Raw genomic sequence first — 57,671 nt, forward strand, 5'->3', positions numbered from 1 at the left:
TCCGCACCAATATCTTCGCGATGTTCCAGCTCACCAAGGCGGCGCTGCCCTACCTGAAGAAAGGCGCCAGCATCATCAACACCACGTCGATTACCGCCTACAAGGGCAATCCCATGTTGCTGGATTACTCATCCACCAAGGGCGCCGTCACGTCCTTCACACGCTCTCTGGCAATGAACCTGGCACACCGCGAGATACGGGTGAACGCGGTGGCGCCTGGTCCTATCTGGACGCCGCTGATTCCCTCGACCTTCAGTCCCGAGAAGGTGGCGAAATTCGGTGCCGATACGCCAATGGGACGCCCGGGGCAGCCATCGGAAGTTGCGCCGGCGTACGTCTATCTGGGCAGCAGCGACTCCTCGTACATGAGCGGGCAGGTGTTGCACGTGAACGGCGGCACCGTGGTCAATGGTTGAAGCCTTCGCTCAGACCGTTTTCGCATGGCGGGCGAATGCGCTCGGCGCCTCCAGCCATATGCTGGCGAACTGGTCAGAAATGAAAACGCTCGTTTGGATGTTCGTAGCACCGCAGCAAGATCGGGGGTTTGCATTGAGCGAGCGGATCGCCATAAGAGAAAAAATCCGCATTCGAAGCAGAAATTCTGATGGCGAACTGATGGTGGAACGGTCCCGCGGGCGCTTGTTTGGAGAGGCCCAGGAATCGAAAAGAGTCGGAACGATTCTCGGCTGTGTCGGTTCGGACAAGGGGAATGCCTCAGCATTCGCTTACTTCACCATCTGGAGATTCGACTCATGAACGAGCAAAAAGGCGGTAAAGGCAACTTCAACGAGGATCGTAATCGCGCATCCGAATCGGGAAGGAAAGGCGGCCAGCAAAGCGGCAGCGATATCAAGAAAGAGCAGGATCGTCCTTCTGATACCAGCCGCAAGGGTGGCGGCCAGCAAGGCGGTGGCGGACGCGACAGATAATCCCCATCCCCCGCGCGAAGCGGCGGCTTCGGCTGCCGCTTCGACGCCCCAAATGAAAACGGCCGCCCCGCCGATGAGGGGGCGGTGGGGCAGCCGTATAGAGCTACGAGCCGGCCTCCTGCCGCTTCTCGCATTCCGGTGGTATGAGGGGAGGCCACCAGAGGCTCCAAATATTGAGAATTGGCGCCTTCGGAAACGTTCAAGGTTTTTTTCGGTCAGCGGTGCGGCTGGTTCAGCAACTGCGCAAGGCGCTCGGCGAGTTCCACGCGGCGATAGGGTTTGGTCAGCACTTCGAATCCGCGCAGCTGCTTGGGCGTGAGATTGGCGAAGCCGGTGATGATCAATACCGGAAGCCTTTCATTGCGCTGGCGCAGTTCATGGGCGAGCTGGACGCCCGTCTTGTCCGCCATGATGTGATCGGTCACCAGTACATCCGGCTTCAGGCCTGCCTCGATCAGGTCGAGGGCGGCGGCTGCCGAATCTGCCGAGGTGACCTGGTAACCGAGTTCGCCTAGTTGCAGCGCTGTCGTCTGGCGTACCAGTTCCTCGTCGTCCACCAGCAGCACCTGGGTGGGACGGCACGCAAGAGGCGCATCGACCGCAGCCTCGCTTCGATAAACTTCCGGCCCCTCGCCAATCGGCAACCACAAGGAAACCTCGGTGCCGCGCCCGGATTCCGACACGATGCTCAGGCCACCACCCGACTGAGCCGCCAGCCCCTGCACCATTGAAAGGCCGAGCCCGGTGCCCTTGCCCACGCCCTTGGTGGAGAAGAATGGCTCCATGCACCGTTCCAGGGTTTCGGCACTCATGCCGCAACCGTCGTCCGTCACCGTGAGGCACATGAATCGTCCTGGGGCGATGCCCTTGATCGCGCCCTCCGCGACTTCCTTCACTTGTGCGCCGATGGTGAGCCCGCCGCCCTCCGGCATGGCATCACGCCCATTGACCGCCAGGTTGAGGATCGCCAGTTCGAGTTGGTGCGGGTCGACGATGACGGGGGGCAACTGCTCGGGAATATCGATGGTGACCGGGATGGTCGGGCCGAGCGAGCGGCCGAGCAGGTCACTCATATCGTTCATCAGGGTGTGCAGTGCAATTGCCTGGGGTTTGAGCGTCTGCCGACGCGCGAACGTCAGCAGGCGGCCAACGAGGATTCGCGCGCGATCCGCCGACAGCAATGCCCCATCGATAAGCCCCCGGTCACGCTCTTCGGTCAACCGCCGGCGAATCAGCTCCAGCGACGCCATGATCGGCGTGAGCAGGTTGTTGAAGTCATGGGCGATGCCGCCAGTGAGCTGGCCGACCATTTCCATTTTGCGTGCTTCGTGCAGCTGCGCCACCGCCGACTCACGCTGGCTGACCATGGAAGCGACCCGGCCTTCCAGGTCCTCGTTCAGCTTGCGCAACTCCACCTCGGCGCGGACCCGTGCGCTGATGTCCACGCAGACCAGGAGGATGCCGTTGAACTGCTCCTGGTCGTTCAGCAGCGGCGTGATCTGGTTCTGGACCCACACCGTCTGGCCATTCGGCAACATGTAGCGTCCAGTGCCTTCCAGTAACGGCCCCATGCAGAGACTGTCATCCACCAGCGGTTCCGGGAGCGGGTGGTCGACCTGGGATATATCGCGCAGCGACAGCCCGAGCAGCATTTCGCGCGAGCGTCCGACGATCTCGCAATAGCGATCATTCACCCGGGCGAAATTGCCGTCCTGGTCACAGACGGCGATGCCGGCGCTGCACTGGTCGAATATGGCTGACAGCTGTGCCGAGCTGGCCCGCAGGGCCATTTCCGACCGGGCGTGATGAACAGAATTCCAGATCAGCTTTGCGATTTCTTCCGCCAGGGTGACTTCGGCAGGCAGGAAGTCGTGGGGATGATCATGGTGGATGGCGAGCGTCGCCTCCAGGTTGCCATGGCGAACGACCGGGATGTGCAAAGTGGCCGCCACATCCAGCTCGCCGCACAGCGACATTTCCCCGACCGTCAGTCCCTTTTCGCTGGTGATGTCATCGCGGATTACCGGAAGACCTGAGCGCAGCGCGCGCAGCAGGTCGCCGCCGAAATCCCGATAGCGATGCTGCCCGCAGGCCGAGCGGTTGCCGTGGTAGTAGTCCCGATGAACCCGGAAGCTCTCGCCGTCGCCATTGTCTTCGCCGAAGAAAACCCGCGAGGCGCCGAGTGCCTCGCCGATCTTGCGCAAGGCGAGGATTTCGATTTCTTCGGGATCGGAGCTGGAGCGCAGGGTCTGGCTGAGTTCGAGCAGGAACGCCTGACGTCGTTCGAATCGAACGCGCTCGGTGGTTTCGGTGACGATGCACAGCACGCCGCCGACCGAACCCGTTTCTTCCCGGACGGCCGAGTAGGACACATCGAAGTAGGCGGTTTCTCCCCGTCCGTCACGCTCGATGTAGAAGGGTCGATCCTGGGCGGTGAAGGTTTCGCCGGTTTCCCACACACCTTCGAGGAGGGGGCCGAGGTCGCTCCAGAGTTCACTCCAGTTCTCGATGGCTGGGCGGCCCAGGGCGCGCGGATGCTTGGCGCCGATGGTGGGTACGTAGGCATCGTTGTACAGGGCGACGAATTTCGGCCCCCAGAACAGCACGATCTGGGCCTTGGCAGGCAACAGGGTGGACATCAGGGTCTTGAGCGTGGGCGACCAGTTGGCCGGGTGGCCCAAGGGCGAACTCGTCCAGTCGCGGCTCTGCAACAGCGCACCGACGGCACCGCCGTTGAGCAGAAAATTCAGGTCAAAGGTTGCCTCGTCAGGGGCGGAGCCAGATAGCTGTTCCATAAAGACGGCGGCCGATAGGCGAATAGGGATCCCTGGTTAAGCCCAATCTCCCAGCGAGTAAGAGAACGAGAGTCGCATTGCGTTCCCCCTCCCGGACCAGCGGTCGATCAATTTCAATATAGGTCAAGCCCTGTTCCCGTAGGAGCCAGCTTGCTGGCGAACCGTCCGAGCGCCGATTTTCGCGAGCAAGCTCGCTCCTACAAGTCCCGAAGCGGCGGTGGGATTTCCCCAGGCTACCGAACCGACCCTGTAGGAGCCAGCTTGCTGGCGAAGGTCCGAGCGCGGGTTCTTCGCGAGCAAGCTCGCTCCTACAAGTCCCGAAGCGGCGGTGGGATTTCCCGGGGCTACCGACCCTGTAGGAGCCAGCTTGCTGGCGAAGGTCCGAGCGCGGGATTTTCGCGAGCAAGCTCGCTCCTACAAGTCCCGAAGTCGGCGGCGGGATTTCCCGGGGCTACCGACCCTGTAGGAGCCAGCTTGCTGGCGAAGGTCCGAGCGCGGGTTCTTCGCGAGCAAGCTCGCTCCTACAAGTCCCGAAGTCGGCGGTGGGATTTCCCCAGGCTACCGACCCTGTAGGAGCCAGCTTGCTGGCGAACAGTCCGAGCGCGGGATTTTCGCGAGCAAGCTCGCTCCTACAACCAGCAGTCCGAGCGGTGATTCGCGAGCAAGCTCGCTCCTACGGATAAAACCTTGAACACCCGCGAAGACCCTCCAGTCCATACCTCTATTCGCTGTCCTGCGTGGTGATTGCTCGCGTCGCCATTGAACATATCCGTCCGGCGCGCCGGGCAAGGAGCTGATCATGCAAGCGTTGACCTACCACGGCGCCCACGACGTGCGCGTGGAAAGCGTGCCCGACCCGGTGCTGGTCGATGCCGACGACATCATCCTCCGCGTCACGGCGACCGCCATCTGTGGATCGGACCTGCACCTCTACCGGGGCAAGATTCCCCAGGTGAAGGACGGCGACATCTTCGGCCACGAGTTCATGGGCGTGGTGGAGGAGGTGGGCGCAGATGTTCAACGGGTGAAAAAGGGCGACCGCGTGATCGTCCCCTTCGTCATCGCCTGCGGCGAATGTTTCTTCTGCCGCATGAACCTGCATGCCGCCTGCGAAACCACCAACCCTGGACGCGGCTCGCTCCTCAACAAGAAACCGATACCGCCGGGTGCGGCTCTGTTCGGCTATAGCCATTTGTATGGAGGCGTACCCGGCGGCCAGGCAGAGTTCGTGCGGGTGCCGAGGGCTAATGTGGGGCCGTTTGCCATTCCCGATGGACTGGATGACGAGCAGGTGCTGTTCCTCACGGACATCCTGCCGACGGGGTATCAGGCGGTGGTCAACGCTGGCGTCACGCCAGGCAGTTCGCTGGCGATTTTCGGTGCCGGGCCCGTAGGACTGATGGCTGCGGCCTGCGCACGCCTGATGGGCGCGGACACCATCTTCATGGTCGATCACCACCCGTATCGCCTGGCCTATGCGCGCGATACCTATGGCGTGATTCCGATCAACTTCGACGAGATCGACGATCCTGCGGAGTGGATGATCCAGATGACGCCGGGGTATCGCGGCGTGGACGCGGTGATCGATGCCGTCGGCTTCGAAGCCAAGGGCAGCACCACCGAGACCTTGCTGGCGACCCTCAAGCTGGAAATGGGCAGCGGCAAGGCGATTCGCCAATGCATTGCGGCGGTACGGCGGGGCGGGATCGTCAGCGTGCCGGGCGTCTATGCCGGCTTCCTTCACGGTTTCCTGTTCGGCGACGCCTTCGACAAGGGGCTGACGTTCAAGATGGGCCAGACCCATGTGCAAGCGTTGCTGCCGAAGCTGCTCGAGCACATCCAGAAGGGCGAGCTGAATCCGCAAATCATCATCAGTCACCGCCTGCCACTGGCCGAGGCGGCGCAGGGTTATCGCATGTTCGATCGCAAGGAAGACGACTGCCGCAAGGTCATCCTGCGGCCCTGAACCAGGCAGCCGACGCCATTCGCAGGATTCCCCGAACCGGTCCCGGGCCAGTCGGTCAGCCACTAAGCAGATTCACCATCACCGTTACCACAGCCCAGGAGAAAGACGATGAATGCAGTCGATCTACTCAAGAAGGATCACCAGCTCGTGAAACAGATGCTGATGAAGCTCGCCGCCACCACGGAGCGTGGCACCAAGACGCGCATGGACCTGCTGAACAAGCTCCACACCGAACTCTCGATCCATACCGAACTCGAGGAACGGATTTTCTATCCGGCCTATGTGCAGGCCGGCGGTAAGGAAGAGGAAAAGATGTTCTACGAAGCGAAGGAAGAGCATCGCACGGTCGAGAGTCTGGTCTTGCCGGACCTCTTGAATACGCCGGCTGATTCGGCCCCCTTTGCGGGGCGGGCGAAGGTGCTCAAGGAACTGCTGGAGCATCACATCAAGGAAGAGGAAGAGGAGATGTTTCCCAAGGCAGAAAAGCTGCTGGGCAAGAAGCGGCTCGAGGAGTTGGGCCAGCAGATGGAAAGCCACAAGCTGAAAATGAAGCAATCCATGGGGCACGCGGCCTGATTCGGCCGCCTCAATGGGCCAGGGACCGGCCCACCAGGAATCACCTCCTGTAGGAGCCAGCTTGCTGGCGAACAAGCCCGAGCGTGGCATTTTCGCGAGCAAGCTCGCTCCTACAAGTCCCGGGAGCGGCGGAGGTACTGACCCTGTAGGAGCCAGCTTGCTGGCGAACGGTCCGAGCGCGGATTCTTCGCGAGCAAGCTTGCTCCTACAGGTTTTAGTAGTGCAATTTGCACGACCGCTTATCGCGCGATCGTGCAGATTGCACGTTTCTGTTTCGGGAATTTTGGAATAATTCCCCACTTATCAATGCCTTGGAGAGGCATTGAAGCAGGCATGAAGGCTGCTTGGATTCCGTTACAACATCGCCAAGAACGGAGTCCGCATGAATCTGCCCACATCCGCCTTCCACCTTGCGTTTCCGCAATACCAGGTCGAACTCCAGTCCAGGCCGGATGGCTCCGTCCTGCTCACCCTTCGGGGCGAAAAGGGCGCGACCCTCCGCAAGGCCATCGACCGGAATGTGCTGTGCAGCGAAGCCTGCGCGGAACGCGTTATCCATGAACTGTTACGCGAAATGAAGCTGGCTGCCGGGGAGGTGGTCTGGCATGGAGCGGGTACGACCTGGATTCCGCGCGATTTGCCTACCTATCACGGTGGAGCGATCACCATGACCAAGACCAAGACGCTGGTTCAGCGCCGGAAGCTGGAGCATGAGCGTCATATGGAAAAACACTGACGGGCCTTGCCTGAACCGAGAGTAGCGCCGTGGGCATCGGCAGGATGTCGCTCCGCGGCTTATCGAACCGCCGTTCTCCTCGTGGAGCGGCGGTGTTTTGGTATGTTCATCCCGAGGATGCACAGCTGTGATCACGTACAGAACAACAACAATTAACGATCCTGAGACTGCCATGACGAAACGAGATTTTCCCGCACACACCGCATGGAGCGAAGCCTACGTAAATGGCGACCACGCTATTGCCTTCATCGCCATTCAGTCCTTGTCTGCCAACAGTAAGCCCAAGCTGCACCAGGTCTATCACCGCCTGCATTTTCGCCGGAAATGCGAAGCCCTGAGGGCAGCGGAGGAGGCCCTTGCCATGCTGCTGCATGTGGACGAGCACGGCCGTCCGGTCTTCAGTTCTGCAGATTGCTGATGACCGCTTCGTACGAAGGCGCGGGGCGAACCCCGCGCTGCCTGCAACGCTGTTGGCAAGATATTCACTCAGGCTTGGGGGCGGGGGGCGCTACACCGGATTCGATGCCGCCACTGAAGGAGTCCGACGGTCGCTCTCCTGATTCCTGTTCTGTTTGCAGTTGTTCTTCTGCAAGCCGCCAGAAGTGCTCCTCTTCTCCCTCTGGACGGCCCTGCAGTTCCCAAAGCTCATACGCCCGTTCGCGGATGGCGTTTTCGTCGATCATCGGCTTCTCCTCCCAGTGGGGGTGGCAGACAAGCAAAGGAATCAGGCGTTTTGCCCGACCTGCTTTGCGGGGGTCTAGTTGTGAGCGCACCAGCAGCATTGCGTTCAGGGTTTTTGCTTCAGGTGGCGTCCCGGCCCATTCATGGGCCAGAAGCGGCAGCGGGGCGTTGCGTTGACGTCGCGATGTACGAGGCGAAGTCCGCCGGGCGCAATACCTGGCGTCTCCATTCCGAGAGCATGGACCAGCTACTGGTGGCCAAGAAGCACCGGGAACTTGAGCTGCGTACGGCACTGCGCCATGGAAAGCTGGAGCTGTATTACCAACCGCGCCATCACACCCGCGACCGCACGATTTCTGCGGTGGAAGCGCTGATCCGCTGGAATCTGTTCAGCGAGCCCATGGGGCGCGATGCCCTGGAGCAGCTGTTGAACCTGGCAGTAATGCCCAGCGCGACGCATCAGGTCTAGATCGTCCCGACGTTCGCGTCCCGACTAATTGCAATCGACGGGAAGTCGTGGACAGTTGACCGGATCTTGCATGTGCCGCCCCATGAAAACTATCCATGGCGGCACGTTCTTAGCGGTATTATTGGCATTTGAAGGACGGCCCGCGATGCCTAGCATCTGGCCATGACGGGTATGGGTCATCCCGCCTCGATTGTGGATCGCCATAACAACCAAAACGGATCACTGCCGATACAGCTATCGACGCGGAAAGTCGGAAAGCCGTGTCGGAATGAGGGCAGATGTGATGAGCAAGCGACAACCCCGTGGTAATAACGCCAAGCTGAAGGTCCAGCCAAGTCACCTCGATTTCCCCGTAGTAGGGCTGGGCGCTTCCGCAGGCGGGCTTGCCGCGCTTCTTCGCGTGTTCGAGAACATCCCCGATGACAATGGCATGGCGTTCGTGGTGGTCATGCACCTGTCGCCGGACCATGAGAGCAGCGCCGACCAGATACTGCAAAAAGCCACCAAGATGAAGGTCCAGCAGGTCACCCACGCGACCCCCATCGAGCAGAACTGCGTCTACCTGATTTCCCCAGCCATGCAGCTGACGATGAATGACGGCTATCTGCGTGTCAGCGATCTGAACGCCACGCAACCCCGGCATATCGCCATCGACCTGTTCATGCGCACCCTGGCTGATGCCCACACGGAACGCGCCGTTGGCGTTGTCCTCAGTGGCAATGGCAGCGACGGTTCCGCCGGCCTTTCCCGGGTCAAGGAGCAGGGTGGGGTGACCATCGCCCAGGAGCCGAACGACGCGGAATACGAAAGCATGCCGCGCAGCGCGATCACCACCGGGCAGGTCGATTTCGTCCTGCCGGCAGCGGATATCCCGCAGAAGCTCATGGAGCTGTGGGAAACCATGCGCACCATCAAGCTGCCGATGGAAGCGGATGTATCGGAGCCGGTCAGGAAGATCGAAGACCCTGACCAGGCCCGCGTCGCCGAGTCTGCGTTGCGCGACATCCTGACCATCCTGCGTACCCGCACGGGGCACGATTTCAAGCATTACAAGCGGGCGACCGTACTGCGGCGCATCGAGCGGCGCATGCAGGTCAATCGCCTGAGCGATCTGCCGGCCTACCGCGGCTTCCTCCAGGCGACGCCCGAGGAAACTGGCTATCTGCTGACCGACATGCTCATTGGCGTGACCAATTTCTTCCGTGACCGCGAAGCCTTCGAAGCCCTCGAACGGGAGATCATTCCGCGCCTGTTCGAAATGCGCATGGACGACGAAGCGCTGATTCGCGTATGGAGCGCCGGCTGCTCCTCCGGCGAAGAGGCCTATTCGATGGCCATGCTGCTCTCCGAGTACGTCGAGTACAGCGAGAGCGAGCGTAAATTCCAGGTGTTCGCCACCGACATCGACGAGCACTCCATTTCCATCGGCCGCAGCGGCACGTATCCGGAGGCGATCCTGCCGGATATCGCGCCCCAGCGTCTGCGGCAGTTCTTCACCAAGGAGCAGAATCGCTTCCGCGTGAAGAAGGAGATTCGTGAGCGCGTGCTGTTCGCCATGCACAACCTGCTGCGCGATCCGCCGTTCTCCAAGCTTCACCTGATTTCATGCCGCAACCTGCTGATCTACCTCGACCGGGAAGTGCAGACGGACATCCTGCAGATGTTCCATTTCGCGCTGGCGCCCGGTGGCTACCTGTTCCTCGGAAGTTCCGAATCGGCAGATGTGTGCATGGATCTGTTCACCCCGGTGGACAAGAAGAACCGCATCTACCGCGCGAAGGCCGCTTCGGTCATCGGCCGTACCGCCGCGCCTTTGCCCGTCAACAGCTATACGGACATGCCGCAGCCGAGCAGTGAAAGACCCATGGAGCGTCGACGTATTTCCTTTGCCGAAGTCCACCAGCGCGTGCTGGAGCAGTACGCGCCGCCGAGCGTGGTGGTGAACCATGAATCGAACATCGTGCACATGTCCGACCAGTCGGGGCGCTACCTCCGCTATGTCGGTGGCGAGCCGTCGCACAATCTGCTGTCGCTGATCCATCCGTCGCTGCGCCTGGAGTTGCGCACTGCACTGTTCCAGGCGTTCCAGACCAACAAGAGCGTCGAGGCGCGTCGCGTCAAGCATGAGCGGGACGGCACCAGCTCCTACATCAACATGGTCGTGCGACCGTTCCGCGACATGGACGCCGACTTCGCCCTGGTGATCTTCGACGAGGTCGAAGAAACCATGAGCAACGATGTCGATTCTTCCCAGGTGGACATCAAGGACAACGTGCTGTCGCAGCTGGAAAGCGAGCTGCAACGCAACAAGGAACAGCTGCAGGCGACCATCGAGCAGTCGGAAACCTCCACCGAAGAGCTGAAGGCCTCCAACGAAGAACTGCAGGCGATAAACGAAGAACTGCGTTCTACCACCGAGGAGCTGGAGACCAGCAAGGAAGAGCTGCAATCGATCAACGAAGAGCTGATCACCGTCAACCAGGAGCTGAAGACCAAGGTCGAGGAAACCGGGAAGATCAACGACGACCTGCAGAACCTCATCGCCTCCACGGATATCGCTACGGTGTTCGTCGGCCACGACATGCGGATCAAGTCCTATACGCCACGCGCCACGGCCATTTTCAGCATCATTTCCTCCGACATCGGGCGTTCGCTGCTGGACATCACCCACCGCCTGGATTATCCGACCCTGTCCGCCGACGCCGCGGATGCGTTCGAGTCGCTGCGAACCATTGAGCGGGAAGTCGCCAGCAATGACGGGCGCTGGTACATCGTGCGCATGCTGCCGTATCGCACCACCGAAAATGTGATCGATGGCGCAGTGCTTACTTTCATTGATATCACCCAGCGGCGTATCGCCGAGGAGAAGGCCCGCGAAAGCGAAGAACGCCTGCGCCTGGCGGCGGAGAGCACCCAGGACTTCATCATCATCACCCTGGACCGGGATGGTCGCATCACCGGCTGGAACAATGGCGCCGAGCGTATCTACGGCTACGCAGAAACGGACGTCATCGGAAAAAATGCCAATTTCATTTTCCCGGAGGAGGACAGGCACGCAGGCGTGCTGATGAACGAGCTGCGCATCGCCCGCGAGGCCGGCCGTGCCGAAGATGACCGCTGGCATGTGCGCAAGGACGGCTCGCGCTTCTTCTGCAGCAGCGTCACCACCGCGCTGCCCAATGGCGGTCCCCATGGTTATGCCAGAATCGGCCGCGACATCACCGGCAAGAAACGCGCGGAGGCAGACCAGGAGAGTCGCCTGCAACAAAACCAGGCAAGCATGCGCCTGCGCGACGAGTTCTTCGCCATGATGTCCCACGAACTCAAGCACCCGTTGAACCTGATCCAGCTGAACACCGAGCTGATCGCGCGGCTGTCGATGGTCAAGAGCCACGCCGTCGCGGCCCGCGCGGTGGACAGCATCCTCGGCTCGGTGCGCAGCCAGGCACGGATCATCGACGACCTGCTCGACCTGTCCCGTCTGAACACCGGCAAGCTCAAGCTGAACCTGGGTCCGGTCATCGTCCAGAACATTGTCGAGGAAGTCATTGCTGCGCTGACCACCGACGCCACGGCCAAGGACGTGGCCATCGAGATCGACGCACCCCGGAACGGCGATGAGCTGCTGGTCGCGGAAGCTGACCCGGTACGCATGGAGCAGATCATCTGGAACCTGTTGAGCAATGCGGTGAAGTTCACCCATGCCAACGGCACGATCCGGGTTGGCCTCGCCCATGACACCGGAATGCTGAAGATCACCGTGCGCGACAACGGCCAGGGCATCGCCCCTGAATCGCTGCCGCTGATCTTCGAACTCTTCGGCCAGGGCGACGAAGGCCGTCATGCTTCGCGCAAGGAAGGGCTCGGCATCGGCCTGGCGCTGGTGAAGGAGCTGGTGGAAGCGCAGCACGGCAGGGTAGAAGCGCACTCACCGGGCATCGGCCAAGGCGCGACCTTCTGCGTATGGCTTCCGCTCTACCAACAGAGCGAGGAAAAGCTTGCCATCGAAGAAACGAATGGCGGCCAGTTCAATGGCCTGCGCGTGCTGATCGTCGATGACTCGGCCGATATCCGCACCATCATGCAGGCGGTGCTGGAAATGGAAGGGGCATCGGTGACCACGGCGGACGACGGCATCTCGGCCCTCAAGCTACTGGAGGACGACGGCTGGGATCTGATCCTGTCGGATATCGGCATGCCCGGCATGGACGGCCACGAGCTGATGCGCCGCATCCGGCAGATGCCGCACCACGAGAACACCCCGGCCATCGCGCTCACCGGTTACGGCACGACCAGCGATGCCGATCTGGCCTATGAGGCCGGGTTCAATGCCCATGTGAGCAAGCCAGTTTCCCTGGAGACGCTGCAACGGGCGGCCCTGGAAATCGGCGTTGGCAACGGCAAGGGCTGACCGGCCCTTGCTCTTGATGGAGAGCAGCTTTATCAGGGGACAGTGACTGGCGGCGAAATCAGCTGGAAGGCGGCTTCCGGCTGTTACGCGATGACTGAATGCGCTCCTCCAGTTCACGCTCTTCCGCTTCCGTGTCCTCACCCAGCCCGAACTTCCCATAAGCCTTGCGCAAGTCGTGAAGGGTGCGGGAATCCATCTTGTCGAGACTGATCAAGGCGTTGTGGGCTCTCTCCGTTGCCCGCAGCAGTTCGTCCAGTTTGATGTGTAGCGCATCGTTGTCGCGGTTCTGCGTGTGCTGGATGAGGAACACCATGAGGAAGGTGATGATGGTGGTCGAAGTGTTGATCACCAATTGCCAGCTGTCGTTGAAGCCGAAAACCGGGCCGCTGAGCCCCCACAAGACCACGAGCGATGCGGCGGCCACGAATGTGTGGGGTTTGCCGGTTGCGCTGGATAGCTTCGACGAGAGTCTGGAGAAGTTCATGATCGATCACCATGCAGAATGCTGTGCCCTGGACCTGTGTGAAGCGCAGATATTTCTGCTGTGACCGCGAGGGGATTTCCCTGTGCAGGTTTTTTGCGAGGGCCCGCCTCAGCCCTTGGTTCGGCGCAGATCGGCGCTCCTCGGGTAAGTACGCTCTTCCTCGATTTCGCCCGTTCTGGTGTGAATCTTCACTGTTCCTTCTCGCCATATTCGATCTCCAGACGGCAATCCGGATTCAATCTTTCTCCCGCTGACCAGCCCTGTCAGAGCGAAAACAGCTCGACTTATGCCTTTTATCTTTCTCCTTGAACTCTCCACCCCACCGATCATCCCCCTACTAGGCAACCTGATCTTTGATGGCGAGGTCCGCGAAGCGAGGTGCCCATCTCCCTGACTTCCAAAGAAAGGTGAATCAGCATGGAAACCTACCCCAGAAACAATCCGCCCGCGGGCAAGAACGCTGACCCGCCCAGCACTGAAATGGGCGAGCACCTGCGGGATCTGAAAGACGGCGCAGCAGGACTCGCACAAGACGCCCAGGAGCAGGCCATGTCGCAGTACGAGCAGTACCGGGACACCGCCGCCGACCAGCTGGAATCGCTGGCGGAAGGGGCACGAATGGCGGTTTCGGACCTGGAGCGGAACGACGCCTTGGGCATCTCCCATTACGTCGCCGACATGGCCGAACGCATGACGTCGCTCGCCGACAATCTGCGCGGCAAGAGTGTCGATCAACTGATCAGGCAAACCGGCCAGTTGGCTCGCGATAATCCGGCGCTGTTCGTTGCCGGTAGCGTTGCGATCGGATTTGGGCTGTCGCGTTTCTTCAACGCAACCAGCACCCGCGTGCGCGATTCAGCCGGTACCAGCCCGCCTGACGATGCAGGTTACGTCCGTGATCCGGCACAGGATTTCAGCCCGGTTGATTCCACGCCGGAAACGACCGCACGGACCACGGCAATGCCGCCAGACCCCGACCCACTTGATCGTTACAGCGACCCGCTCGTGCCTACTCTCACCGACCGGTTTGATGACGACCTGCGCATCGGCGATGACGACCTGCGCATCGGCGATGACGATCTGCGCAAAGGAGTATCGGAATGACTGATCAACACAACATTCGCTCGGACTCCACCCCGCTAGAGCGTCCAGAGAACGGCTCGACGGTGATGGGGTTGATACGTCAGTTGAGCCACGAAGTTCAGCAACTGTTCACCAAGGAACTCGCACTGGCCAAGGCTGAAATGCAGGAATCCCTGCGCTCCACCAAGGCTGGCATCGCCGGTGTTGCCGGTGGGGTGGTGGTGTTGCTCGGCGGCTTCATCATGCTGCTGATGTCGGCGGTTTATGGGCTGAGTCTGGTCCTGGCACCCTGGATGGCCGCATTGATCGTCGGAGGTGTGGCCACGCTGGCCGGTTTCATCATGGTTCAGGCCGGCAAGAAACAGTTCGAGCCGTCGCATCTCACGCCTGAGCGGACCGTCAGTTCGCTGCAGAAAGACAAGGACGCGGTGATGAGGAGAATGACATGAGCACTCAAAGCCAGATCGAAGTCGAGTCACACAAGGACCCGGAAACACTTGAGCGGGAGATCGAACAGCAGCGCTCCAATATCGGCAATATCGTCAACGCGCTGGAGAACAAGCTGTCGCCCGGCCAACTGGTTGACCAGGCGCTGGCTTTCACCAAGGACAACGGCGCCGAGTTCTTCAACAACCTGGGCACCACCTTGAAGAACAATCCGGTGCCGACGGTGCTGACCTCCATCGGCCTGGCGTGGCTGATGCTCGGGCAGAACCGTACACCTCCGGTCCCAAGGCCCACGTATTCAATGGGTGAGTTCGGCGCGGACGGCGGCGTCCGGAACATGGCCGACGGTGTCAGGGATAGCTTCGGCCGTGCGGCGGATGCGGTGTCGGGCGCGGTGGATCATGCCAAGGAATCGCTTCGCCATGGACGGGAGGCGGCCAGTGCGCGTGTCGACTATCTGAGCGACGGCTTCGACACGGTCAAATACACCGTAAACGAGCGCAGCCATCACATGGCGGACTCACTGCGGCACCAGTCCGATTCGGTCAGGAACGGCTTCGACTATCTGCTGCGTGAACAGCCCTTGGCCCTGGCAGCGATGGGCATTGCCATTGGCGCGCTGATAGGCACCGCACTGCCCAGCACTCCACAGGAAAACCGGCTTATGGGACAGGCGAGCGATCGCCTGACCGATGAGGCGAAACGCTTGATGCGGGAGGGCTACGACAAGGTCGCGGAGACTGGCAAGGCAGCCATGGAAAACGTTCAACGACGCGCCGCGTCTTCAACCCGCTCGCCAGCCGATGAGGTCCACCGCCCAGACGAGTACGGCGCAACGGACCATCGACCGAGTTCGAATTGAGTCAAGGCTCCTACATTTCAGGCTCTGGCGTTCGCCCGAAACTCCATTGCGAGCGGGCGGCGCTAGCAAGACTCGCAAGGGTGAGACGGTTTTCTTGTAGGAGCGAGCTTGCTCGCGAAAGGTGTGCGCCGAATGTTCGCGAGCAAGCTCGCTCCTAAAGATTTTGGGGCTCGGATTAGCCCGAAGCTCCGCCTCAGAACTTATCAGCGTCGATGACGGCTTGCGCAAACGCGTGGGGCGCCTCCTGGGGCAGGTTGTGGCCAATGCCACCTTCGATGGCGCGGTGCTGGTATTTGCCCGAGAACTTCTTCGCATAGACGGCGGGGTCAGGCCGCGGCGCGCCATCGGCATCGCCCTGCAGCGTGATGGTCGGCACGCTGATCACGGGGAACTCCGCCAGCCGGCTTTCCAGGGCGTCGAACTTCGCCTCACCTTCGACCATGCCGAGGCGCCAGCGGTAGTTGTGGATGACGATGGCGACGTGATCCGGGTTGTCGAAGGCGGCTGCGCTGCGTTCGAAGGTGGCATCGTCGAACGTCCACTGCGGCGATGCGTTCTGCCAGATCAGCTTCGCGAAGTCGTGGCGGTACTTGTCATAGCCGGCCTGGCCACGCTCGGTGGCGAAGTAGAACTGGTACCACCACTGCAATTCGTTCTTCGGCGGCAAGGGCTGCCTGCCGACCTCCTGGCTGCCGATCAGGTAGCCGCTGACGGACACCATCGCCTTGCAGCGCTCCGGCCAGAGTGCCGCGACGATGTTGGCGGTGCGTGAGCCCCAATCAAAGCCGGCAAGAATCGCCTTGTCGATCTTCAGCGCATCCATGAAGGCGACGATGTCGGAAGCGATGGCCACTGGCTGCCCGCTTCGGACAGTCTCGTTCGACAGGAAGCGCGTCGGGCCATAGCCGCGCAGGTAGGGGACGAGCACCCGGTAGCCGGCCGATGCGAGCAGTGGCGCGACATCGACGAAGCTGTGAATGTCATACGGCCAGCCGTGGAGAAGGATCACCACACGGCCATCGGCCGGACCGGCTTCGGCATAGGCGACGTTCAGGACGCCCGCATCTACATGGTGAAGTGGTCCGAGCGATGTGTTCGCGCCTGTCGCGGGTGCCGGTGCGGCTGGAGCCTTCGGTGCATCGGATTGCGCATGCGCACTGCCGACGACGAGTTCGGCGGACGCCAGGGTCACCAGTGAAGCGGCCAGGAAACGACGGCGGTTGAAGCTGAACTCATTTGACATGGTTGTCTCCTTTTTTCCGCGTCAGGCTTTCTTTCGGAAGAGTAGGGCGTCGAGGCTGAGACGTCCTGCGCCATTGAGCAGCAAGGGGAGGGCGGCCACCAGGTAGATCAGCGGTAGCTTGTAGTTGCCGAATCCCTTGTCGCTGATGGCATAGCCCTGGGCGAGCTCCCCGAGGGTCGACCATTGTTCCGGCCAGTGCACGGCGGCGATGGCGACCACCGTCAACACCATCAGGGAGAAGACGGCAAAGCGAGTACCCAACCCCAGGATCAACAACAGCGGTGCGATCAGTTCGACCCACATCGACATCTGCCAGCTCAGCTCGGGCGGGAGCAGGTCGAACGGAAAGGGAAAGGCAGACTGGATATCCGTGAACCAGTTCTGGCCGTTCCATTTTTCCAGGCCGGACTCGTAGAACTCCCACGCCAGGAACAGGCGCAGGGGAATGTCGGCACTCCAGGCGCCTAGCCGGTCCAGGTGGTTGAAGACGAACTGCAAGGGGGAGAGGAATGCGACGCGGCTCATGACGGGTTCCTATGACAGTGGAAGGCGGTCGGCGGGATGCCGTTCAGCAGATGCTGACAAGGCTGCTTGTCCCGTATGTGTCCGCTACGAGCCCTCATGTATCCCTGTGTAGTGGCGACTCGTTACATCACGTCATCAATGATGTGCAAAGCCCCGTCTTTATCCCGCTTCGCCTGAACCCTAAATTCGCCTCCGACAACTGCCCATCATGTCGATGGGAGGTCACTGGAGAGCTGTCATGTCGTTCGTCAACGTGCGCATTACCCCTGAATTCACGGAGGCTCAGCCATGACGCCGTCCGTAACCATCGATTTCGTCTCCGATGTGGTGTGCCCGTGGTGCGCCCTGGGCGCGACGGCGCTGGACCAGGCCATCGCCAACCTCGCCGGTGAAGTCCTCGTCGAGCTGACCTACAAGCCGTTCGAGTTGAACCCGGACATGCCGCCCGAAGGCGAGGCCGCGACGCGACACATGATGCGCAAGTACGGGCGGAGCGCCGAAGAAGTCGCCTCCAGGAACGAGATGGTGATCGCCCGTGGCCAGGCCATCGGCTTCCATTTCGACCTGGAAAAGCGCAGCCACTTCTACAACACCTTCGATGCTCATCGCCTGTTGTTCTGGGCGCTGCAGGAAGGGCGGCAGAGGGCGCTCAAGAAAGTCCTGCTCCGCGCTTATTTCGCCGACGGCGAGAACCCGAGCGATCACGAGACACTCGTGCGACTGGCGAGCGAAGCCGGGTTGGATGCGGTGCGAGCACGTGAGGTGCTGGACACAGGCGCATTCGCCGAGGAGGTTCAAGAGCTTGAAGCGTTCTACCGTGAGCGCGGTATCCAGTCGGTACCGGCGCTGATCCTCAATGGCAGCCACCTGGTGTCTGGATCGCAGTCCGTCGAGTACTACGAGCAGATGCTCAGGCAAATGGTACAGGCCCCAACCGAGGCCTGATCAATGGGAGTGGGCGAGGGCGGGTGGGCCTCGAGGCGCTCACTCGAATAGCGTGAGCGCCTCGGCAGCGGATCAGCCGTGAAGGGCGTCTGACATGCCGCGTTCGTAGGCGCGTTGGTGCAATACGGTGACCTCCAGGCTAAGCAGAGCCAGGTCGTGGCGGTGACCGTCGAGGTCCTTCACGTGATTGCGCAGCACGGATTCCGGTTGGAAACCCAGCCGTTCAAACACGGCGATAGCTGAACTCTGGTCCACGGTCATCTGCACCGTCAGCTTTTCCAGGCCCATGCCGAGTGCCAGTTTGAAGCTCTCCTGAATCAGCGCGCGTCCCAGGCCGCGACCTTGCCAGGAGGGACGCACCAGGACCCGTAGGTCGCCGACATGGGCCGACCAGGACAGCGCATCGCTGACCACCGCGGAGCAGCCGATCATCTCGCCGTCCACGAAGGCGGCGAGACTGGTGACACCGCTATCCAGAGCGGATAGCCACGCCCTGATCACCTTGGGGTGGCCGAGATCGCGGGGAACGAAAAGGCGGTCGTGAATCGGCACCGCCTGGATGAAGGCATTGAGTGCAGGTGCGTCATCGGGGTGCAGCGGACGAATTTCGATGTTTCTGTCGTTGATCGATAGCGTGCGTGGGTATTTGCGTTGGGCATTCTGTTTCATACGGAGCGTTTCCCTAACCATTGATCAAGTGCCGGCCACATCCGTTTCACCGCTGCCGGTCCCGCTACCAGGCTGACATGGCCCCCCGGCAGTACCAGTTCTTCCTTGTCCAGGGAGGCGGTCATTTCCAGAAGCGGACGGGCGGCCGCAGGGGGTACCAGAGTGTCGTGCCGGGCAACGACGCTAAGCAGGGGAACCTTGATCCGTCCAAGGTCGACCGGCTGCCCGCTGATGCGCAGGGTGCCGTTGCTGAGGCTGTTCTTCCACAGGAACTCCTTGACGGTCTGGCGGTAGTAATCGCCAGCCAGGGGGAGGGTGTCGTCGCCCCATCCGGTCATCATGCGGTAGCCCCTGACGTAGTTCTCATCCCACATGTTGTCCCAGAGCCTGAGCTTGCCGGCAATGCGCCCGGCGGGCCTGAGCATGTCGAAGCCATTCATGATCATCCGTGCCGGAATGACGCCGAGTCGTTCGACCAGTTCGTCGACATCGAAGTGGTCGGGATGAGCAAGGCTGCGGTGCCAGGGAATCTGCGACCAATCGACGGGAGGCGTGAAGCACACCAGGTTCTTCAACGGACCGTCCGGGTTCAGCGCGGCGTAGATACTCGAGAGAATACCGGCCATGCAGTAGCCGACCAGGGTCACTTCCTCGGTACCGGAGTCCGCCTGGACGCGGCGAATGCAATCCGGGATGAAGTCGAGCACGTAGTTCTCGATCATCAGGTGCCGTTCCTCTTGCGTCGGCGGGTTCCAGTCCACCACGTAGACGTCGTGCCCACGGCGCAACAGGAACTCGATCAGACTTTGGCCTTTGGCCAGGTCGAACAGGTAGGCCCTGTTGGTCGTCGCCATCACCAGCAGCAGAGGGACCCGATACACCTCATCCGCGGTGGCGTGATAGTGATACAGGCTGAGCGTGCCGCGACGATGCAGCAGCGTCTTCGGGCTGGTCCCGGATTCGGGACGGGGAGAGGAAATGTACTCGAGCCCTTTAAGGCGCCGCTGTACCATTCGCCGGACTTCTGTACGCACCTGGTTTGCAAGAGCACAGTCAAAAGTCATGCTCACTTCTCCTTCCGGGCCCGACGGCCAGGGGCACTGGCCTTGGGCTTCCCGGCTCGCGTCCGGGCCTCGTTCAGGGCCTGTTCCGGGGCGATTTCGATGGGAATGCGGGTGCGCGGCGGACGAGGCACCAATGCCTCATCGGGTATGTCCGGCAAAAGCCTTTCGAGTTTTTCTTCCACCCGCTGCACGGCAGCCGCCAGCGAGGCGACCTCCGTTCGGCTGGGCAGATCCAGTCGTTCGAAGAAGCACGCCAGGGATTTGTCCAGGGTGTACTGGACGCCCAGCGAGACCTTGTTGAAACGGCTGAGCGTCTCGGCGAATTCCACCGTTTCCATTTTACGGGTGGCGAACTGGTTGATGCCGTTCTCGAGCTTGGTGAGGGTGTCGCGACAGAATTGCAGAGGGTCTGGGAACTTCGTATTGGCCATGACGGACTCCGGATTCAGGGGTTCGTGGGGTAGGTCTGTTCCACGACTTGTTGTTCGAAACGATTGGCAAGCCGAAGTCGAATAGCGGCCGATGGTGCCAGCCAGGGCCTCAGGAGCCACTGCGATGCGCAGGCCAGCCTAGGGGACAGTTGGCGCAGGAGCGCGTCTCTCCAGCCGTGGCTTGCAGTCAGGGCGGCCAGCAGGGAGGCACCGATCTCGCCAAAGGACGTCTTGGGCGACTGGTCGCTGATTTCCAGCGTGCGATCTGCAGCGGACTCACCCGCGAACACATGCGCCAGGGCCATGCCGGTTCTGTACAGGGCATCACGCCCCGCGCCGACCACAGCGTCGAAGTTGAGGAAACCGTGGAATTCGCCTGGGTAGTGCAGCAGCTCCACCGGCACTTTGGCAGCGCGCAAACGGTTGGCATAGTCGAGGCCGTCGTCGCGAATGGGGTCGAAACCGGCGCTGATGACCAACGCCGGCGGCAGGTCGTCGAGATTCGGATTGCGTCGCGGAGAAAGCCATGGCGCCGTGGGGTCCAGAGCTTCGGTGGCACTGGCGGTGACTTCGCGAATCATGCCCAGCAGCTGATTGCTGACGAAGTAGCCTTCGGCGTTTTCGGCCAGCGACGGGAATTCCTGCTGCAGATCGGTTGCCGGGTAGGCGAGTACCTGGAGGGCAAGCCGGGGACCCTTGCAGCGCGCCCATTCCTGGGCCACCGCCGCACAGATGTTGCCGCCCGCGGAATCACCTCCAATGGCCAGGCGGCTGCTGTCGATGCCCAGTTCGGTACCGTTCTGGGCAACCCATTTCAAGGCGGCAAGAAAGTCCTCGCGGCCGGCGTTCAGGTCGTGCTCCGGTGCCAGGCGATAGCGAACGGCAACGCTGACGCAGCCGGCAGTAGCCGTGATGTTGCGGCAAATGGACTCTCCGCTGTCGAGGTCGCCCACGATAAAGCCACCGCCATGGCACCAGACGAAGGCCGGCAGCAGCTCGCCGGTTTGGGCTGGCCTGAAGACCCGCAACGCAATGGAGCCGCCTGGCCCTTCGATCTGCACTTCACTGACCGCAGCCACCGGCACCTGCCTGCCCAGTGCCAGCGCGGACAGCCGCCAGAGTTGACGGGTCTGCGCCAGCGAATATTTTTCGACCGGGCGCAGGCGCGTCGCCAGGTTGACCAGCCGCAGCAGGTTCCTGGCATCGCCATCCAGATCGGCGCCACGACGGATTCGCGGCATGCCCTCGCTGGAGAGGGTCACATCTGACGGCTTAGCCGAGGGTTTGGTTTTACTGCCGTGTGCGTTCAAGTGGACGACCTCCGATGGTCTGGGTGAGCGAATGGCTTGCCTGCGCTCACGATATCCAGCCATACGAGGGTCGGAACCACTCCTATTAGGCGGGGTGGCCCACTCTCACCGGGAACATTCGAAATGCTCCCATTGACAGGTGAAATCGGATTTTCTGTAGGAGCGAGCTTGCTCGCGAAAAGATCCCGCCCAGGCTGTTCGCGAGCAAGCTCGCTCCTACAGGTTCAGTGCTAGTCCAGCCGGAATGAGGGGAGGGCAGATGCGTTATCGCGTCCGCTGGTAATCCAGGACCAGCGTGATGGCTCCATCCGCGCTGGATGAGACATAAGCATCAAGTGCTGGAAAACGAACCGCCGCCATCTCCAGCAGAAATTCCCCGGCCTCCTGGACCAGTTCGCGAGTCGGGGTCTCGAGCTGGGCGCTTGATCTTGCGAACCCGCTTGCTTCCACATCTGCAGCTGCTTGCTCGAACAGTTCTTCCAGCAGGACCAAGGTCTTTCTATCCATGTCATTGCCCTTCGACGCGAATGTTCGTATCGAGCCTGGGTTTCCGGCATCGACGCTCTACGCCCGGGTTATTGAGGACCCCTGGCGGCCTGATGCTGGCTATGCAAAGGGCGCACCTGAATGGATCGTCGAGAGTCGCGGGCGCGTCGAATGGCGGCAGCGGCGTAAGCAGACCGATTTCGAATGGATGAGCATGTGGCAGTTCCAGATCGGCCCCTGGGGATGGAGACCCGATACCGGCGAAGGAAATACCCATCTTCGGGCCAGGATGCATTCGAATCTGGGCAGCCTAGAGCCCCTGCATACTGAACGCTTTGGCCGCTGGCTCAACAGAACCGCTTACTAAGGAAAAGTGCGCAGGCTGTTCGGCATTACTCGCGTTATGTTTTAAAATAGCCGGTTGCCGAAAGAACCGTCATGACCATAGCCATGAAGGGCTTTCATCCTTTACAAGTAAGTGTGGTGAAGATGAACAAGCCTTTCATTTCGCTGTGCCCTGAAATTACTCGGGCACACGCGCTGACGCTGATGGATTGGTTGGAGGATGAGCGCGTCACCTGCTATCTCAGCGATTCGCGTCATGTCTCCCGCTCCATCGAGCAAGCCATCGATCGGACTCAATCGCCGATCCTGACCCATCTATTCAACCGGGGCGGCCGATTCTTCATGGCCTATGACCGGCATGACGCCCCGGTGGGCTTTGTCCGTCTCATCAAGACCGGCTCGAATTGCGAGATAGTCCTGGTCATCGGAGACAGCGACAAATGGGGCCGAAACCTTGGCGCCCGCACGATCCGCGAAGGCATGAAACTGGCCTTCCTCGACATGCGGGCCGAGAAGCTCATCGCCAAGATTCACCCGGACAACGCGCGCTCGCTGAAAGCCTTTCTGCGCAGCGGCTTTCTGCTTGAGAGCGAAACGCCGGCATTGAAGTCATTTTCCATGACGGCGGGGCGCTATCTCCAGTTATTGCGCGAAGGTGGCGTTGGCGACTCCACTGGGATCTACATCACTGAAATCGACAAGGCCAGGCTCGAGAGTCTGATCGTGCTCGAGCAAAGCCCGGCCGTTGTTGAACTCGAACATGAGCTAGAGCGAGCCATTGTCGTCAAGCCGCAGCAGGTGGCGCGCAATGTCGTCACGATGAACTCTAGGGCCTTGCTGCAGCTGGACGACGAAGAGATCGAAGTGGCCTTGGTTTACCCTGAAGACGCGGACAGCAGCGCTGGGAAGCATTCCGTGTGTTCCGACATCGGCGCCGCCATCCTGGGTTATCAGGAGGGGGACGCCATCGACTGGCGAATTTCTGGTCGGACCCGCCGGATTGAGATCAGGAAAGTGCTTTACCAGCCAGAGGCCGCGGGCGATTTCCACCTGTAATTGCGCCTTTAGCTCAGTGTTCGTCCATCAGGCGCGAAGATCCCCCAACGGACGGGGACGCGCTTTGCGTACCTGATGCGGACCGTCTGCCACAGGCCGCGCCGTTCACCGTCTATGGCAGTGCTGAAGCATACGGCTGACTGGCCTGCTGGATTGGCTGGAAAAGCGTGACCTGCTCAGAAGAAAGCTGAGCACCGAGGCTCGGCGCAGCTTCGCCCTGGAACTGACCCACGAGGGACACGATTTACCGAGCTTGGAATCGCATGGGTAGCCGGTTTTCGCCTTGTCGGACGTACGCGAGGGAGTGCGTCGCGGTAGAAGGAGGAAGTGCAACTAAAGCTTCTCGAATGTGCGGCAAGCGATTTTTCAAAGAATCAGTTCTCGAAATTTCGACTTGTTAGTTCTGAGCGCTTTTACTGGGGGAGGGACGAAATCACATTGGTCTGCGCCCAACCAAATATGCGATTTACCATAATATAGATTATGCGTACTTATGTATGGAGCGGTGCCAGGCCAACCTTCCAATCTTGTGAGTAACGGTTAAAAAATAGACTGCTGATGGCTAAAAAGTAGAAACCCAATCTATTCAATGCGTTATAGCGGAATGGCGAGAATCAAGTTGAGGTTATTTGCTGCGCGGCCGGCAGCTTTTTTTACCCGCAGCTCTCCTCTATAGGAATACGTGCTTGCTTTGGAGTCCCGCGTGCTAGAGGGCTCACAAAGAGCGACAGCAGATCATCGTTGGCTAAAAAGTGGACTTTCTGGCGCGCTGTCGCGATGTCAGTTAAAAAGTAGACTGCTGGGCTCGACTGCTATTCGATTAGCCCTTAGCGAAGCCTTCGATGCTTCATTAGCACTCGCGCGCGATCCTCTTCGTTTGATCCCTGCGTACCGGAAGATTTCGCAGTGCGAAAAAAAACAGCCTTTCATTACGGCCGGTATGTAGCTCGTGTGACCCGCCGATTGCTCCGTGGCGCTGCAGAGCTACGCTGCTTCAGATGTTGCATTGTCGTACTTGAGCTCTGATGGGTTGTCCATTCGCTTGCGGCCCGCGCGGCCGATAAATTTCGCACTGCGAAAAATCACCCCTTCGCGGTGGCTGGAACACAACTCGTGTACCGAGTCCTTGGGCCTGAGGCGCCACGAAGTTCCTGCTCCGTAGATACCAGCCATCCGACCTGCTCGTCACGAGTCGAACATTAATCCTTGTTGCTAGCCTTCGCGTGGTCGCTTGCTCGCATGCATGCCAAAAAAATCGCACTGCGGAAAACAGTCTTTAATAGTGCCTAGATGTGATTCGCGCCAAGACTGAATCTACCTCTCCGGCCCTCAATGAGATTTGACGGAGCGAAGCGGTGAAAAGTGTTTTCGTTCGAGGGATTATTTTGTTTTACTGAGGAGAATAATCTTTGAAAAAAACTCGTGACGGATCGCATGGCTTAAATAGCCAAGTCTTATCGGCATTTCTATCTAAATACTCCATGGGGACTAGAGAAACATTCACATATGCTTTGCGGAAAGTTTCTGAAGGATTGGGGTTTGGTGGTGATATAGAATCAACGGATTGGAGTTCCGTAAATGCAAGGGGACTACATGATTTGGTTGAGCATTGGTCTGAGAAAGGACTTGCCGTTACTACCATAGAGCTCTACATGAATTCGTTCAAGGCACTAGCCAGGGAGTTGTATTCCTGGCGGCTCATTTCTGCCGATCAAATTACCGATTTTCGGCGAATTCGACCGATGAGAGGCAGATACAATATGCAGGGTAAGTGGAAAGTGGTTGAGCGTCGAGTGCGAACTGCACTCCTCAAGGCGGCCAGCGAAGATCCTCGCCCACAGGGTGTCCGTGATGCCGCGTTGATCGCCGTATTGTTTGGTTCTGGGTTGAAACGTACGGAGGCTGTACAGCTTCGGGTGGAAAATGTACATCTAGAACAGGGAACTCTTACTCTGAACAGCATTCAGGGGAGCATCACTACTCTGCACCTTGCAGAATGGGCTCTTCCTTATCTATGCGCTTGGATGAATTTTCGCAGCGCGAGAGATCTACCCTCTGAAGGTCCTTTTTTCTGCAGAATAAGGAAAGGCGGCGACCTTACCGGAACCGCTTTAACCGGTCGCGGAGTCCATTTCATCTGTACGCAGGTGTCGAAGTTGGCTGGTTTGGAGATGCCCGTGCGACCGCAGGATGCTCGGATGACGGTAGGTGCGACAATCATAGCGGAGCACGGAGTCCTGGTTGGGCGAAAGGCGCTGAGGTTGAGCACACTTAACCGAGCGCTCTGCTACGACCAGCGATCCGAGGCTGATGTGGGTGAAATCATTCGAAAGTCCCAGTAGTTTTCATCGCCTTCATGCCCACATTTAACCTTTCGCGGTTTTTATGAGCCACTCTGCAAAGCTTACGAGATCCTCAAATTCGTTGAAGTCAGCAGTTTCGCGCTGCAAATGGAAACCACGGAGACCAGCGCTACAGGAACCAGCCACATCCGCCTCGAACGTGTCACCGATCATTGCAATAGAGCTCGGGGCGCAGCCGAAGGTATCTACCAGATGTCGATAAATCGCTGGTTCTGGTTTGATGGCGCCGATTTCAAAGCTCCAAGCATAGACATCAAACTTGGGAAGTAAGAGATAGGCAGGTATGGCGTACGGCGCCGCCAGATTGGAGCACGCACCGAGCTTGAAACCCGCGTTTTGAAGCATATTTAGGGCAACTAGCCCATCCTCAAATGCTTTGATGTTTGCCAGTTCGAAATGTAGATCGTGCTCCAGTTCAGACAATTTGGCGTGACTCAGGTGGCAGTCAAAGAGCGCCGCAGCACCAGCGAGTCCTACGTTATTTGTCATCAACGTTCGCGCGTCATCGGGGTGTGGTCTGCGCCCCTGGCTACGTAGCAATTTCATCAACTCTCGAAATGGATGGCGGGCCTCGCCGTGGCGAAGGAGTGTTCCGTACACGTCAAAAACAACAGCCTCTACAATGCTTTCCATTTCAACCCCTCGTGCTTTCGTGCTTACTAAAGATAAAGCTTTACTTGTGTGTTTACTAAAGGTGAGGCCATGGGCGGTGTCATCGAAAATGGATTTGGCCATATTTTCGTGCTGCTATTATTATTGGCTTGCGGTGTATTTTGGTTTTCGGCGAGTTTCTCTTTTCTTCATAAACAGCCTAGTTTCTCTATATATGGATCGTTTCTACAATCCCTATACCCCAAATTCTGGCGCAAAACCTCCTGATCTGGTCGGGCGTGAAGGTTTGCGCGATCGCTTTCTCGTTGCGCTAAAGCGTGTGCGAATCGGGCGATCCGCTAAAGGTATCGTTGTGGTTGGCTTACGGGGTGTCGGAAAGACCACGCTTTTGAACCAGCTTCGAGATGACGCTGAAGCTTCAAATGCTCTCATCGTGTACGTTAAAGCGCATGCTCAATTGTCCCTTCCTGCTCTGCTCACGCCTGGTTTACAAACAGTTCTCTTAAGGCTTGAGCGAGTAGAGTCAGCTCAGGCGGCTGCTTCCCGGGGCCTTCGGGGGCTCACTGGTTTTGTCAGAGCACTGAACGGGCGTTATGGAGATATTCCTGTCAGCGGATGCTACCAGCCAGAGCCAGGCTTCGCGGACAACGGTGACCTAGAGGGGGATTTGACAGAAGTGTTCGCGCAGGTGGGAAGCGCGGCACAGTTGGCCAAAGCTTCCGTTGTCATTTTGGTCGACGACCTACATCGTCTCGACGAGCGACAATTAGCAGCACTCATTGCAGCAATGCATAGGAGCGCACAAGGGGCTCTCCCGATTCTTCTGGTGGGTGCCGGCTACCCTAATTTGAGGGGTAAAGCCAGTGGCCTAAAGCCCTATACGGAACGACTCTTCGAATATGCAGAACTGGGACCTCTGGATCCAGAACACGCTAGGACTGCATTGGTGAAACCGGCCCAGGACAACGGGGTCGTTGTGGACGAAGCTGCAGCTGACTTGGTTCTCGATCTCGCCAAAGGTTACCCCTTCTTCATTCAGCAATGGGGAAAATGCCTTTGGGATACTGCACCGAGAAATCAGTTCACCGTCGACGTGGTGCAGTTTGCAATGCCGCGAGTGATGGCGGCGTTGGATCAAAACTTCTTTGCGGTTGGCACAGATCGATTATCCCTAGCCGAGCGACGCTATCTATGGGCCATGGCTGAACTTGGTACAGGCCCGCACCATGCAATCGAAATTTCCAGGTCCCTTGGCATGCCGTGCGAAGCGGTGGACTTTGTACGGCGCAGTCTCATCGACCAAGAGCTGCTCTGGAGCTCGGATGATGCCGGAACGTCCTTCGCGGCTCCCCTGTTTGACCAGTTCATCCGTAGATTCATGGATAAACAGCCATAACACTCTTACATCAGTTGGTATTGCTGGAAGGGTGAGTCCACTTTCTTGAGATGTAATATCCGATAATCACCAGACCCGGATATTGCTCTATGCTGCGCCGAAAGCACCAATCTAGATGCACTTACCCAGGTTGACCATTTCCATGCCGCGGCATCCGCAACCGCTTTTCGAGACCTTCGATCGATTTCACGAGCTCAACTTTCTCAACCTCAATGGAGAGCTTCCCCTGGTTCGGGACTTTGTCCTGAGCTGTGCCGGCGGCTGAGGGCTATCGAGCGGTCCGCGGATTTCTGAAGTCCTACGCGGGCAACGAGGCCACCTACAACTCCTACAGGACTCATGTCGAGCGGCTACTTCTTTGGTCCCTGCTGGTGGCGGCCAAGCCCCTCGTCGATTTGCGTCGACGGGATGCCGAAATCTTCATGTAGTTCTGCCTCAACCCGCCAGCCGACTGGATCGGCCCTGTGGTGAAATCCCGCTTCTTGCGCGTCGGTGGCCGCAAGAAACTGAATACCGATACCTATATCATCAATGAGCACTGGCGGCCGTTCAGTCATACGGTGGCCAAGCGCGAACGCAAGATCGCCGATGAAACCCTCGTCGCCCTCGATCCGATCCATGAACGCACGCTATTCATCGTTGCCACCCTATTTTCCATGTACTTGCGGGTACCTGACCTGGTTGGGCGTGATAACTGGACACCCACCATGGGCGACATCCGCCGTGATAGCACGGGCAACTGGTGGTTCCATGTGGTGGGCAAGGGCAATAAGGCGGCGAAGATCAGCATCCGCGATGACTACATTCAGAGCTATCTGGTGCGCTATCGCCAACACCTGCAGCTCTCTCCCCTACCCTCCGCCCATGAGAAAGCGCCGCTGATCAGCACCCTAAAGGGACGAGGTGGCCTGTCCGATCGGCATCTCCGACTGCTGTTGCAAGACGTGTTCGACAGCACGTTGGCGCGGATGGCCCTGGAAGGCTGGAATGACGACGAGATCGACCAACTCCGCTCGGCCTCGCTCCACTGGTTGCGGCATACCTCCGCTACTTTCGATGCACCCCACCGGGATATGAAGGACCTACAGGCTGACTTGCGCCACAACAGCCTCAGCACTACCCAGAACACCTATTACAACTCGTTGGACGAGCAGCGGGCACATTCGGTCAAGCGCCTTCCTGTTAAGCGCTAACTGCGTTGAGGGTCCTACATACAGTTCTGTATCAGGTTTTGCTGGCTGCAGCCGTGCTCACCAATATTTTGCTGGTCGATTCCAATGTCTGATCATCAAGTCTGGTCCAGACAAGTTCCTATCGGACACTCGTCTCGCGGCCCCTGACTCAATTGCAAAGAAGCTATCATCTAAACAGCGGAGATCATGGCGATGGAAGACCCCATGCATGAACGCACGCTCGCTGACCGCCAATACCTCTGCCCCAACGGCCAATTCGGCCTATACCTAGAGCAGGGCCAAGACCTGCCACTCCGTATCCAATAATGATGAGCGCAAACATGACTTCGACCCTTGCGCGTACGCCGCTGCGTGTGGCGACCTGCCTCATCCTGGCCCTCAGCGCGACCGCCCACGCCACCGAGAACGGCGTGGACAACATCGCGCCGGGAACCGATGGCTTCTTCACCCTGCCCCTGGACGTGGACAACCTGCCCGACCACCTGTTCGCCTTCGTTCTCTACTACAACCATTACAAAGCCAGAAAGCTGAACATCAGCTCCCAAGGAGGCGAGGTTCCCGGCGCCGAGATCACCTCGGATTCGATCACTGCGCGCCTGGACTACGTGAGCCCGCTGCGGGTCTTCGGGGGGCGGCTGGGAGGCTACGTCGCCGTACCCTACGTACGGCAGCGGGTCTCCGCATTTGGCCTGAACGACGAGCGGAAAAGCATCGGTGACACCACCTTGGCCCCGATCATCCTCTGGGACATGGGCAAGAACCTCACCCTGGGCGCCGCGCTGGAAATCACCATTCCCACCGGCGATTACGACCCCGGCCGGCTGGCCAACACCAGCAACAACTTCTACACGTACAAGCCGCTGTTTTCCTTCACCTTGCTGCCCACGGAACGCACCGAACTGTCGCTGAAGGCTACCTACAGCTTCAACAAGGAAAACCACGACACTGACTATCGCTCTGGGCAGATCTTTCATTTCGACTATTCGGCCAGCTATCGGGTGGCCGAAAACCTGCGCCTGGGGCTGAATGGCTACTACCTCAAGCAGACCACCGACGACAAACAGCATGGACGATCCGTGCAGTTCCTCGGCGAGGATGTGGATGACGGCGTGCGCGGCCAGGTCTTCGCCATCGGCCCGGCACTGCACTACACCTTCCTCGAGTACTGCAGCGCCGAGATCCGCTGGGCCAAGGAGTTCGACGTGGAGAACCGCCCGGAGGGCGACATGCTGTGGGCTAAGCTCAGCATTCCGTTCGAGCTCTGACCTTCCGGAGAGGACCGAAAGCTCAGGCAGGACACTGGGCTAGCGTAGCGTGCAGCGGACCTTCCCCCCACCCCCTAACCGGATACGGGTCAGCGCTCGACGATTTGCCTGCCCCGCCAGCAGGTCGCCGAATTGCAGCAGCACCGACTCGGACTGGATGGACCGCAGGGCCACCTGAACATCCGCGCTCAGGAATCAGTTAGCGTTCCAGGTCGGCGGCATCGAGGATGCGAAGGTTCAGGGTCTTGAGCAGAGCGTAACTTTCACCGTGCCGACCGTGGCAGGTCGCGCAGGTGCCTGGATAGACATTTTTTGCCATGGGCTGCCCCGGCTTGACCACCGGCTCCTTGGCCATCTCCAACCGCTGGCGGGCATAGTGGCCGCAGCCCTCCTCCTCTTCGCTCAGTCGCTCACGGCCAGTTCAAAAAACCGGCAGCGCCGTCTTGAAGCGGAGCCGCGAACGTAGTGGCACGGATGGCGTCATTCAGGCGTCGCCCAGCAACAATGTCGATGACAAATTCCTTTGGATCACCTCCACCAAAATGAAGGCGGGGGTAGTAGTGAATACCCACGCTGAACGGAGAACGGTCAGTTGATTTTGGAGGTCAGGGTGGAAGACTCGGAGCGACTGCGCCAGTACTACAGCGAACACACACTCGTGGTGATCATGACCCAGCTACGCGAGGGCTGTCTGCATCCCGTGACACCGCTGTACGCAGAGTTCGACTATCCACGTCCGCCGAACCATGAGGAGTACGTGGGATGGTTTGGTGTGCATGTGCAACTGCCATCAAACACGCCTGGCATTTGAAGCGAGCATCCTCGAGGTACCAGTGCGTGGCCACCATCCGGTACGGGCAGAGATGATCGTCAGTGGACTGGAGCGGCGAATGTCCCGTCTGCACCAATTCAGCGGCTTGGCCGCAGACGTGGCTAAGCGCATCCGCTTCGAGTTGGAACATGCGATGGTGCCCAGTTTAGAAAGCGCTGCCGACGCCTTACACGTCACTTCTCGCACCCTGCGTCGGTGCCTCCAGGCGGAAGCGCTCAGTTACCGCCAGATACTGACCGTTGTACGCATAGAGCTCGAGCCGTACTACGAGCTACAGGGCCTGGACCGAGAGAGCATTGCCTCCCGTCTGGGCTAATCGGACATCATCGTGTATCCAAGCGCCCGCAAGAGCTGGCAAGATTCCAATGCTAACTAAACATCCAGCTAGCCACTCAAGGGATCGATCGATTCGGTCTCGATTTTTAACATAACAGTCGTTGCGTTAAATATTTCACGCTGCTAGTCTCCCCTCCATCCGAGAGAAAACCTCAGAGGAGACAGCACCATGAACGACGCGCTACGCACGGCGTTTCAGGCAGACGGGGCGGTTCTGATCAAGGGCCTGCTGAACCAGGAGCAACTGACCCGTTGCCGGGCGGCGTTTGACTGGGCCTTGGAGAACCACGGTCCTCACGCGACCCGGATGTTCAATGGAACCGAGCAGCAATCCCATGTCGACAATGCCAACCCGCTTGCCAAGGAACGACTGGAAGAACTTGTGGCTTCCCTTCCGTTCGGCCAGCTGTTCGCTGATCTCTGGGGCTCGAAAAATGTCTGGTACTTCGCCGAAGAGGTGTTCCTCAAAGCCGGAGGGCATGGCTCCCGGACCCTCTGGCACCAGGACACCTCCTACCTGCCCTGGGCCGGCAACCACTGGGGTAATGCCTGGATCAGCTTCGAGTCCGTTCCCCGGAAAAATGCACTGGAGATCGTTCGCGGCTCTCATCGCGGCCCACGCTACGACGGCACCACGTTCATAGACCCCAACGATCCGACCCAGCCCCTACATGGCGGCGGCACCCTGCCCCGCCTTCCGGATGTCGAAGCCGAGCGCCGACTAAACCCTGACGCCTACGAAATTCTGTCCTGGGCCACCGAGCCCGGAGACGTTGTGCTGCTGCACCCCGGCTCGCTCCACGGTGGTGCGCCGGTCGACACCGACTTCCCGGATCGTCATACCTTCGTTTTCCGCTTCTTCGGCGACGACGCCACCTTCCACCCGCTACCGGAGAACAGCGATTCCGGCTACCCGAGACAAGGCGTCCTGTTCACCGAGCAGCTGTCGACCCTGAACGCCGGCGACCCCTTCCGCCACCCGACCTTCCGCCAACTCGTCTGACAGGAGCGCCGCGAATGAATGCCCAGAACCTGAAGCGACAGTCCATCAATCCGCCACCCACCCAGGTGTTCTACGACAACTTCCACTTCTCCCAGGCCACCCGCGTGGGCGACATGATCTGGGTGTCTGGCCAGGTCGGAATCGACGCCACCATGACGCCGGGCAAGGATGTCGAAGAGCAGGCGCATCTTGCCTTCCAAGGCTTGAAGAATGTGCTTGAAGCGGCAGGTGCCACCCTGGCCGATGTGGTCGAGTTGATGACCTTCCACACCGAGTTGCAGGGTGATATGCAGGCCTTCGCGCAGGTCAAGGACCAGTACTTCCCCGATCGTTACCCCTCCTGGACGGCAGTGGGCATCTCGCAACTGGCCCTGCCCGGGCTGCGCCTAGAGATCCGCGCGGTGGCCGTGGCCGGTTGCGCAAGCGACTGAACATCCCACAGCAACACTACCAACAACCCGCACAAGGACTTTTCATGGCAACCCTGACCGTCAGCTACCCCTTGACCGCCGAATCCCGTTTCGACCGCAACTACTACGTGACCACCCACCTGCCCCTTGCACAAGCCGCGTGGGGCGAGTTCGGCCTGCAATCGGCGGAAGTGCTTTTTCCGGCCTCAGGCTCGCAGCCCCTGGCCGGGATGGTGATCCTGCGATTCGCCGACCAGGCGGCAATTGATGCGGCCCTATCCTCGCCGAAGACGCTGGAAGTGCTTGGTGATGTTGCCAAGTTCACCAACATCAAACCGGTGATTTTCCGCGCCAACGACTGAGACGGCCATCGCCAGGGTGACCTGATGAATCGGCGGTCACCCCAGCGCTCCCGGAGTGCTTTATTCCAACAATTTCCCTATGCTGGGCCGCTCACCAACCAGTCGCTGCAGCCGGGCAGCGACTCTTCAATCTGACCTGACGACCTTCCAGAGCCCCCATGTCCGACGCCAAAGCCCGCCCTCAACCCGTATCCCAACGCACGAGTGAAAGCGAGTCCGAACCCGTCGCGCGCCGGGGCCGACCAGTCGGTGACCACAACGCCAAGCGCGCCGAACTGCTGGCTGCCGCGATCGCGGTGATTGCACAGGAAGGCTACGCCGGGGCCTCGATGCGCAAGGTAGCGCAGCACGCTGGCTGCACCACCGGCGCGGTGACGTACTACTTTGCCAACAAGGAAGAGATGGTCAGCGCCGTGGCGCAAAACCTGTTCGACAGGGTGGATGCCCTGCTGGAAACCAACCGCCCACAATTCGATATCAGGTCGCTCATCCGACAATGGCTGGATTGGACCACTTCCGACGAGCCGGACAATTGGCTGGCCTGGTTGCAACTGCTGACCCATGCCCGTCACGAACCCGCCTTCGCCGTCGTCATCAAGCAGCGTTACGCACGCTTCCGCCAGGTATTCACCGCAGTGCTGGAAGAAGGCCAGGCCAAGGGCAAGATTCGCGACGATATCGCGGCCGATCTGCTGGCCGACCAGGTCAGCGCCATCAGCGACGGTTGGCTGATGATGTTGCCAATCGAGCCTGAACGCTTCAGCGCGCAACGCGGCCAGGCCCTGCTCGATGCATTGATCATCCTGATTTCACCGCCCGCCCCCACCAAGCGCCCGTCCAGAGGCAAGGCATCCGCGCAGTAATCCATTCGCTCCCGGGCCCGTCGCAGGGCCCGTCGCCCTTCCCTCCCAAGCCTTCCTTGACTTAACCCCTCACTGCTCCTGAATACGCGCCACGCCCTGCGCCTGGTGCCGGTTGCGCGTATCTGACGCTTTTTCCCTTGCACGATTCCGAAACTCCTGTATTTTGCGTAACACATGAAATAATAATTAAACCGCAACCAAGTGGTGAGGGCTAGGATGGACCTGTTAAACATGGCGCTGTCGCTGTCCAGAAAGGTAACCCCATCGTCTCAAGGCAAACGCGGAAAGCGTTTGCGAACGAGCCTGCTGGCAGGCTTCTGGATGGCTTTCACCGCGGTTCAGGTGACAGCGGGGGACGTCGTCAGAGTGCACAACTGGGCCGAGTACATAGACCCCGAAGTGATTGACGACTTCGAGCGGGATACCGGCATCCGGGTCGATTACAGCCAGTTCACCACCGCCGCCGAGCTGGAGGCTGACCTGGCAGCGGGGCAGCGTTACGACGTGATAGTCCCCACCGACTTCCAGCTCGAACGCATGATCAAGGCGAAGCAACTGCTCGAACTGGACCTGCAGCTGTTGCCGAATCGAGCCGAAGTGAGCGGTGAACTGCTGGCCAGGCTGTCGTCGAAGAACCGCGCGGAACGCTTCGTCGTGCCCTACATGTGGGGTATCGCCGGACTGGTCGTCCATCAAAAGGCCGCTGCCCGGGCATTGCAGGGACCGGTGACGAACAGCTGGGGCCTGCTGTTCGACCCCGCGAACGCCAACAGCTTGAAATCCTGCGGCGCCGTCCTGCACAACGAGCCGGAACAGATGCTCTCGGTCTTCCTCAACTACCGGGGCAAGAACCTGCGTAGCCAGAGTGCACGGGGCATCGAGAAGGCCACGCGAGAACTCCGTGACCTGGGTATCCCCCTGGGCCCGTCCGGCTTCGCCGACCTGGTGGAACAGTTGGCCCAGGGCCGTATCTGCGCAACTGTCACCTGGAACGGTATCGCCTCCCTGGCCAACCAGAATGGCGAACTCCGCTTCCTGATTCCCCAGGAAGGCGGATTGATGTTCATCGACAGCCTGGCCATTCCGCGCGATGCCCCCAACAAGGCCGCGGCCTATCGCTTCATCAACCACCTGCTGGACCCGCGCAACGCCGCACGCAACGCCAGGGCTACGCACTTCACGCCCAGCCTCGACCTGACCCGCGAGCGAAACCGGAGACTACTGCCGGACATCGCCCTGCCGAGCCAGGAGGAACGCCGACGCCTGTTCTTCCTGGAACGACTGAGCGACTCACAGAAGCGCGCAGTCGATACGGCATGGTCACAGCTGGATGGGCGAGACCGGATGTAGACCACCGGAAACGCCGTCGGACTGCCGCGTCGCAGAGCGCGGCACGCCCCCAGATTGCCACCCCGCCAGCGGGCCGGTACCGATCGTGGAGCCTCCACGACCGGCAACCGGCAAGGCCCGCTGCGCCCGCGACCAGGCACGCCGGGCGTTCTTTCACGACACCCACAGGTTCCACCAAGAGCGACAGACCCATGTTCAACTCCATGCCACTGACTCTGAAACTCTCTCTTCCGCCTACCGTCGCCCTGCTGGGCCTGCTGCTGTTCGTGGGTTACACCGCCGTGCAGCTGAACGACAACGACAACCGCCTGCTGGAACTGGAGACCCTGAGCTATCCGACACTGGAGAGCGCGGATCGGGTGATCTTCCAGTTCGCTCGCGTTCCCGACCTGCTCAATGGAGCCGTCGCCGCCGGCGAACGGGAAACCCTCGAAGAGGCCCGCACCACGCTGGTGGACGTGCAGGCCAGGCTGGCGGAGCTGAAGTCGTTGACAGACGGGCGAAACGGCAGGAGTGACGAGCTGCGGGACTGGACGAACGCCATAGAGCGCTACGCCGAAAACGCGCTTGCGACAACCGAACGGTTGCTCGTAGATGCCTCCTTCGACGAGGTTCGACCGAACCTGAACCGCATGGCCAGCGACCTCAGCCAGGCCCGGGAGGCGGGAGACCGCTTCCGCAATGATGTCTACACGGACTTCCAGACCGGCCTCACCCAGGTCCGGAAGGACAATGCCACGACCACGCGCGTCGGCTATCTGCTCAGCCTCATGTTGTTGCTGCTGGTGAGCCTCGGCGCCGTGATGGTGATTCGCCAGGTCATGACCAACGTGCGGGGTGTCATCGCGTCGCTCAGGGCCATCGCCAGCGGCGACGGAGATCTGACACGCCACGTGAACGTCCAGTCCGACGATGAAATCGGCGAGATGATCAACCTGTTCAACGGTCTGCTGGACCGGCTGCAGGGCACCATTCGCGCCATCATCGAAACGGCCGACCCGCTGGAGCAGATGTCGAGGGAGCTGCATCGCCTGACCCAGGGGGCCGAAGAGAGCGCCCGCTCCCAGCAGGAACGCACGGACTCCATCAGCCGCGACATCGGCACCATGGCGGGCAGCATCCAGGAAGTGGCGCAGCGCTCGCGGCAAGCCTCCGAAGAGGCCAGCGCCGCCACCCGCCAGGCGGACGAGGCGCGACGGAACATCGACAACCTGTCCTCGAGCATCGGCGACCTCGGTAGCAGCGTGCTGGGTTCAGTGCAGGCGATGCAGAAACTGGACGAAGAGGCCCAGCAGGTCGGCTCCGTGCTGACGGTGATCCGCAGCATCGCCGAACAGACCAACCTCCTCGCACTCAATGCCGCCATCGAGGCGGCGCGCGCCGGCGAGCAGGGACGCGGCTTCGCCGTGGTGGCCGACGAGGTGCGCAACCTCGCACAGAAGACCGCCGCGTCCACCGCGGAGATCCAGGCCATCATCCAGCGCCTGCAGAACAGCGCCAATGGCGTCCTGCAGGCAATGACGCTGAATGGCGCCAAGGCCAGGGCCAGCATCGAAAGCTCCGACCAGGCCACGCGGACCCTGGAGGCGATCACCCGCGCCGTACTCCTGATCGATGAGCTGAACGCGGGCATCGCCCAGTTCACTCAGGAGCAGATTGGACTCTCCCGATCGATCCAGCAGGACACCGAAGCCCTGCAGCAGGACACCCAAGCCACGACCCAGGGGGCCGACGCCACCGCGCGCCTGGGCGAACAACTCGTGGATACCGGTGAGCAGCTGCGCTGCGCCACGGCCCAGTTCCGCATCTGACCTTTTCCAACCACACGAGCAGTAACAGCATGCAAGGCATTAGAACACTCGGTCTGGCCGGCCTCATCGCGAGCGCGCCGGCCATCGCCCTGGAACAGGGCGAATATCGATTCAATGGTTTCGGCAGCGCCGGCCTCACCTACCTGGGGGGAGAGGACGGCGGACGCGGCTATGGCATCAACGGCCAGACCACCGATTCCTGGCGAGGGGACCAGCTCTCCAAGCTGGGCGCCCAATTCCAGTACGGACTGACCGACACGCTGGGCGCTACCGTCCAGGCCACCGCCAAAGCGGAGCAGGACACCTGGAAAACGAACCTGGAATGGGCCTACCTCTCCTGGGCCGCCACCGATGGCCTGACCCTGCGCGCGGGCCGCTTGCGCCTGCCGGTGTACATGTACTCGGAAACCCTGGACGTGGGCTTCACCCACCCCTGGGTCCGACTGCCCGACGAGGTCTACAGCCAGGTCCAGCTGAGCAACTACGAAGGCGGCGACCTTCTCTACAGCCTGCCGGTCGGCATCGGTTCCCTGGCGCTCCAGGTAGCCGGGGGCCAGGCGGTCAACCGCAACCTGTTCACCCTGGATGACCTCTACGACATCGACTACAAGAAGGTCTTCGCCGCCAACGTCACTCTGGAAACCAACGACTTCGGTGCCTTGCGCGTGGGCTACGCCGAGGCCGACATCGACGCCGACATCACCACTTCGGTCATCGTCCCCGGCGGTGTGCCGGCCAGCGTCGGCTTCAAGCAATTGGAACGACAGAAGGCCAAGTTCACCTCTATCGGTTACCAGTACGACAATGGGACCTGGATCACCTCCAACGAATGGACCAGCAACAACAGCGAGGCGGACCAGGAAGGCAGCATCGACGCGTTCTACCTGATGGGCGGTCGTCGCATAGGTGACGTGCTGCTCCACGTCACCTACGCACAACTGGATGAAGACAATGGCCGCCAGAGCTCCTGGACCTATGGCCTGAACTACAACCTGGCGCCGACCCTCATCCTCAAGGGCGAGTACAAGCGGGTGGACACCCGGGGCAATGGCTATCGCGGCACCTTCGTCGAAAGCGCCCAGGAGACCTTCGATCACGCCAGCTTCGTTGCCAGCAATGGTGCGGCCGGCATCCCCCCGCGCAACTATGACGGCGACATCATCAGCGTCGGCATCGACTTCGTGTTCTAAGGAGTGACCTCATGCAGCCGTTTTCAAAGGCCGTGCTGGCCATCGCCCTGCTATTGGCAGCCACCCAGGCTCACTCCGAAGTGGTGGTAGTGGTGAACGCTGGCACCAGCGCCGCCCCCAGCCAATCGGATGTAGCCAACATCTTCCTCGGCAAGGACACGCGCCTCAAAGGCATCGACCAGGCAGGCTGGAACCCGACCAAGGAGAAGTTCTACGGCAGCGTGACCGGCAAGAACGAGTCGCAGCTCAAGTCCTACTGGTCCGGCCTGGTGTTCACCGGCAAGGGCCAGCCGCTGCGAAGCGCCGCCGATGACGCCGCAGTGGTGGCGCTGGTCGCCGAGGAATCGAACGCCATCGGCTATGTCGACAGAAGCGCCGTCAACGACAAGGTGAAGGTGCTCTTCACCCTGCCCTGACGCCGCCCTCCCCCAAACTCCGCCGCGGCAGACCCGGTGTCCGCCACGGCGGCTATCCGCCTGCGACACCCAACGCTTTTGCGACAGCCCTGCCATTCTTCTCTTTGCACATGACTCGTTGTGAGTTAATTTACATAACGTCAGTTATTCAAATTAAAACAACAGAGTTGACCGAGGCGAAGATGGATTCAGACAACAATGAACTGTCGCTGTCGGCGCGCCAGCGGCGCCTGCTCCTGCAGGCGATTGGAAGCGCGACACTGGTGGGCGGAGTGGCCTTGGCCGGCCGGTCCATGGCTCAGGACGCTTCAGCGCGACAGGACGATGTTCTTGACGTGGCGATCATCGGTGGAGGGTTGGCCGGCCTGACCGCCGCACGGGATCTGCAGCGCGCTGGCTGCGAGTCCTTCGTGGTACTGGAGGCCCGGGACCGCGTGGGCGGGCGCACCTACAACCACGACCTGGGCGACGGCGTCATCTCCGAGGCCGGCGGGCAATGGATCGGCCCGGGCCAGACCGCCATCTTCGACCTAGCCCGCGAGCTGGAAGTCGATACCTTCCCCACCTACTACCAGGGCAGGAACGTCTACCTGGTTGGTGGCGCCAAGTATGAGCAGGACCTATCCAGCGGCCAGAATAGCCACGCCCCGGTCGTCATGAAGCTCGATGAACTGGCGCGGCGAGTCCCTAGCAGGGAACCCTGGACCGCGACAGACGCAGCCGCCATCGACAAGCTGTCGGTCGGCCAGTGGCTGGACCAGCAGGGCATCGACAATGAAGGGCGGTTGAGCTTCGACGCCTCCATCGGCCTCACCACGGGAACGCCGCCCTCCAACCTTTCGCTGCTGCACTATCTCTCGCTGATCAACTCCGCCGACAGCAGCATGGAGAAGCTCGAAGGCTTCAAGGGCGGCGCCCAGGAAACCCGCTTCGTCGGTGGCTCCCAGGTCCTGTGCACCCGGATGCGGGAGGCCCTGGGCGACAAGGTGCGGCTGTCCAGCCCCGTGCGCAAGATCGTCGGCTGGGATCGCGATATCGTCGAGATCCATACCGACCGGGGCCTGATCCGTGCACGCCAGGTTATCGCCGCGCTGCACCCGGCGCTGTGCAATCAGATCGCCTTCGAACCCGCGCTGCCCGAGGGCCGCGCACAACTGCAACGCCTCTGGCCGTCCCATGCGCCGATGCGCAAGACCGTGCATGTCTACGACCGGCCGTTCTGGCGCGAAAAGGGACTCAACGGGCAGATCACCCAGGCCGATGGTCCGGTGATTCTCTCCTACGACAACTCACCGCCAGACGGACGCGTCGGCGTACTCGCCACCTTTGTCAGAACCGCCCAACTGCCCCATGACGCCAAGCGAGCAGGGAGCATTCTCTCGGGCATCTTCGCCCAGGCCCTGGGTGACGAAGCGCTGCATCCCAAGCAGTTCCACGACTACGACTGGGGCAAGGTAGACCCCTGGACCCTGACCTGCGTCGCGTCCATCCCCCCCGGTTTCCTGACGAAATGGGGCCATTACCTGAAACCCGCGGTGGGTCGCCTGATCTGGTCGGGTACCGAAACCGCCGACATCTGGGCCAGCTCAATGGACGGCGCGGTGCGCTCGGGACACAGGGCGGCACTGGAAGCCCTGCAAGCGCTTGCCAAGGCACGGAGGAGCGCCTGATGAAACGTGCCACCGTACTTGGGGTAGCCATCGCGGCGGCGGCGCTGATGGCCCTGGCCACCAACCTAGGCCATGAACCCTGGAGCGCCCAACGCTTCTCGATCTTCGGAACCCTTCGCTCCGGACGCCTGGCCGTCCTCCAAGCGCTCCAATCACTTGTCCAGGGCCTGGGAGCTTCGCAATGAAACGACCCTTTCTTATCGGCACCACGGTGATCACGGCTGGCCTCGCGGCGGCAGCCACCCTGCTGGGTCCGGAGTTGCTGACGGGCTATCGATTCATGGATGCCCTGGATGGCTACTACAGCGACTACGAGGCCAACGGAGGGCCCTGGCCGCAGATTCAGGATTCCTGCGCGCTCTGCCACGGCGTCAAGGGACAGCCCCGTGACGGGCAGTACGCGGCCCTGGCCGGCCAGCCAGCGCCCTATATCGAGTCCCAGCTGCACGCCTTCGCCCAGGGTCGCCGTCACAGCGCGCAGATGGGGCCGCTGGCCGCGAGCCTGACCGATGTCCAGATCAAGTCCCTGGCGGACTATTTCTCCAGGCAGACGCCGGAAACCACGGAGGCACCGGGCCAGGATGCAGCACTGGCGAAACAGGGGAAAGCCGTTGTCGCCGCCAGAGGATGCATTGCCTGCCACGGAGAAAACCTCTCCGGCGGTCCCCTCGGCCCACGCATCGCCGGACAGGGCGAAGGCTATCTTCTCGACCAGTTGCAGGCCTTCAAGCAGGGACAGCGCCAAGACCCTACCCAGGCCATGAACGCCATGGCCGGCTTGCTCTCGGAAGACGAACTCAAGGCCACGGTCCACTACCTCTCCAGCCTGGCGCCGAAATCGACCGCCAGGTAATCCGCTGCCAGCCAAGGTGGGCAAGGACGCTCACCACCACCGCCGTACCTCCTCCAAAATTGCACTGAGCGTCCATCGGCATGGCTTGGTGCACGCAGCGCACTCTATGAGCGAGCGCGAAGTGTAAGGCCGGGGCGCCGCATCAGCGGTATGACGCGACACTGGGGGTATTGGCGAATACCCATTAAGAGGCATTCACCTCGTCGAGCCCTGTCTGTGAGTCTGATGCCGCCAAACGGCACCACTTCACAGGAAACGCTATGACGACAAGAACAACAAATAGCTGGCGGCAACCCGTACTGCTGCCCCTCGTTAAACTGTTCCTGGCCTCCCAGGCCCAGGCCGTGAACTTCGACATCGGGGAGATTCAGGGGAGTTTCGACAGTTCGCTGTCCGTCGGCACCAGTTGGGCGACGCGCGATCCGGATAAGGACTTCATTGGCGTTGCCAACGGCGGCACGTCATCGACGACCACGGCCGATGATGGCCGACTGAACTTCAAGAAGCACGAGGTGATCTCCAGCATCTTCAAGGGCGTCCACGACCTCGAACTGAAGTACGGTGATTCCGGCCTTTTCGTCCGCGGCAAGTACTGGTACGACTTCGAACTGAAGGATGGCCACCAGCACCTCTACGACATTGACGACCACGGCCGTGCACGCAGCGCCAAGGCTTCCGGTGCAGAGTTCCTCGACGCCTTCGTCTATACCGGCTACGAGATCAATGACCTGGCTGGCACGGTGCGCCTTGGCAAGCAGGTGGTCAGCTGGGGGGAAAACCTGTTCATTCGTGGCGTCAATCAGATCAACCCTGTCGACGTCGCGGCCTTCCGCCGCCCAGGTGCGGAAATCAAGGAAGGGCTGATCCCGGTCAACATGTTCTATGTTGCCCAGGACCTGAGCGACAACCTGTCCATGGAGGCTTTCTACCAGCTCGAGTGGGCCAAGACGGTCATCGACAACTGCGGCACTTTCTTTTCCGGCAGCGACGTCGCCGCCGATGGTTGCAACGACAGGAACCTGATCTTCGGCAGCGATCTCGATCCCGCTAACGCCATATTCCTGCCGCGCCTTAAAGACCGCGACGCCAGTGACAGCGGTCAGTACGGAGTGGCCCTGCGTTGGTTCGTCCCGCAGCTGAACGACAGCGAGATCGGCATCTATGCCATGAATCTGCACAGCAGATTGCCGGTATACAGCCTGGTCAACAGCGCGGTACTGGACCCGTCCGACCCGGCCTTCGATCCCAACCTGATAGGTAACACGCCCAACACCGGTTACTTCATCGACTACCCCGAAGATATGCGCCTGTATGGTCTGAGCTTCCAGACCACCCTGGGCGCCACTGCGGTTACCGGCGAGATCAGTTATCGGCCGAACATGCCTCTGGCGCTCAATAGCACCGACCTGACCTTCGCGGCCCTCGGTCTGGACTCGATCCTCGGCCCAACGAGCCCGGTGGTGATACAGGACGGCCCCCTCACCCCCGGCGCCGACCTGGCCGGCTACAAGCGCATGCCGGTCACTCAATTCCAACTCGGTGCTGTCCACTTGATCGAGCAGGTCGCAGGTGCGCAACGCCTCGCTCTCGCGGGCGAGGTGGCCTACAACCGAATCAACGGCCTGAAGAGTGGTCCGGGTGAGCTGCGCTTCGGCCGCGACTCCATCTATGGCTACGGTGAGGTCGCAACGCCTGGCGTGTGCGAGACCGTGCTCAACCCCGACAATCCGCGCTTCTGCAACGGGCACGGTTACTTCAGCAGCAGCTCATGGGGCTATCGCCTGGCCGCCAGCCTTGAGTACAGCAACGTCTTCGCCGGCATCAACCTCATTCCCGAGATTGCCTGGTCCCATGATGTCGACGGTTACGGCCCCAACTTCAATGAGGGTTCCAAGTCGGCGTACCTGGCGCTTAACGCCAACTACCTGAACCGTTATGGCGCTTCGCTCTCCTACGTCGATTTCTTCGACGGGCGATACAACCCCAACACCGATCGTGACTACGTCGCTGTCAGTTTCAGCGCCAGCTTCTAATTCAAGGATAACGCCATGAAAAAGCACTTTTGGTCGCCCGCGTACGTCCTGACCATAGCCCTGTCGACCGCCTCTGCAGGCGCTGCCGACCTTATCGGCCTCACGCCTCTGGGGGCTGAAAAGATCGGCAATCAGGAGGGCACTATCCCGGCCTGGACCGGCGGATTGCCGACCGATGCGGCGAGTATCAATGACAGGGGCTTCCAGGCAAACCCGTTCACCGGGGAAAAGCCACTGTTCGTCATCACTGCGGAAAGCGCCGAGAAATACCGCAAGAACCTTAGCGAAGGCCAACTGGCAATGCTGCGTCGCTATCCGCAAACCTACCGCTTGCCGGTCTACCCGAGCCACCGCACCCTGGCTCTGCCACAACGCATGTACGATGCCGCTGAGACCAATGCCAAGGTCGTCCGACTCGGCGCCGATGGTCTAAGCATCGAGAACTTCACGACTGGCCACTATCCCTTCCCGCAGCCCAGGACTGGTACGGAGGTGATCTGGAACCACCAGACCCGCTACCTAGGTGGCAATTTCCGACGCTGGATCACCCAGGCCACCCCCCAGGTAAACGGCCAGTACACCATGGTTCACCTCGAGGAAGAGGTCGTCGAACCGGCCCTGGCGGAGGGCATCGACCCGCAGCGCGCGCGCAATCTGCTGCAGTTGTTCAAGCAAACGGTCACGTCCCCCGCGCGCATGGCCGGCAACGTGTTGCTCGTCCATGAGACTCTGGACCAGGTGAAGGAGCCGCGCCTGGCCTGGGTCTACAACGCCGGTCAGCGCCGCGTAAGACGCGCGCCCCAGGTCGCTTACGACGGGCCAGGCACCGCCTCCGATGGACTGCGCACCACCGATAACCACGACATGTTCAACGGCGCGATGGATCGCTATGACTGGAGGCTTCTGGGCAAGCGCGAGATGTACATCCCCTACAACAGCTACGAGCTGGACTCGCCTGCGCTCAGGTATGACGAAGTCATCAAGCCTGGGCACATCAACCAGGACTTGACCCGTTATGAGCTGCACCGGGTCTGGGTGGTCGAGGCCACCCTGCGCGAAGGACAGCGCAACATCTACGCCAAGCGCGTGTTCTACGTGGACGAGGATAGCTGGCAAATTGCCTTGTCCGAGCACTACGACGGTCGTGGCCAGCTCTGGCGTGTCGGCGAAGGCCATGCCAAGCACTACTTCAACCAACAGCACATGGGCTACACGCTCGAAGTGCTGTACGACCTGCTGGCCGGACGCTATGTCGCGCTGGGCATGAAGAACGAGGAAGATCGCAGCATGGAGTATGGGTTCACGGCAAGAATGAGCGACTTCACGCCTTCGGCGCTGCGCAAGAGCGGGGTCCGTTGAGACTTTATCCGTCCGGGGCGGAACGCCCTGGACGGAACTCAGGATCAAGCAACCCCAGATGAATGACGAGTGGAAGCATTGCCACTCGGCGCGTTTCTCCTGAAGCACGTGCCGGGATGGTGGTATGAATGCTGTCATCAGGACTCTCTCACACCCTCTCAACCAGGAATCAGGCGAGCAGAAAACATGACCCATCCTGATGAAGTATCGAAGGCGCCCGGCCTGCTTGTGCGCCCTCGCCTATTGGAGAACCTGGATTCTGGTCGACGCATTCGCCTGCTTTGCGCTCCGGCGGGGTTCGGCAAGAGCGAACTGGCCCGACAGTTCGCTGCACGTCTGCCTCATTGCCCAGTGGTGTGGCTCGACCTGCACAGTGTTGAGAAAGGCCTTGAGAATCTCCGTGCCCAGTTCGCCGAGGCCCTGGACCTCGATGAACTGTCGCCATCGGTGGAAGAAGTACTGAAGCACCGACAACAGGGCCTCGTCGTGCTGGATGGCTACTGCCCGGAGAAAACCACGGACAAATGGCTCGAGCACCTGTTCGAGCACTGCCCAACCACACTCCAGTGGCTGGTCTGCACACGTCGACTTCCCTCCTGGAGAGTCGGCAGGTGGCTGTTGGCCGACGAACTCACCCTGCTGGGTGCAGAGGAACTGGCGCTGACCGAAGCCGAGATAAAGCTGCTGCTCTCTCAGCTGAAGCTGAGCCGACGTATCTCCGCAGTGGAACTACAGCGACAGAGCGACGGATGGATAGCAGGCATCAGTCTGCACCTGTTGTCTCTGCGGTCGGGAGTCGACAGGCCCTTCGGCCTGCTACATCGCAATTCACTGGTAGAGGATTATCTTGACAGCGAAGTCCTGGAGCACCTGCCGAAGGAGATGCTCTCTCTTCTGCGCGTCATCGCCCATGCGCCATTCGTCGACGGCCCGCTCTGCGCATTCCTGGCCGATGATCCCATGGCCTTGCGCAAGCTGCGTAGCGAGCAGTTTTTCCTGCGTCGTCTACCGGGCTCCACGGACCACTTCACTCTGTTCGCACCGCTGAAGCGACTTCTGCAAGAGCGCTATCCCGACCAGGCCCCTCCCTTGCTCGCCGCTAGCCAATGGCTGCACCTGGCCGGCGCCCACGTCGAAGCCTTCCGCTACGCGCTGGCCATCCCGGACGCCTCACGCGCGCTGGTCTCAATGGGCCAGATCGCCACACGGGAGCTGCTCATCGGGCAGAACCTGAACTACCTCCTGGAAGGTATCGATCAGCTCGGCATCGCCTGGATCGAGCAGAACCCGCAAGCTCTGGAAGTCGTTTCCAGGGCCCTGCTGCTAGGGGGACGCCTGGAACAGGCCGAGCGCACCATCCAGCTCATCGCAGAGCAAGACTTCGACCTGCACCTTGCCCTGAGCGCCGAGCTGGCTCTGCATCAGGGGCACGCGCAGGAGGCGCAGAGAATTGGATGCCGAGCTCTGGACCGCCTCGCTAGAAATGAGCGCTGGGCGCAGATGATTCTCTGCTTCTCATGCCTGACGCGTGCCAGCCTGACCATGGGTGACGTCGTGACGGCCAAGCGCCTTCAACACCAAGGTATCGAGCTTTCCCGCCGCAAGGGAGAAACGCTGTTCGAGTGCCTGCTGATACTGGACGAAGTGCTGATCGAGGAACTGGCCGGCAATCTGCCTCGGGCCCTGCAGGCCCTGGACCAATTCGATCAACTATTGGTCCAGGGCCCGGACTCGGCACTCCTGCAAGGTGCGGCGTTGATCCGGCGCGGCTGGCTCCTGATCCTGACGGGACAAGAGCGGCAGGCTCGCGAGGCCTTGGAAGAAGGTCTGTTGCTCTCCTGTGCAAGCCGTAATCCGGTGGCTTGCCACGCCCCGGCGATACTTGCGCAGCTCGATGCCAACAATGGCGACTTCGCAACTGCACAACAGCGACTAGCGGATGCGCAACGACTGATGCACTCCTGGAACGTTGCCGAAGTGATTTACAGAGGCGTCCTCGACCTGTGCACCGCCAGGATCTGGATGAAGGCCAATCACTACGAATCGGCATCCCGATTGCTCTCCCGCGTACGTGAGCAGTACGAAGGTGAGCATGCCCTCACACCGCCCAGTGCCTACCCCGACCTTTACGCCCTGGCGGGTTTCCTTCAAGCAGAAGTGCTGTGCTCCCGGGGTTCCTTCGGCGAGGCCAACACGCTGCTCGACCAACTGCTGCAACGCGCCGAGGGCAATGCTTTCAATATCATCGTCTGCCAGGCCCAGCATGCCTTGGCTGAAGTTGTCCGCCTGAGGGGGGATCTGCACAAGGCAGAACGGCTCCTGGCCTCGGCTGCCGCCATGGCCATAAGCCAAGGCCAACACAACCTGCTCATGGGAACCCATCTGGAAGCCATGGGGTCCAGCCTGCAAGCGGGGCCGGTCGCAGACTTGCAGACGGCCCCAGCGCCGGAGATCGAGCTGCTGAGCCGGCGCGAGTTGGCAGTACTCAGCCTGATCGCCAAGGGCTACTCCAACTTCGAGATCGCAAAAATCCTCTCGCTCTCCCCTTACACCATCAAAACCCATGCCAAGCACATCAATTCAAAGCTGAAAGTCAGCAGCCGGACGATGGCGACGGCCCGTGCGAAAGCCCTTGGGCTTCTGCTCTGACCCAACGGAATCGACTTCGCCGACACGCCTGAGCTCGGCCATCGTGTCGGGCAACCGCGTCGCGGACGCCCTGGCCAACTACCCCAACTCGCTTATCACGGGCTGTCGCACGCCGTCGCCCAAGGGCGTCGACACGGCTCAGAAAGATGCTCCATCACAGCGCACCCGACTGACGGCCTGAACATCCTCCTGCCGGACTACTACGCCTCTTCGAAGCCGGAAAGAACGACGGCCCCCGGCCGGCGCCAGCGTGATGCCCCCCAGACCGGCACTGCAGGGGGGTAATGGCAAATACCCACTTGGAGGCATTCACCTCGCCAGGTCATGTCTGGGAGTCTGGCTCCACCCCGACAAATAAATAGAAGGAGACACCTCATGCTCATCGATCAATCGATTCGCGAAGCCTTTCGCAACGACGGCGCCGTCCTCATCGAGAACTGCCTCGACCAAACGGAACTGGCGCAGTGCTACGAGGCGTTCAAGTGGAATGTCGCCAACCCGGGGCCGTACAAGTTCCAGGCGCTCGACGGGACCAAGCTGCAGACCCACATCGACAACGCCAACCCGGCCGTCAAGGACAAGTACGATGACCTGGTGATGTCACTCCCGTTCGGCAAGCTGTTCCAGGAGCTCTGGGGCTCGGAGCATGTCTGGTACTTCGCCGAGGAAGTGTTCGCCAAGGAAGGAGGCAAGAGCGGTCGCGGACCGTGGCACCAGGACACCGCGAACCTGCCCTGGGCCGGGGAGCACTGGGGCAATGCCTGGATCACCTTCCACAAGATCCCCAAGAAGAACTCCCTGGAGATCGTGCGTGGTTCACACCGCGGCATCCAGTACGACGGGGCCAGCTTCGCCAATGCAGAGGATCCGACTGACCCGCTCTACGGTGACGGCTCCCTGCCCCGCCTGCCGCACATCGACAAAGACCTCGCAGAAGACCCCAACGCCTGGGACGTGCTTTCGTGGCCGATCACGCCGGGTGATGTCGTCTTGCTTCACCCACACTCGCTACACGGGGGGGCCGCCGTCGATGCCGACTGCCCGGACCGCCACACGCTGGTGCTGCGCTTCTTCGGTGACGACGCCAGGTTCCGCTGCCTGCCGACATCGAACCCGAAATACGCACGCAACGGCGTCCTTTTCTCCGAAGAGATGGCCAAGCTCAACGAGGGCGAACCGTTCCGCTCGCCCATCTTCCGCCAGATCATCTGACTGAACATCGCAAGGAGTATCTCGACCATGAATCGACAGATGATCAACCCGCCACACACCCAGGAACTCTACGACCGGCTTCACTTCTCACAAGCGACCCGTGTCGGTGATCTGATCTGGGCCTCCGGCCAGGTGGGAGTCGATCGGCTCACGCAGGCCGTGGGTGAAGGGATGGAGGCCCAGGCCAGGCTGGCGTTCGACAACGTGAAAAGCGTCCTCGAAGCTGCGGGCGCCAGCATGGCCGACATAGTCGAGCTGATGACTTTCCATACCGATCTCCGGGGCGACATCCAGGAATTCATCAAGGTCAAGGATGAGTTCATCCCCGAGCGATTTCCCTCGTGGACAGGTATCGGCGTCAGCCAGCTCGCCCGCCCCGAGTTCCTGATAGAAATCCGCGTCGTCGCGGTGGCCGGCAGCGGTACCGACTGATGCTGCCCTATGAGGCAGCCGCTGAGTAACGCTTTTACGCACTGACGCCATTGCTGGCGCCTCAACGTCCGCGCGCGTCAGTGCAGCTTCATCAAGAAGACAACAGAACAAATACAAAACGCTGATGGAGACGAACATGAATCGCTTTGACGGCCCGGAGCAATCCGTCCCCCCCGAATACCCGCTGAACCTGACCGCGCGCCTGGACCGCCTGCCGGTAATGGCCACTCACTATGTCTGGGCTCTGTTACTCGCAGCCAACCTTATGCTGGAGTACTACGACAACGCCATCTTCGCCTACTCGATACCGACCATCAAAACGCACACCAACCTGAGCCTGGAGCAGATCGGCGTCATCAGCAGCGCCTTCTTCGTGGGAATGGTCATCGGAGCGCTGGTGGGAGGAAGGCTCTCGGACAAGTGGGGACGCCGTTCGGTCCTCGTCTGGTCCACTGTCCTCTACTCCTTGGGAGCACTGGCGACAGCGTTCGCACCGAACTTCGAGATCATGCTGATCTCCCGCGTGGTTACGGGTATCGGCGTACAAGCGGCCACATCGGTCCTGCTTGTCTACATCGCAGAGATGTTTCCGAGCAAGTCACGTGGCCGCTTCGTGTCCATCGTGACACTGGGGTTCGTGGTCTCCGGAGTGGGGGCGGCGGCACTCGCCATGTTTGTTCTACCCCATGGGGGCCCCAATGCCTGGCGCTACCTGCTCATCGCAGGCAGTGTCGGTCTGCTGATCGCTCCCATTGTGCGTTTCGTCCTGCCGGAATCGGTCCGCTGGTATATCTCGCGAGGGCAGATCGACAGCGCCGAGAAGATCGTCCGCAAGCTGGAAGCACGAGCCTTGCGCAACGGCCCGCTGAGCGAACCACAGGTAGTGAACCTGGAAAGGATCAAGGAGCCTTCACTACCGCAGCTCCTGAGAAACAAGGCAGTGCTGCGCACCATGGCCGTCGTCACCCTGGGCTATTTCGGCTCGAGCCTGGCCTACTACCTGTTTGCGAACTGGGGTGTCTACGCACTCATCCATGGCCTCCAATACTCCGAGGGCGATGCATACCAGACCATGTTCGTCTGGAACTTGGTCTATTGCGTCACACCGTTCCTCACCTACCTGTTCCTGGACCGGTTCGAGCGCAAGACAACCATCCTCGCCACCTCCATCCTCAGCGCGATACCGCTCGTGCTGCTCGGTCTCTCGACCAACAGCTCGGTGGTCATAATCGCAGGCGGGGCTACTGCCATCATTACCGGGCTCGTCGTCAACGCCTACTACACCTATATCCCAGAAACCATTCCCACCCAATTGCGTGCCCTGGGCAGCGGGATCGTGATGTCCGGCGGCCGGTTCGGCGGGGCCGCCTCCGGTGTCCTGGGCGCAACGCTCTTCTCCGCCGGGGGGATCGAGAGCGTGATGCTCACCGCAGCGGCCTGCTACATCATCTTCGCCATCCCCGTCGTCCTCTATGGGCCTCGTACCACGAAGCGTTCACTCGACCTGGTCACTGGCCGGGAGCTCGGCGCTATCAACGGTTCGCAGCCGGGCTCTGGAGCAAGCAGAACACTGGCCCCCCACCTGCCTGTCTCAAGAGGGAAAATTTCATGACCGATCTGTACGTCGCTGCGCTGCCTGAGGCCGCGCTCGCCAGCGTGACCGTGGCCTGGGCAGTGTGGCCAGGCAAAGCGTACACGCTGAAACATTCAAAAGAGGCAGAATGATGACCCGACTCGATGACAAGTATCGAACCCTCGGCGGATGGGAAGAGAAGCCGAGGGACCTGCAGCCGGATCTCGAGGGCAACGTCACCGCGGATGTGGTGATCGTTGGCGCTGGGCTGGCCGGGCTTTGCGCAGCCCTGGAGCTGGCCAGGCAAGGCGCCCGCGTGGTCGTCCTCGAACGTGAGTTCGCCGGCTTCGGCGCGAGCGGTCGCAACGCGGGCTATCTGGCTGGCGGGCAAGGGCTCGGATACGAGTTCTTCCTCAAGAAGATCGGCACCGAAAAAGCGAGACAGGTCGTCCAATTCTACGAGGAAGGCGTCGCTTTCGCCGAAGCGAAGTTCAAAGAGTACGAAATCGACTGCGACTACCTTCAGTCGGGGTTGATCCGTGCAGGCATCGACCCCTCCCAGGAAAGGCGGTTGCGCGAAAACATGCAGATCGGCGCCGAGCTCGGCTGCGCTTCGGAGTTTCTGGATCAGGCCGATATGCGCGCGCGCGGCATCCCTCCAGCGTTCCTGTTCGGTAGCTACGTGCCACGCGGCGGCACGCTCAATCCAGGCAAGTACGTCCTGGGACTGCGGCGTGCGGCGATTCGGGCGGGCGTGAAACTCCACGAGAACACGCCACTGCTGTCATACACCGAAGGTCCGGTCATCAAGGTGAACACTCCGCGCGGTAGCGCGAGCGCACCGCTGCTGATCTTCGCCACCAACGCCTATACGCCGCAGCTCGGTCTGCTCGCCAACAAGGTGGTGCCGTTGCGGGTCTCCGCAATCGAGACGGAACCTCTTTCGTCGGTGCAATTGGCGGCACTGGGCTGGCCAGGGCGCGAAGGCATAACGACCGTGCACTGGACCATGGAAAGTCACCGCCTGACGGCCCGCAATACGCTCGTGTCGACCACCAAGCGGCTGCGCTACGCCTACGGTTCAAAGACACCGAGTGAGCCTGAGCACCGTCACTACCACGCGCTGAGGGCTGCTTTGCATGAACGCTTCCCGACCTTGAAGGGCATCCCCATCAGGAGCTGCTGGAGCGGCTACATCAGTTTTGCCAACGATACGTTGCCCGTCATCGGCACAACCGGGGCCAATCGGAACATCTACTACGCCGCAGGATGTTCCGGTCATGGTCTCGGCACCCAGGGTCTAGTCGGACACATGCTCGCCGAGCGGATTGGAGGCATCGAGAACCCACTGCTGACGATGCTGATGCACCACGAAACGCCATCGACATTGCCCGAGCCGCTGCGCTGGTGTGCCGTCAACGGGGCATTTGCCGCGGCCAACCGCATGGACGAACGCCTCAATCGCAAAGTGCGCACCGCCTGAGCGGTGCTCGCCCCTCATCTCCTCTCCACCTAGAGAAACTCACATGACAGATCTGTACGACGTCGCCGTGATCGGTGCCGGTTTTGCCGGTGTGACCGCGGCCCGCGACCTGAGCATCGCAGGCCACTCGGTGGTGCTGCTCGAAGCACGCGAGCGCATCGGCGGACGCACCCATCTGGGTGAAGCATTCGGCCGCCCGCTGGAGCTGGGCGGCACTTACGTACACTGGACCCAGGCGCATGTCTGGCGTGAACTCACGCGCTACGGTATCGGCCTGGTGACACCCCTGTCGATTGCCAAAGCCTACTGGCTGGCCGATGGCGAGGTGCACTGCGGAACCCCGGCTGAATTCACCCGATTGACCGACCCGCTCATCACCCGGTGCTTCGCCGATGCACGTGCGCACTTTCCACGGGTGGACCGCATCGAAGCGTGCAACGTTAGCGCGGTTGACCAGCAAACTATCGGCGACCGGATCGACTCGATGAACCTTTCCGCCTATGACCGTGATCTCCTGGTCAACGTAATGGCGACGCTAATCGGCTCCGAGAGCGAACAGGGGCTTGCCCAGTTCCTGCTCTGGAGCGCGATCTATTTCGGCGACTGGAAAGCCTTCATGGAAGTGGCCGGGCACTGGCCGATCGACGGTGGAACCGGACGACTGCTCAACGCGATGGCCGCCGACTCGAAGGCCGAGCTCCTCCTGAGCACGCCGGTGACTGCGGTCGAGGACAACGGGGACCAAGTCATAGTGACCACCCGTGACGGGCAGCGTATCCAGGCGCGGCATGCCGTCGTGGCACTCCCTCTCAACACCCTGGACGACGTCTCCATCGAACCGCCGCTTGCTCAACCTGTGCGTGCCATGATCGAGCAGAAACACCCGATCATGCCCAGCAAGATCTGGGCGAGGGTCAAGGGCGAGATCGAGGCCTTTCTCGCCCACGCCCCGGTCGGCAAGCATCCCATCAGTACCGCCCGGGCCGAATGGCGCCACAATGGCGACACGCTAGTGGTGTGCTTCTGCTCGGATGCGTCGGCACTCGATGGCAATGACCCTGAGGCCGTGCAACGCGCACTGCGGGTCTTCGTCCCGGATATCGAAGTGCTGGAAACCGCTTGGCATGACTGGGCAAGCGATCCCTTCTCACAAGGCGGATGGGTTCATCACCGGCCTGGCAACCTGACCCAGGTGGTTCCACAGATGCGAAGGCCCCACGGCCGAATCCATTTCGCAGGCGGGGACATCGCGGCGATAGGTGTCGGAGGTATCGAGGGTGCCATCGAGACTGGCGCCAAGGCTGCCTGTGACATTGCTCGCGCATTGGGTAGCGCAGACCATTGACCGGACCTGTTGTCGATGGGACTGGCGTAGTGTAAGGCCGCCGTCCCATCGCATCCCCGCATGGGGCTTCACAAAAGAATTGCCAGTTCAGGAAGAAATTCGCCATGGTTCCTGCAGCAACCCATTCCGCTTTACGGGAAGGCATCCAACGTCTCGATTTCGGCCGTGTCTCTGTCTTCTTCGGCGAGAAGAGCGGGAAATATCCCGACGGTAACCAGGTGCTCATCCGTGGCTCGGACACGCGTGCGGCCTTCGACACGCCCATCGTTTCGAACTACATCGGCCTCGAGTTCGACGCCACTGAACTGGTGGTCATGGGCCACGTGCACGAAGACCATATGGCCGGATTGCACCGCCTTCCAGACGCATGGGTGTACGTGCCAGAAGCCGACTTGCAGGCAGCGCGTAGCTGGAGCGGCATGGCTGCAGCCTTTGGCATGACGGACGAGCTCCAGATCTCGCAGACGCTGGACAAGTTCCAGCGAGATTTTTTCTATACACCACGACCCGACGCACAGGGTTACGAGGACGGCATGTCCTGGAATGTCGGCCAGTCGACGATCCGGGCATTCCACATGCCTGGCCATACCGCTGGCCACTCGGTTCTGCTGGTCGAACCGGAGGGCATTGCCTTCATCGGCGATATCGACCTGACCGGCTTCGGCCCGTACTACGGCGATGCCTGCTCGAACCTTCGTGACTTCCGCCGCAGCCTGGCTCGGTTGCCGGAAATTCCGGCCAAGGTCTGGGTCACCTCCCACCATCGCGGCGTCTATACGGAGAGAGCGCGATTCCTGCGGGACCTGGCCGCCTACACGGCAGTGCTCGATGAGCGCGAGCAGCGGCTTCTGGCATGGTTGCGTGAATCACCGAAGACGCTAGGGCAGTTGGTAGAGCGGCGGATGCTTTATCCGCCGGGGTTCGAGGCGGCATGGGTCGTGGACGCCGAGACCCGCACGATTTCGCAGCACCTGGTCGAACTTCTGGCCGACGGGCGGGTGCAGGTGGACGAGCAAGACGTCTATCGGCTTGGATGAACGCATCGCTCCAGCGTAACGCCGCCCGCACCAACCTACGCCAGTGCTCGACTCCGTAGATTGGTCCGAGCGCGGCGAGACCGACATCGCCGGTTTCCCAAGCCCTGGCAAAGTCACGGCAACGTGCCGTAGACAGAGCAACAGGGTTGACTACTCCAGATTTCCCGTAGCAACGCATCAATCGGTTTTTCGGCTCCGCGCGAGGAAGCCGGGACGGTGCCGACTTTTCAACTGGATCCTCCCAAAGCTGATGCCTAAAGCATTTCTGGGTCAGGGTTATCAGATGCAGCACAGTGAGACCTGCCAATCATGTCTGAACACTGTGCCGAAACTGATGCCCGATTATGTATGTTGCAAGGGCTCGGGCTCTAGCCGACTGCACCGACCTGTCTCCCATTGCAGCAGGAGGGAAATGGCGCAAGGGAGGACCGTCAGGGTCACGACCGTCGCGATGGCGAGCCCGCCGATCACCGCGAAGGCCATCGGCCCCCAGAAGATCTGCGGCGCGATGGGAATCATGCCGAGGATCGCCGCGCAGGCCGTCAGCACGATGGGGCGTGCCCGGTGCGTCGCGGCGTGCACGATGGCCTCGCGTGGCGACCGGCCCGCGCCGACATTGATGTCCACTTCCTCGATGAGGATGATGGCGTTGCGGACGATCATGCCGACCAAGGCGATGACGCCGAGCTGCGCCACGAAGCCCATGGGCGTTCCGGTCGGCAGCATGGCCAGGACCACTCCGATCAGGCCGAACGGTGCCATCGCCAGGGCGAGGAACATCCGCGAGAAACTGCGCAGCTGCAGCATCAGCAGCACGCACATCACGAGTGCGGTCACCGGCAGTACGGCGGCCAGCGAGGCGCTCCCCTTCGCGGCTTCCTCGACGGCGCCGCCGGTTTCGACCTTGTAGCCCTTGGGCAGGCCGGCGGCAAATTGCGCGACGGCGGGCGCGAGCGCCTGCACGACGGTCGCCGCCTCGACGCCCTCACGAACGTCGCCCTGAACGGTGACCAGCGGGAGACGCTGCCTCCGCCAGATGATCGGATCCTCGACGCCGTAGCTGAGCCTGGCAATCTGCGACAGCGGGACGGCAAGCCCCTGGGCCGAGCGGATCTGCAGGTTGGCCAGGGTCGCGAGGTTCGTGCGCTCACCGATTTGCGCGCGAACGATCACGTCAACGAGACGATCCTGGTCGCGCACGGTGGTCACGGTCGTGCCAGAGAAGATCGACGCCATGGCACTGGCGATCTCCTCGGAGGAAAGCCCCAGCGCCCGTGCCTGCGTCTGGTCGATGGCGACGATGACGCTCCGTTGCGGCTCGCCCGACAGCAGATGCACCTCGCGGGTATCCGTGTTGGTCGAGAGCAGGTTGGCGAGCTGTCCGGCCAGGTCGCGCACCTTGCTTTGGTCGGGCCCCGTGACGCGGTACTTGAGGGGCCAGCCAACCGGCGGGCCGAGCTCGAGAGGTGTCGCCCGCGCGATGAGCCCCGGGAACTCCGTCTTGAACAGCCCGGCGAGCTTGGCCTGCAGTGCGTCACGCTCCTTGATGCCCTTGGTCACCACCACCGCCTGGGTCACATTGTCGTTCTGCAGTAGCACCTCCATAGGGAGGTAGAAGCGGATCGCACCGGAACCGACATAGGTCGAGAACAGATCGACACCGGGGTCTTCCTTGAGCAGCTTCTCGAGCTTCAGCGCCTCCCGCTCCGTCGCCTCCAGCGACGCGTTCTGCGGCAGCGTCAGGCTGACCAGGAGCTCCGGCCGGTCGGAGGGCGGGAAGAACTGCTGTTCGAGCTGGCCCGAGGCGACAAGCGACAGCGCGAAGGCGACGCCAGCCGCGGCAAGCGTGATCGCGCGATGTCCCAGGGCCCAGGACAAGGCACGCTGGTAGAGCCCCATGATCCGGCCGTTGCCATGGCCATGATTCGGTAAGGATTTCGGCAGGAGCAAGGTGCCGAGCAAGGGCGAGAAAAGGACGGCGACCACCCAGGATGCGGACAGCGAGATCAATACCACCATGAACATCGAATAGCAGTATTCACCCGCGCTCGAAGCGGCGAATCCGACCGGGATGAAGCCGGCGATCATCACCAGCGTGCCCGTCAGCATTGGAAAGGCAGTCGAGTCGTAGGCGAAGCTCGCCGCTCGCTTGAGGCTCCAGCCCTCCTCCAACTTTCCAATCATCGCCTCGACAGTGATCATCGCGTCGTCGACGAGCAGGCCAAGGGCGATGATCAGCGCACCGAGCGAGATGCGCTGCAGGCCAATGCCAGTCAGCTCCATGCCGATGAAGGTCAGAGCCAGGACGAAGGGAATCGAGATGCTGACGACGAGGCCGGCGCGGACGCCGAGCGAGAGGAACGAGACAGCGAGCACGATCGCAATCGCTTCGGCCAGCACCTTCAGGAAACCGCTCACGGCCTGCTTGACAACGGTAGATTGATCGGCGACCTGGAGCATCTCGATGCCGTGGGGCAACGCCCTCCTCACCTCGTCCATGCGGTCCCGCACCGCTTGTCCGAATTCGAGCAGGTTGCCGCCGGAGGCCATGGAGATGGCGACGCCGAGCGCCTTCTCGCCGTTGACGCGGAACTGCGGCGATGGCGGGTCGGCCGGGATACGCCGGATAGTAGCCAGCTCAGTCAGCGGCACGAACCGGTCGTTCGCCCGCAGCGTCATGGTCCGTAGGCTCTCCTCGGAGACGAAGCTGCCGCTCACGCGCAGAGCGATCTTGTCGTCCGCCAGGCGCACTGTTCCGGCGGGGCTGACAGCGTTCTGAGCGCTCAGGGCCCTCAGCACCGCCTGCTCGTCCAGCCCGAAGGCGGCCAGCAGGCTGGGGGAGAATTCGACGGCGATCTGTTCCTCCTGCACGCCCAGGAGCTGCACCTTGCCGATGCTCGGGATGCGCAGCAATTCCGCACGCACGCCCTCGAGGTAGTCGCGCAACTCCCGATCCGAGAATCCCTCGGCCGTGAACCCGTAGATCTGGCCATAGGTGTCGCCGAACTCGTCGTCGAAGAACGGACCCTGGACCCCGCTGGGGAGGGTCGCGGCGATATCGGCCATCTTCTTGCGCACCTGGTACCAGGCGTCGGGGACGATGTCTGCCG

52 protein-coding genes and 3 pseudogenes (2 of these 55 cut by a window edge) are annotated in these 57,671 nt (G+C 61.0%); 41 read left to right on the forward strand and 14 right to left on the reverse strand.

Translation table 11 applies throughout. From position 1 onward, the window contains the following. The 3 genes in view from DM872_RS06525 to DM872_RS06535 are tightly spaced (each overlapping or abutting the next) and all read left to right on the forward strand, a layout consistent with a single transcriptional unit that may run on beyond the window. A protein-coding gene (locus DM872_RS06525; protein ID WP_179058693.1) for an SDR family oxidoreductase crosses the window boundary here: on the forward strand, positions 1-416 show its end. The gene continues 442 nt to the left of window position 1, outside the view; only the last 416 of its 858 coding nucleotides appear in the window; the start codon falls outside the window, past its left edge; its stop codon occupies positions 414-416. Continuing rightward, positions 409-756 (forward strand): hypothetical protein, encoded by a 348-nt coding sequence (locus tag DM872_RS06530; protein WP_179058694.1) that lies wholly within the window; start codon positions 409-411, stop codon positions 754-756. The genes DM872_RS06525 and DM872_RS06530 overlap by 8 nt, the downstream gene beginning before the upstream one ends. Next, entirely contained in the window at positions 753-929 is a 177-nt protein-coding gene (locus DM872_RS06535) for a KGG domain-containing protein (RefSeq protein WP_179058695.1), read from the forward strand. Before DM872_RS06530 ends, DM872_RS06535 begins: the two co-directional genes overlap by 4 nt. A gap of 215 nt (positions 930-1,144) precedes the next feature. Here the strand turns inward: DM872_RS06535 and DM872_RS06540 are convergent, their stop codons facing one another. Beyond that, positions 1,145-3,724 carry a PAS domain-containing protein gene (locus DM872_RS06540; RefSeq protein WP_179058696.1) on the reverse strand — a complete coding sequence of 860 codons (2,580 nt, stop codon included), beginning with the start codon at positions 3,722-3,724 and terminating at the stop codon, positions 1,145-1,147. Between the two features lie 799 nt (positions 3,725-4,523). On the opposite strand from DM872_RS06540, the gene DM872_RS06545 reads away from it, so the two are divergent. The 4 genes from DM872_RS06545 to DM872_RS06560 all read left to right on the forward strand — a co-directional run bounded on the left by DM872_RS06545 (position 4,524) and on the right by DM872_RS06560 (position 7,420). Continuing rightward, positions 4,524-5,690 (forward strand): zinc-dependent alcohol dehydrogenase, encoded by a 1,167-nt coding sequence (locus DM872_RS06545; protein WP_179058697.1) that lies wholly within the window; start codon positions 4,524-4,526, stop codon positions 5,688-5,690. Between the two features lie 108 nt (positions 5,691-5,798). Then, positions 5,799-6,266, forward strand: a complete 468-nt coding sequence (locus tag DM872_RS06550; RefSeq protein WP_179058698.1) for a hemerythrin domain-containing protein — start codon at positions 5,799-5,801, stop codon at positions 6,264-6,266. Between the two features lie 382 nt (positions 6,267-6,648). Beyond that, positions 6,649-7,002 carry a DUF3509 domain-containing protein gene (locus DM872_RS06555; protein WP_179058699.1) on the forward strand — a complete coding sequence of 118 codons (354 nt, stop codon included), beginning with the start codon at positions 6,649-6,651 and terminating at the stop codon, positions 7,000-7,002. A gap of 172 nt (positions 7,003-7,174) precedes the next feature. Continuing rightward, on the forward strand, positions 7,175-7,420 hold the full coding sequence (locus DM872_RS06560; RefSeq protein ID WP_179058700.1) for a hypothetical protein: 246 nt from the start codon (positions 7,175-7,177) through the stop codon (positions 7,418-7,420). 64 nt (positions 7,421-7,484) lie between these two features. Here the strand turns inward: DM872_RS06560 and DM872_RS06565 are convergent, their stop codons facing one another. Next, positions 7,485-7,685, reverse strand: coding sequence for a DUF2934 domain-containing protein (locus DM872_RS06565; protein ID WP_179058701.1), 201 nt, complete (start codon positions 7,683-7,685; stop codon positions 7,485-7,487). A gap of 182 nt (positions 7,686-7,867) precedes the next feature. On the opposite strand from DM872_RS06565, the gene DM872_RS06570 reads away from it, so the two are divergent. Further along, positions 7,868-8,152, forward strand: coding sequence for an EAL domain-containing protein (locus DM872_RS06570; RefSeq protein WP_179058702.1), 285 nt, complete (start codon positions 7,868-7,870; stop codon positions 8,150-8,152). A 283-nt stretch (positions 8,153-8,435) separates the two neighbouring features. Next, positions 8,436-12,563 (forward strand): CheR family methyltransferase, encoded by a 4,128-nt coding sequence (locus DM872_RS06575; protein WP_179058703.1) that lies wholly within the window; start codon positions 8,436-8,438, stop codon positions 12,561-12,563. A gap of 58 nt (positions 12,564-12,621) precedes the next feature. Here the strand turns inward: DM872_RS06575 and DM872_RS06580 are convergent, their stop codons facing one another. Both DM872_RS06580 and DM872_RS30845 read right to left on the reverse strand, forming a co-directional pair. Beyond that, the gene (locus DM872_RS06580) at positions 12,622-13,047 is read right to left on the reverse strand and encodes a low affinity iron permease family protein (RefSeq protein ID WP_179058704.1); all 426 of its coding nucleotides are present in this window, start codon (positions 13,045-13,047) and stop codon (positions 12,622-12,624) included. Between the two features lie 108 nt (positions 13,048-13,155). Beyond that, a pseudogene (locus DM872_RS30845) lies at positions 13,156-13,251 on the reverse strand (DUF2188 domain-containing protein); the annotation flags it as partial. Between the two features lie 213 nt (positions 13,252-13,464). Here DM872_RS30845 and DM872_RS06585 point away from each other — a divergent pair. From DM872_RS06585 to DM872_RS06595, 3 genes are read left to right on the forward strand one after another with little or no spacing between them, the layout of a single operon-like run. Next, positions 13,465-14,151, forward strand: coding sequence for a hypothetical protein (locus DM872_RS06585; protein ID WP_179058705.1), 687 nt, complete (start codon positions 13,465-13,467; stop codon positions 14,149-14,151). Next, positions 14,148-14,579: a phage holin family protein gene (locus DM872_RS06590; protein WP_179058706.1), complete on the forward strand. Its 432-nt coding sequence runs from the start codon at positions 14,148-14,150 to the stop codon at positions 14,577-14,579. The genes DM872_RS06585 and DM872_RS06590 overlap by 4 nt, the downstream gene beginning before the upstream one ends. Further along, positions 14,576-15,439 carry a DUF3618 domain-containing protein gene (locus tag DM872_RS06595; protein ID WP_179058707.1) on the forward strand — a complete coding sequence of 288 codons (864 nt, stop codon included), beginning with the start codon at positions 14,576-14,578 and terminating at the stop codon, positions 15,437-15,439. Before DM872_RS06590 ends, DM872_RS06595 begins: the two co-directional genes overlap by 4 nt. Positions 15,440-15,632: 193 nt before the next feature. On the opposite strand, the gene DM872_RS06600 is transcribed toward DM872_RS06595, so the two are convergent. Together DM872_RS06600 and DM872_RS06605 are read right to left on the reverse strand one after the other, a co-directional pair. Then, a complete protein-coding gene (locus DM872_RS06600; protein WP_179058708.1) occupies positions 15,633-16,682 on the reverse strand; it encodes an alpha/beta fold hydrolase in 1,050 nt (349 codons plus the stop codon). A 21-nt stretch (positions 16,683-16,703) separates the two neighbouring features. Further along, positions 16,704-17,207: an HvfX family Cu-binding RiPP maturation protein gene (locus DM872_RS06605; RefSeq protein ID WP_179058709.1), complete on the reverse strand. Its 504-nt coding sequence runs from the start codon at positions 17,205-17,207 to the stop codon at positions 16,704-16,706. Between the two features lie 288 nt (positions 17,208-17,495). On the opposite strand from DM872_RS06605, the gene DM872_RS06610 reads away from it, so the two are divergent. Beyond that, entirely contained in the window at positions 17,496-18,152 is a 657-nt protein-coding gene (locus DM872_RS06610; RefSeq protein ID WP_179058710.1) for a DsbA family oxidoreductase, read from the forward strand. Positions 18,153-18,224: 72 nt separating this feature from the next. On the opposite strand, the gene DM872_RS06615 is transcribed toward DM872_RS06610, so the two are convergent. From DM872_RS06615 to DM872_RS06635, 5 genes are all read right to left on the reverse strand, one after another. Further along, the gene (locus DM872_RS06615) at positions 18,225-18,821 is read right to left on the reverse strand and encodes a GNAT family N-acetyltransferase (protein WP_179058711.1); all 597 of its coding nucleotides are present in this window, start codon (positions 18,819-18,821) and stop codon (positions 18,225-18,227) included. Further along, a complete protein-coding gene (locus DM872_RS06620) occupies positions 18,818-19,885 on the reverse strand; it encodes an alpha/beta fold hydrolase (RefSeq protein WP_256873304.1) in 1,068 nt (355 codons plus the stop codon). Before DM872_RS06620 ends, DM872_RS06615 begins: the two co-directional genes overlap by 4 nt. A 2-nt stretch (positions 19,886-19,887) precedes the next feature. Further along, positions 19,888-20,316, reverse strand: coding sequence for a hypothetical protein (locus DM872_RS06625; RefSeq protein ID WP_179058712.1), 429 nt, complete (start codon positions 20,314-20,316; stop codon positions 19,888-19,890). Positions 20,317-20,330: 14 nt separating this feature from the next. Next, positions 20,331-21,578, reverse strand: a complete 1,248-nt coding sequence (locus DM872_RS06630; RefSeq protein WP_179058713.1) for an alpha/beta hydrolase — start codon at positions 21,576-21,578, stop codon at positions 20,331-20,333. Positions 21,579-21,890: 312 nt separating this feature from the next. After that, the gene (locus DM872_RS06635; protein ID WP_179058714.1) at positions 21,891-22,133 is read right to left on the reverse strand and encodes a hypothetical protein; all 243 of its coding nucleotides are present in this window, start codon (positions 22,131-22,133) and stop codon (positions 21,891-21,893) included. Here DM872_RS06635 and DM872_RS06640 point away from each other — a divergent pair. The 3 genes from DM872_RS06640 to DM872_RS06650 all read left to right on the forward strand — a co-directional run bounded on the left by DM872_RS06640 (position 22,132) and on the right by DM872_RS06650 (position 25,855). Continuing rightward, on the forward strand, positions 22,132-22,479 hold the full coding sequence (locus DM872_RS06640) for a hypothetical protein (RefSeq protein WP_179058715.1): 348 nt from the start codon (positions 22,132-22,134) through the stop codon (positions 22,477-22,479). The genes DM872_RS06635 and DM872_RS06640 overlap by 2 nt on opposite strands. A gap of 71 nt (positions 22,480-22,550) precedes the next feature. Next, a complete protein-coding gene (locus DM872_RS06645; protein WP_179058716.1) occupies positions 22,551-23,513 on the forward strand; it encodes a bifunctional GNAT family N-acetyltransferase/nucleoside diphosphate kinase regulator in 963 nt (320 codons plus the stop codon). Between the two features lie 1,409 nt (positions 23,514-24,922). Further along, positions 24,923-25,855: a tyrosine-type recombinase/integrase gene (locus DM872_RS06650; RefSeq protein WP_179058717.1), complete on the forward strand. Its 933-nt coding sequence runs from the start codon at positions 24,923-24,925 to the stop codon at positions 25,853-25,855. A gap of 24 nt (positions 25,856-25,879) precedes the next feature. Here the strand turns inward: DM872_RS06650 and DM872_RS06655 are convergent, their stop codons facing one another. Further along, entirely contained in the window at positions 25,880-26,611 is a 732-nt protein-coding gene (locus DM872_RS06655; RefSeq protein ID WP_256873305.1) for an HAD family hydrolase, read from the reverse strand. On the opposite strand from DM872_RS06655, the gene DM872_RS06660 reads away from it, so the two are divergent. The 3 genes and pseudogenes from DM872_RS06660 (at position 26,598) to DM872_RS06670 (ending at position 30,342) form a co-directional block, all read left to right on the forward strand. Further along, a complete protein-coding gene (locus tag DM872_RS06660) occupies positions 26,598-27,884 on the forward strand; it encodes an ATP-binding protein (RefSeq protein ID WP_179058718.1) in 1,287 nt (428 codons plus the stop codon). The genes DM872_RS06655 and DM872_RS06660 overlap by 14 nt on opposite strands. A 142-nt stretch (positions 27,885-28,026) precedes the next feature. Continuing rightward, positions 28,027-29,077: pseudogene (locus DM872_RS06665) on the forward strand (site-specific integrase). 320 nt (positions 29,078-29,397) lie between these two features. Further along, on the forward strand, positions 29,398-30,342 hold the full coding sequence (locus DM872_RS06670; RefSeq protein WP_179058719.1) for a SphA family protein: 945 nt from the start codon (positions 29,398-29,400) through the stop codon (positions 30,340-30,342). 39 nt (positions 30,343-30,381) lie between these two features. Here the strand turns inward: DM872_RS06670 and DM872_RS30850 are convergent. Then, positions 30,382-30,534, reverse strand: a pseudogene (locus DM872_RS30850) (hypothetical protein); the annotation flags it as partial. 400 nt (positions 30,535-30,934) lie between these two features. Between DM872_RS30850 and DM872_RS30855 the strand changes: the two are divergent. From DM872_RS30855 to DM872_RS06780, 22 genes are all read left to right on the forward strand, one after another. Beyond that, positions 30,935-31,153 carry an AraC family transcriptional regulator ligand-binding domain-containing protein gene (locus tag DM872_RS30855; RefSeq protein ID WP_179058720.1) on the forward strand — a complete coding sequence of 73 codons (219 nt, stop codon included), beginning with the start codon at positions 30,935-30,937 and terminating at the stop codon, positions 31,151-31,153. A 79-nt stretch (positions 31,154-31,232) separates the two neighbouring features. Next, positions 31,233-31,490, forward strand: a complete 258-nt coding sequence (locus DM872_RS06680; protein ID WP_179058721.1) for a hypothetical protein — start codon at positions 31,233-31,235, stop codon at positions 31,488-31,490. Positions 31,491-31,679: 189 nt separating this feature from the next. Further along, positions 31,680-32,513, forward strand: coding sequence for a phytanoyl-CoA dioxygenase family protein (locus DM872_RS06685; protein WP_179058722.1), 834 nt, complete (start codon positions 31,680-31,682; stop codon positions 32,511-32,513). A 14-nt stretch (positions 32,514-32,527) separates the two neighbouring features. Continuing rightward, a complete protein-coding gene (locus tag DM872_RS06690; RefSeq protein ID WP_179058723.1) occupies positions 32,528-32,944 on the forward strand; it encodes a RidA family protein in 417 nt (138 codons plus the stop codon). A gap of 44 nt (positions 32,945-32,988) precedes the next feature. Continuing rightward, a complete protein-coding gene (locus tag DM872_RS06695; RefSeq protein ID WP_179058724.1) occupies positions 32,989-33,285 on the forward strand; it encodes an EthD family reductase in 297 nt (98 codons plus the stop codon). Positions 33,286-33,443: 158 nt separating this feature from the next. After that, the gene (locus tag DM872_RS06700; RefSeq protein WP_179058725.1) at positions 33,444-34,148 is read left to right on the forward strand and encodes a TetR/AcrR family transcriptional regulator; all 705 of its coding nucleotides are present in this window, start codon (positions 33,444-33,446) and stop codon (positions 34,146-34,148) included. A gap of 291 nt (positions 34,149-34,439) precedes the next feature. Then, positions 34,440-35,498: an extracellular solute-binding protein gene (locus DM872_RS06705; RefSeq protein WP_179058726.1), complete on the forward strand. Its 1,059-nt coding sequence runs from the start codon at positions 34,440-34,442 to the stop codon at positions 35,496-35,498. Positions 35,499-35,689: 191 nt separating this feature from the next. After that, positions 35,690-37,309: a methyl-accepting chemotaxis protein gene (locus DM872_RS06710; RefSeq protein WP_179058727.1), complete on the forward strand. Its 1,620-nt coding sequence runs from the start codon at positions 35,690-35,692 to the stop codon at positions 37,307-37,309. A 29-nt stretch (positions 37,310-37,338) separates the two neighbouring features. After that, positions 37,339-38,499 carry a porin gene (locus DM872_RS06715; protein WP_179058728.1) on the forward strand — a complete coding sequence of 387 codons (1,161 nt, stop codon included), beginning with the start codon at positions 37,339-37,341 and terminating at the stop codon, positions 38,497-38,499. Positions 38,500-38,510: 11 nt separating this feature from the next. Continuing rightward, positions 38,511-38,915 (forward strand): phosphate ABC transporter substrate-binding protein, encoded by a 405-nt coding sequence (locus DM872_RS06720; protein ID WP_179058729.1) that lies wholly within the window; start codon positions 38,511-38,513, stop codon positions 38,913-38,915. A gap of 182 nt (positions 38,916-39,097) precedes the next feature. Beyond that, the gene (locus DM872_RS06725) at positions 39,098-40,585 is read left to right on the forward strand and encodes a flavin monoamine oxidase family protein (protein WP_179058730.1); all 1,488 of its coding nucleotides are present in this window, start codon (positions 39,098-39,100) and stop codon (positions 40,583-40,585) included. Beyond that, positions 40,585-40,770: a hypothetical protein gene (locus DM872_RS06730; RefSeq protein WP_179058731.1), complete on the forward strand. Its 186-nt coding sequence runs from the start codon at positions 40,585-40,587 to the stop codon at positions 40,768-40,770. Before DM872_RS06725 ends, DM872_RS06730 begins: the two co-directional genes overlap by 1 nt. Beyond that, complete coding sequence (locus DM872_RS06735) at positions 40,767-41,438, forward strand: c-type cytochrome (protein ID WP_179058732.1); 672 nt, start codon at positions 40,767-40,769, stop codon at positions 41,436-41,438. Before DM872_RS06730 ends, DM872_RS06735 begins: the two co-directional genes overlap by 4 nt. 260 nt (positions 41,439-41,698) lie before the next feature. Then, entirely contained in the window at positions 41,699-43,471 is a 1,773-nt protein-coding gene (locus DM872_RS06740) for a DUF1302 domain-containing protein (protein ID WP_179058733.1), read from the forward strand. 15 nt (positions 43,472-43,486) lie between these two features. Next, entirely contained in the window at positions 43,487-44,830 is a 1,344-nt protein-coding gene (locus DM872_RS06745) for a DUF1329 domain-containing protein (protein WP_179058734.1), read from the forward strand. A gap of 186 nt (positions 44,831-45,016) precedes the next feature. After that, complete coding sequence (locus tag DM872_RS06750; RefSeq protein WP_179058735.1) at positions 45,017-47,479, forward strand: LuxR C-terminal-related transcriptional regulator; 2,463 nt, start codon at positions 45,017-45,019, stop codon at positions 47,477-47,479. Between the two features lie 375 nt (positions 47,480-47,854). Beyond that, positions 47,855-48,691: a phytanoyl-CoA dioxygenase family protein gene (locus DM872_RS06755; RefSeq protein ID WP_028628332.1), complete on the forward strand. Its 837-nt coding sequence runs from the start codon at positions 47,855-47,857 to the stop codon at positions 48,689-48,691. A gap of 27 nt (positions 48,692-48,718) precedes the next feature. After that, complete coding sequence (locus tag DM872_RS06760) at positions 48,719-49,123, forward strand: RidA family protein (protein WP_179058736.1); 405 nt, start codon at positions 48,719-48,721, stop codon at positions 49,121-49,123. A gap of 136 nt (positions 49,124-49,259) precedes the next feature. Next, the gene (locus DM872_RS06765; RefSeq protein ID WP_179058737.1) at positions 49,260-50,735 is read left to right on the forward strand and encodes an MFS transporter; all 1,476 of its coding nucleotides are present in this window, start codon (positions 49,260-49,262) and stop codon (positions 50,733-50,735) included. Between the two features lie 112 nt (positions 50,736-50,847). Beyond that, positions 50,848-52,179, forward strand: coding sequence for an NAD(P)/FAD-dependent oxidoreductase (locus DM872_RS06770; protein ID WP_179058738.1), 1,332 nt, complete (start codon positions 50,848-50,850; stop codon positions 52,177-52,179). A gap of 43 nt (positions 52,180-52,222) precedes the next feature. Next, positions 52,223-53,524 carry a flavin monoamine oxidase family protein gene (locus tag DM872_RS06775; protein WP_179058739.1) on the forward strand — a complete coding sequence of 434 codons (1,302 nt, stop codon included), beginning with the start codon at positions 52,223-52,225 and terminating at the stop codon, positions 53,522-53,524. A 104-nt stretch (positions 53,525-53,628) separates the two neighbouring features. Then, positions 53,629-54,561, forward strand: a complete 933-nt coding sequence (locus DM872_RS06780; protein ID WP_179058740.1) for an MBL fold metallo-hydrolase — start codon at positions 53,629-53,631, stop codon at positions 54,559-54,561. A gap of 342 nt (positions 54,562-54,903) precedes the next feature. Here the strand turns inward: DM872_RS06780 and DM872_RS06785 are convergent, their stop codons facing one another. After that, on the reverse strand, positions 54,904-57,671 hold the 3' portion of the coding sequence (locus DM872_RS06785) for an efflux RND transporter permease subunit (RefSeq protein ID WP_179058741.1). 337 nt of this gene lie beyond the right edge of the window; 2,768 of the gene's 3,105 nt are visible here — the last part of the coding sequence; its start codon lies beyond the right edge, outside the window — the gene reads right to left on this strand; the stop codon is at positions 54,904-54,906.

This window comes from Pseudomonas taiwanensis, from assembly GCF_013393345.1.
Classification (GTDB): domain Bacteria; phylum Pseudomonadota; class Gammaproteobacteria; order Pseudomonadales; family Pseudomonadaceae; genus Metapseudomonas; species Metapseudomonas resinovorans_C.

Coding starts and splice junctions, on each gene's coding strand:
- DM872_RS06530 (WP_179058694.1), top strand. CDS start 409: ATGGTTGAAGCCTTCGCTCAGACCGTTTTCGCATGGCGGGCGAATGCG.
- DM872_RS06535 (WP_179058695.1), top strand. CDS start 753: ATGAACGAGCAAAAAGGCGGTAAAGGCAACTTCAACGAGGATCGTAAT.
- DM872_RS06540 (WP_179058696.1), bottom strand. CDS start 3,724: ATGGAACAGCTATCTGGCTCCGCCCCTGACGAGGCAACCTTTGACCTG.
- DM872_RS06545 (WP_179058697.1), top strand. CDS start 4,524: ATGCAAGCGTTGACCTACCACGGCGCCCACGACGTGCGCGTGGAAAGC.
- DM872_RS06550 (WP_179058698.1), top strand. CDS start 5,799: ATGAATGCAGTCGATCTACTCAAGAAGGATCACCAGCTCGTGAAACAG.
- DM872_RS06555 (WP_179058699.1), top strand. CDS start 6,649: ATGAATCTGCCCACATCCGCCTTCCACCTTGCGTTTCCGCAATACCAG.
- DM872_RS06560 (WP_179058700.1), top strand. CDS start 7,175: ATGACGAAACGAGATTTTCCCGCACACACCGCATGGAGCGAAGCCTAC.
- DM872_RS06565 (WP_179058701.1), bottom strand. CDS start 7,685: ATGATCGACGAAAACGCCATCCGCGAACGGGCGTATGAGCTTTGGGAA.
- DM872_RS06570 (WP_179058702.1), top strand. CDS start 7,868: ATGTACGAGGCGAAGTCCGCCGGGCGCAATACCTGGCGTCTCCATTCC.
- DM872_RS06575 (WP_179058703.1), top strand. CDS start 8,436: ATGAGCAAGCGACAACCCCGTGGTAATAACGCCAAGCTGAAGGTCCAG.
- DM872_RS06580 (WP_179058704.1), bottom strand. CDS start 13,047: ATGAACTTCTCCAGACTCTCGTCGAAGCTATCCAGCGCAACCGGCAAA.
- DM872_RS06585 (WP_179058705.1), top strand. CDS start 13,465: ATGGAAACCTACCCCAGAAACAATCCGCCCGCGGGCAAGAACGCTGAC.
- DM872_RS06590 (WP_179058706.1), top strand. CDS start 14,148: ATGACTGATCAACACAACATTCGCTCGGACTCCACCCCGCTAGAGCGT.
- DM872_RS06595 (WP_179058707.1), top strand. CDS start 14,576: ATGAGCACTCAAAGCCAGATCGAAGTCGAGTCACACAAGGACCCGGAA.
- DM872_RS06600 (WP_179058708.1), bottom strand. CDS start 16,682: ATGTCAAATGAGTTCAGCTTCAACCGCCGTCGTTTCCTGGCCGCTTCA.
- DM872_RS06605 (WP_179058709.1), bottom strand. CDS start 17,207: ATGAGCCGCGTCGCATTCCTCTCCCCCTTGCAGTTCGTCTTCAACCAC.
- DM872_RS06610 (WP_179058710.1), top strand. CDS start 17,496: ATGACGCCGTCCGTAACCATCGATTTCGTCTCCGATGTGGTGTGCCCG.
- DM872_RS06615 (WP_179058711.1), bottom strand. CDS start 18,821: ATGAAACAGAATGCCCAACGCAAATACCCACGCACGCTATCGATCAAC.
- DM872_RS06620 (WP_256873304.1), bottom strand. CDS start 19,885: ATGACTTTTGACTGTGCTCTTGCAAACCAGGTGCGTACAGAAGTCCGG.
- DM872_RS06625 (WP_179058712.1), bottom strand. CDS start 20,316: ATGGCCAATACGAAGTTCCCAGACCCTCTGCAATTCTGTCGCGACACC.
- DM872_RS06640 (WP_179058715.1), top strand. CDS start 22,132: ATGTCATTGCCCTTCGACGCGAATGTTCGTATCGAGCCTGGGTTTCCG.
- DM872_RS06635 (WP_179058714.1), bottom strand. CDS start 22,133: ATGGATAGAAAGACCTTGGTCCTGCTGGAAGAACTGTTCGAGCAAGCA.
- DM872_RS06645 (WP_179058716.1), top strand. CDS start 22,551: ATGACCATAGCCATGAAGGGCTTTCATCCTTTACAAGTAAGTGTGGTG.
- DM872_RS06660 (WP_179058718.1), top strand. CDS start 26,598: ATGGATTTGGCCATATTTTCGTGCTGCTATTATTATTGGCTTGCGGTG.
- DM872_RS06655 (WP_256873305.1), bottom strand. CDS start 26,611: ATGGCCAAATCCATTTTCGATGACACCGCCCATGGCCTCACCTTTAGT.
- DM872_RS06670 (WP_179058719.1), top strand. CDS start 29,398: ATGACTTCGACCCTTGCGCGTACGCCGCTGCGTGTGGCGACCTGCCTC.
- DM872_RS06680 (WP_179058721.1), top strand. CDS start 31,233: ATGTCCCGTCTGCACCAATTCAGCGGCTTGGCCGCAGACGTGGCTAAG.
- DM872_RS06685 (WP_179058722.1), top strand. CDS start 31,680: ATGAACGACGCGCTACGCACGGCGTTTCAGGCAGACGGGGCGGTTCTG.
- DM872_RS06690 (WP_179058723.1), top strand. CDS start 32,528: ATGAATGCCCAGAACCTGAAGCGACAGTCCATCAATCCGCCACCCACC.
- DM872_RS06695 (WP_179058724.1), top strand. CDS start 32,989: ATGGCAACCCTGACCGTCAGCTACCCCTTGACCGCCGAATCCCGTTTC.
- DM872_RS06700 (WP_179058725.1), top strand. CDS start 33,444: ATGTCCGACGCCAAAGCCCGCCCTCAACCCGTATCCCAACGCACGAGT.
- DM872_RS06710 (WP_179058727.1), top strand. CDS start 35,690: ATGTTCAACTCCATGCCACTGACTCTGAAACTCTCTCTTCCGCCTACC.
- DM872_RS06715 (WP_179058728.1), top strand. CDS start 37,339: ATGCAAGGCATTAGAACACTCGGTCTGGCCGGCCTCATCGCGAGCGCG.
- DM872_RS06720 (WP_179058729.1), top strand. CDS start 38,511: ATGCAGCCGTTTTCAAAGGCCGTGCTGGCCATCGCCCTGCTATTGGCA.
- DM872_RS06725 (WP_179058730.1), top strand. CDS start 39,098: ATGGATTCAGACAACAATGAACTGTCGCTGTCGGCGCGCCAGCGGCGC.
- DM872_RS06730 (WP_179058731.1), top strand. CDS start 40,585: ATGAAACGTGCCACCGTACTTGGGGTAGCCATCGCGGCGGCGGCGCTG.
- DM872_RS06735 (WP_179058732.1), top strand. CDS start 40,767: ATGAAACGACCCTTTCTTATCGGCACCACGGTGATCACGGCTGGCCTC.
- DM872_RS06740 (WP_179058733.1), top strand. CDS start 41,699: ATGACGACAAGAACAACAAATAGCTGGCGGCAACCCGTACTGCTGCCC.
- DM872_RS06745 (WP_179058734.1), top strand. CDS start 43,487: ATGAAAAAGCACTTTTGGTCGCCCGCGTACGTCCTGACCATAGCCCTG.
- DM872_RS06750 (WP_179058735.1), top strand. CDS start 45,017: ATGACCCATCCTGATGAAGTATCGAAGGCGCCCGGCCTGCTTGTGCGC.
- DM872_RS06755 (WP_028628332.1), top strand. CDS start 47,855: ATGCTCATCGATCAATCGATTCGCGAAGCCTTTCGCAACGACGGCGCC.
- DM872_RS06760 (WP_179058736.1), top strand. CDS start 48,719: ATGAATCGACAGATGATCAACCCGCCACACACCCAGGAACTCTACGAC.
- DM872_RS06765 (WP_179058737.1), top strand. CDS start 49,260: ATGAATCGCTTTGACGGCCCGGAGCAATCCGTCCCCCCCGAATACCCG.
- DM872_RS06770 (WP_179058738.1), top strand. CDS start 50,848: ATGACCCGACTCGATGACAAGTATCGAACCCTCGGCGGATGGGAAGAG.
- DM872_RS06775 (WP_179058739.1), top strand. CDS start 52,223: ATGACAGATCTGTACGACGTCGCCGTGATCGGTGCCGGTTTTGCCGGT.
- DM872_RS06780 (WP_179058740.1), top strand. CDS start 53,629: ATGGTTCCTGCAGCAACCCATTCCGCTTTACGGGAAGGCATCCAACGT.